Origin of the sequence: Pseudomonas weihenstephanensis, assembly GCF_001043055.1 — a bacterium.
GTDB classification, from domain to species: Bacteria; Pseudomonadota; Gammaproteobacteria; order Pseudomonadales; family Pseudomonadaceae; genus Aquipseudomonas; species Aquipseudomonas weihenstephanensis.
The window spans coordinates 1-57,671 of sequence record NZ_JYLF01000013.1 but is presented as its reverse complement, the minus strand read 5'-3'; the positions used below and the strand labels follow the sequence as shown (position 1 = coordinate 57,671).

At 58.4% G+C, this 57,671-nt stretch carries 50 protein-coding genes (1 of these 50 running past the window's edge); 29 read left to right on the top strand and 21 right to left on the bottom strand.

The window, feature by feature from the left end; genetic code table 11:
* From TU86_RS21630 to TU86_RS21615, 4 genes are all read right to left on the bottom strand, one after another.
* A protein-coding gene (locus tag TU86_RS21630; protein WP_048366369.1) for a DUF2892 domain-containing protein crosses the window boundary here: on the bottom strand, positions 1-266 show its 5' portion. The gene continues 70 nt to the left of window position 1, outside the view; only the first 266 of its 336 coding nucleotides appear in the window; the start codon lies at positions 264-266; its stop codon lies off the left edge, out of view.
* Between the two features lie 79 nt (positions 267-345).
* Complete coding sequence (locus TU86_RS21625) at positions 346-813, bottom strand: RNA methyltransferase (protein ID WP_048366368.1); 468 nt, start codon at positions 811-813, stop codon at positions 346-348.
* A gap of 144 nt (positions 814-957) precedes the next feature.
* Positions 958-1,332 (bottom strand): YajD family HNH nuclease, encoded by a 375-nt coding sequence (locus TU86_RS21620; RefSeq protein ID WP_048366367.1) that lies wholly within the window; start codon positions 1,330-1,332, stop codon positions 958-960.
* Between the two features lie 52 nt (positions 1,333-1,384).
* Positions 1,385-2,071: a spermidine synthase gene (locus tag TU86_RS21615; protein WP_010656469.1), complete on the bottom strand. Its 687-nt coding sequence runs from the start codon at positions 2,069-2,071 to the stop codon at positions 1,385-1,387.
* A gap of 82 nt (positions 2,072-2,153) precedes the next feature.
* Here TU86_RS21615 and TU86_RS21610 point away from each other — a divergent pair, with 82 nt between their 5' ends.
* The gene (locus TU86_RS21610) at positions 2,154-2,447 is read left to right on the top strand and encodes a hypothetical protein (RefSeq protein ID WP_048366366.1); all 294 of its coding nucleotides are present in this window, start codon (positions 2,154-2,156) and stop codon (positions 2,445-2,447) included.
* A gap of 29 nt (positions 2,448-2,476) precedes the next feature.
* Here the strand turns inward: TU86_RS21610 and TU86_RS21605 are convergent, their stop codons facing one another.
* Complete coding sequence (locus tag TU86_RS21605; protein WP_048366365.1) at positions 2,477-4,522, bottom strand: S9 family peptidase; 2,046 nt, start codon at positions 4,520-4,522, stop codon at positions 2,477-2,479.
* A 100-nt stretch (positions 4,523-4,622) separates the two neighbouring features.
* Here TU86_RS21605 and TU86_RS21600 point away from each other — a divergent pair, with 100 nt between their 5' ends.
* The 6 genes from TU86_RS21600 (at position 4,623) to TU86_RS21575 (ending at position 9,027) form a co-directional block, all read left to right on the top strand.
* The gene (locus tag TU86_RS21600) at positions 4,623-5,114 is read left to right on the top strand and encodes a hypothetical protein (protein WP_048366392.1); all 492 of its coding nucleotides are present in this window, start codon (positions 4,623-4,625) and stop codon (positions 5,112-5,114) included.
* A 35-nt stretch (positions 5,115-5,149) separates the two neighbouring features.
* Positions 5,150-5,926 carry a class II glutamine amidotransferase gene (locus tag TU86_RS21595; protein ID WP_048366364.1) on the top strand — a complete coding sequence of 259 codons (777 nt, stop codon included), beginning with the start codon at positions 5,150-5,152 and terminating at the stop codon, positions 5,924-5,926.
* A 12-nt stretch (positions 5,927-5,938) separates the two neighbouring features.
* A complete protein-coding gene (locus tag TU86_RS21590) occupies positions 5,939-6,472 on the top strand; it encodes a DUF2937 family protein (RefSeq protein WP_048366363.1) in 534 nt (177 codons plus the stop codon).
* Positions 6,473-6,650: 178 nt separating this feature from the next.
* Positions 6,651-7,400, top strand: coding sequence for a 5-oxoprolinase subunit PxpA (locus TU86_RS21585; RefSeq protein ID WP_048366362.1), 750 nt, complete (start codon positions 6,651-6,653; stop codon positions 7,398-7,400).
* A complete protein-coding gene (gene pxpB / locus TU86_RS21580) occupies positions 7,397-8,101 on the top strand; it encodes a 5-oxoprolinase subunit PxpB (RefSeq protein ID WP_048366361.1) in 705 nt (234 codons plus the stop codon). The genes TU86_RS21585 and pxpB overlap by 4 nt, the downstream gene beginning before the upstream one ends.
* Entirely contained in the window at positions 8,098-9,027 is a 930-nt protein-coding gene (locus tag TU86_RS21575) for a 5-oxoprolinase subunit C family protein (protein WP_048366360.1), read from the top strand. Before pxpB ends, TU86_RS21575 begins: the two co-directional genes overlap by 4 nt.
* Before the next feature lie 101 nt (positions 9,028-9,128).
* On the opposite strand, the gene TU86_RS21570 is transcribed toward TU86_RS21575, so the two are convergent.
* The gene (locus tag TU86_RS21570) at positions 9,129-10,307 is read right to left on the bottom strand and encodes a vWA domain-containing protein (RefSeq protein ID WP_048366359.1); all 1,179 of its coding nucleotides are present in this window, start codon (positions 10,305-10,307) and stop codon (positions 9,129-9,131) included.
* Positions 10,308-10,328: 21 nt separating this feature from the next.
* On the bottom strand, positions 10,329-11,174 hold the full coding sequence (locus tag TU86_RS21565; RefSeq protein WP_048366358.1) for an AAA family ATPase: 846 nt from the start codon (positions 11,172-11,174) through the stop codon (positions 10,329-10,331).
* Positions 11,175-11,380: 206 nt separating this feature from the next.
* Between TU86_RS21565 and cysK the strand changes: the two genes are divergently transcribed.
* From cysK to TU86_RS21550, 3 genes are all read left to right on the top strand, one after another.
* Positions 11,381-12,355, top strand: coding sequence for a cysteine synthase A (gene cysK / locus TU86_RS21560; RefSeq protein WP_048366357.1), 975 nt, complete (start codon positions 11,381-11,383; stop codon positions 12,353-12,355).
* Between the two features lie 278 nt (positions 12,356-12,633).
* On the top strand, positions 12,634-13,572 hold the full coding sequence (locus tag TU86_RS21555) for an aspartyl/asparaginyl beta-hydroxylase domain-containing protein (protein WP_048366356.1): 939 nt from the start codon (positions 12,634-12,636) through the stop codon (positions 13,570-13,572).
* Positions 13,573-13,896: 324 nt separating this feature from the next.
* Positions 13,897-14,763 (top strand): DMT family transporter, encoded by an 867-nt coding sequence (locus tag TU86_RS21550; protein WP_048366355.1) that lies wholly within the window; start codon positions 13,897-13,899, stop codon positions 14,761-14,763.
* A 32-nt stretch (positions 14,764-14,795) separates the two neighbouring features.
* Here the strand turns inward: TU86_RS21550 and TU86_RS21545 are convergent, their stop codons facing one another.
* On the bottom strand, positions 14,796-15,689 hold the full coding sequence (locus TU86_RS21545) for a DMT family transporter (RefSeq protein WP_048366354.1): 894 nt from the start codon (positions 15,687-15,689) through the stop codon (positions 14,796-14,798).
* A 138-nt stretch (positions 15,690-15,827) separates the two neighbouring features.
* Here TU86_RS21545 and aceK point away from each other — a divergent pair, with 138 nt between their 5' ends.
* From aceK to TU86_RS21520, 5 genes are all read left to right on the top strand, one after another.
* Positions 15,828-17,537: a bifunctional isocitrate dehydrogenase kinase/phosphatase gene (gene aceK / locus TU86_RS21540; RefSeq protein WP_048366353.1), complete on the top strand. Its 1,710-nt coding sequence runs from the start codon at positions 15,828-15,830 to the stop codon at positions 17,535-17,537.
* 273 nt (positions 17,538-17,810) lie between these two features.
* Positions 17,811-21,722 carry an ATP-dependent RNA helicase HrpA gene (gene hrpA, locus TU86_RS21535; RefSeq protein WP_048366391.1) on the top strand — a complete coding sequence of 1,304 codons (3,912 nt, stop codon included), beginning with the start codon at positions 17,811-17,813 and terminating at the stop codon, positions 21,720-21,722.
* A gap of 390 nt (positions 21,723-22,112) precedes the next feature.
* Positions 22,113-23,234: a beta-ketoacyl-ACP synthase III gene (locus TU86_RS21530; RefSeq protein WP_048366352.1), complete on the top strand. Its 1,122-nt coding sequence runs from the start codon at positions 22,113-22,115 to the stop codon at positions 23,232-23,234.
* A gap of 84 nt (positions 23,235-23,318) precedes the next feature.
* On the top strand, positions 23,319-23,921 hold the full coding sequence (locus tag TU86_RS21525) for an RNA polymerase sigma factor (RefSeq protein WP_048366351.1): 603 nt from the start codon (positions 23,319-23,321) through the stop codon (positions 23,919-23,921).
* Positions 23,915-24,154 (top strand): anti-sigma factor family protein, encoded by a 240-nt coding sequence (locus TU86_RS21520; RefSeq protein ID WP_048366350.1) that lies wholly within the window; start codon positions 23,915-23,917, stop codon positions 24,152-24,154. The genes TU86_RS21525 and TU86_RS21520 overlap by 7 nt, the downstream gene beginning before the upstream one ends.
* Before the next feature lie 62 nt (positions 24,155-24,216).
* Here TU86_RS21520 and TU86_RS21515 read toward each other — a convergent pair whose 3' ends face one another.
* Positions 24,217-25,509, bottom strand: coding sequence for a putative porin (locus TU86_RS21515; RefSeq protein WP_048366349.1), 1,293 nt, complete (start codon positions 25,507-25,509; stop codon positions 24,217-24,219).
* Between the two features lie 258 nt (positions 25,510-25,767).
* On the opposite strand from TU86_RS21515, the gene TU86_RS21510 reads away from it, so the two are divergent.
* On the top strand, positions 25,768-26,892 hold the full coding sequence (locus TU86_RS21510; RefSeq protein ID WP_048366348.1) for a GNAT family N-acetyltransferase: 1,125 nt from the start codon (positions 25,768-25,770) through the stop codon (positions 26,890-26,892).
* A gap of 469 nt (positions 26,893-27,361) precedes the next feature.
* Here the strand turns inward: TU86_RS21510 and TU86_RS21500 are convergent, their stop codons facing one another.
* The 3 genes from TU86_RS21500 to TU86_RS21490 form a co-directional block, all read right to left on the bottom strand.
* Positions 27,362-29,194, bottom strand: coding sequence for an ABC transporter ATP-binding protein (locus tag TU86_RS21500; RefSeq protein WP_048366346.1), 1,833 nt, complete (start codon positions 29,192-29,194; stop codon positions 27,362-27,364).
* Between the two features lie 102 nt (positions 29,195-29,296).
* Entirely contained in the window at positions 29,297-29,866 is a 570-nt protein-coding gene (locus TU86_RS21495) for a peptidylprolyl isomerase (RefSeq protein WP_048366345.1), read from the bottom strand.
* A gap of 113 nt (positions 29,867-29,979) precedes the next feature.
* Complete coding sequence (locus TU86_RS21490; RefSeq protein WP_048366344.1) at positions 29,980-30,903, bottom strand: PA3225 family LysR-type transcriptional regulator; 924 nt, start codon at positions 30,901-30,903, stop codon at positions 29,980-29,982.
* Positions 30,904-31,129: 226 nt separating this feature from the next.
* Between TU86_RS21490 and TU86_RS21485 the strand changes: the two genes are divergently transcribed.
* The 3 genes from TU86_RS21485 to TU86_RS21475 all read left to right on the top strand — a co-directional run bounded on the left by TU86_RS21485 (position 31,130) and on the right by TU86_RS21475 (position 33,408).
* Positions 31,130-31,729 carry an FMN-dependent NADH-azoreductase gene (locus TU86_RS21485; RefSeq protein ID WP_048366343.1) on the top strand — a complete coding sequence of 200 codons (600 nt, stop codon included), beginning with the start codon at positions 31,130-31,132 and terminating at the stop codon, positions 31,727-31,729.
* A gap of 216 nt (positions 31,730-31,945) precedes the next feature.
* Positions 31,946-32,806: a carboxylate/amino acid/amine transporter gene (locus tag TU86_RS21480; protein WP_048366342.1), complete on the top strand. Its 861-nt coding sequence runs from the start codon at positions 31,946-31,948 to the stop codon at positions 32,804-32,806.
* Positions 32,807-32,844: 38 nt separating this feature from the next.
* Positions 32,845-33,408: an RBBP9/YdeN family alpha/beta hydrolase gene (locus TU86_RS21475; protein WP_048366341.1), complete on the top strand. Its 564-nt coding sequence runs from the start codon at positions 32,845-32,847 to the stop codon at positions 33,406-33,408.
* Between the two features lie 58 nt (positions 33,409-33,466).
* On the opposite strand, the gene TU86_RS21470 is transcribed toward TU86_RS21475, so the two are convergent.
* On the bottom strand, positions 33,467-34,765 hold the full coding sequence (locus tag TU86_RS21470; RefSeq protein ID WP_048366340.1) for a mechanosensitive ion channel family protein: 1,299 nt from the start codon (positions 34,763-34,765) through the stop codon (positions 33,467-33,469).
* 192 nt (positions 34,766-34,957) lie between these two features.
* Here TU86_RS21470 and TU86_RS21465 point away from each other — a divergent pair, with 192 nt between their 5' ends.
* Both TU86_RS21465 and TU86_RS21460 read left to right on the top strand, forming a co-directional pair.
* A complete protein-coding gene (locus TU86_RS21465; protein WP_048366339.1) occupies positions 34,958-36,304 on the top strand; it encodes a DEAD/DEAH box helicase in 1,347 nt (448 codons plus the stop codon).
* A gap of 137 nt (positions 36,305-36,441) precedes the next feature.
* A complete protein-coding gene (locus TU86_RS21460; protein WP_048366338.1) occupies positions 36,442-36,834 on the top strand; it encodes a hypothetical protein in 393 nt (130 codons plus the stop codon).
* Between the two features lie 275 nt (positions 36,835-37,109).
* On the opposite strand, the gene TU86_RS21455 is transcribed toward TU86_RS21460, so the two are convergent.
* Positions 37,110-37,832 (bottom strand): TorF family putative porin, encoded by a 723-nt coding sequence (locus tag TU86_RS21455; protein ID WP_048366337.1) that lies wholly within the window; start codon positions 37,830-37,832, stop codon positions 37,110-37,112.
* A 182-nt stretch (positions 37,833-38,014) separates the two neighbouring features.
* Positions 38,015-38,194, bottom strand: a complete 180-nt coding sequence (locus tag TU86_RS21450) for a hypothetical protein (RefSeq protein WP_019410559.1) — start codon at positions 38,192-38,194, stop codon at positions 38,015-38,017.
* 357 nt (positions 38,195-38,551) lie between these two features.
* Here TU86_RS21450 and TU86_RS21445 point away from each other — a divergent pair, with 357 nt between their 5' ends.
* The 3 genes from TU86_RS21445 to TU86_RS21435 are packed head-to-tail and all read left to right on the top strand — an operon-like array spanning position 38,552 to position 40,766.
* Positions 38,552-39,388, top strand: a complete 837-nt coding sequence (locus TU86_RS21445) for a CvfB family protein (protein ID WP_048366336.1) — start codon at positions 38,552-38,554, stop codon at positions 39,386-39,388.
* 25 nt (positions 39,389-39,413) lie between these two features.
* Positions 39,414-39,818: a DUF2177 family protein gene (locus tag TU86_RS21440; protein WP_048366335.1), complete on the top strand. Its 405-nt coding sequence runs from the start codon at positions 39,414-39,416 to the stop codon at positions 39,816-39,818.
* Positions 39,819-39,836: 18 nt separating this feature from the next.
* The gene (locus tag TU86_RS21435) at positions 39,837-40,766 is read left to right on the top strand and encodes a DMT family transporter (protein ID WP_048366334.1); all 930 of its coding nucleotides are present in this window, start codon (positions 39,837-39,839) and stop codon (positions 40,764-40,766) included.
* Here the strand turns inward: TU86_RS21435 and TU86_RS21430 are convergent.
* Positions 40,714-41,895, bottom strand: a complete 1,182-nt coding sequence (locus tag TU86_RS21430) for an MFS transporter (RefSeq protein WP_048366333.1) — start codon at positions 41,893-41,895, stop codon at positions 40,714-40,716. The two genes, TU86_RS21435 and TU86_RS21430, sit on opposite strands and share 53 nt — an antisense overlap.
* Positions 41,896-41,998: 103 nt before the next feature.
* Here TU86_RS21430 and ptrR point away from each other — a divergent pair, with 103 nt between their 5' ends.
* Together ptrR and TU86_RS23540 are read left to right on the top strand one after the other, a co-directional pair.
* A complete protein-coding gene (ptrR, locus tag TU86_RS21425) occupies positions 41,999-42,871 on the top strand; it encodes a putrescine utilization regulator PtrR (protein ID WP_048366332.1) in 873 nt (290 codons plus the stop codon).
* 159 nt (positions 42,872-43,030) lie between these two features.
* Positions 43,031-43,156 carry a PA1414 family protein gene (locus TU86_RS23540; protein ID WP_003441703.1) on the top strand — a complete coding sequence of 42 codons (126 nt, stop codon included), beginning with the start codon at positions 43,031-43,033 and terminating at the stop codon, positions 43,154-43,156.
* A gap of 106 nt (positions 43,157-43,262) precedes the next feature.
* Here the strand turns inward: TU86_RS23540 and TU86_RS21420 are convergent, their stop codons facing one another.
* Positions 43,263-44,642, bottom strand: coding sequence for a sodium:solute symporter family protein (locus TU86_RS21420; RefSeq protein ID WP_048366331.1), 1,380 nt, complete (start codon positions 44,640-44,642; stop codon positions 43,263-43,265).
* Positions 44,643-44,751: 109 nt separating this feature from the next.
* Positions 44,752-45,702 carry an agmatinase gene (gene speB, locus TU86_RS21415; RefSeq protein WP_048366330.1) on the bottom strand — a complete coding sequence of 317 codons (951 nt, stop codon included), beginning with the start codon at positions 45,700-45,702 and terminating at the stop codon, positions 44,752-44,754.
* Positions 45,703-45,937: 235 nt separating this feature from the next.
* On the opposite strand from speB, the gene TU86_RS21410 reads away from it, so the two are divergent.
* Positions 45,938-46,831, top strand: a complete 894-nt coding sequence (locus TU86_RS21410; RefSeq protein WP_048366329.1) for a LysR family transcriptional regulator — start codon at positions 45,938-45,940, stop codon at positions 46,829-46,831.
* 16 nt (positions 46,832-46,847) lie between these two features.
* Positions 46,848-47,450: a tRNA-uridine aminocarboxypropyltransferase gene (locus tag TU86_RS21405; RefSeq protein WP_048366328.1), complete on the top strand. Its 603-nt coding sequence runs from the start codon at positions 46,848-46,850 to the stop codon at positions 47,448-47,450.
* Positions 47,451-47,545: 95 nt separating this feature from the next.
* On the opposite strand, the gene TU86_RS21400 is transcribed toward TU86_RS21405, so the two are convergent.
* Genes TU86_RS21400 through TU86_RS21390 form a run of 3 tightly spaced genes read right to left on the bottom strand, consistent with a single transcriptional unit; the run spans position 47,546 to position 52,444 of the window.
* Positions 47,546-48,901 (bottom strand): HlyD family type I secretion periplasmic adaptor subunit, encoded by a 1,356-nt coding sequence (locus TU86_RS21400; RefSeq protein WP_048366327.1) that lies wholly within the window; start codon positions 48,899-48,901, stop codon positions 47,546-47,548.
* A gap of 9 nt (positions 48,902-48,910) precedes the next feature.
* On the bottom strand, positions 48,911-51,070 hold the full coding sequence (locus tag TU86_RS21395) for a type I secretion system permease/ATPase (RefSeq protein ID WP_048366326.1): 2,160 nt from the start codon (positions 51,068-51,070) through the stop codon (positions 48,911-48,913).
* Positions 51,071-51,088: 18 nt separating this feature from the next.
* Complete coding sequence (locus tag TU86_RS21390) at positions 51,089-52,444, bottom strand: TolC family outer membrane protein (protein ID WP_048366325.1); 1,356 nt, start codon at positions 52,442-52,444, stop codon at positions 51,089-51,091.
* Positions 52,445-52,942: 498 nt separating this feature from the next.
* Here TU86_RS21390 and TU86_RS21385 point away from each other — a divergent pair.
* Positions 52,943-57,671, top strand: a 4,729-nt coding sequence (locus tag TU86_RS21385) for a retention module-containing protein (protein ID WP_048366390.1), incomplete at its 3' end; no start/stop codon positions are given.

The following is a 57,671-nucleotide window of genomic DNA, read 5'->3' as shown; positions in this document are numbered from 1 at the left end:
ATGTCCGAACGCACGCTGTGCAATTGCTGGCGGCTCTTTTCCAGCAGGCGTTTGGTCGAGCTGTGGCCCGTAATGCCGCGCTTGAGCGCCATCGCACCAATGCCCACCTGGATCAAGCCGATAAAGCCGCCACGGCGAATGCCTTTGCCCAGCATCACCACGCCGCCTGCCAGCGAGCCAACGCGCTCCCAGCCCTCTACGTTTTGATAAGGCACGTCTTCGTACGAAGTGGATTCAATGCGCTCTACAGGTTGTCTGTTGCTCATGCTCTGTCTCCAAGGGATAGGTGGATACAGAGCTGACTGCCGGGGAGGGCGGGTTGTTCCATTCAATGGCGGGCGAGGGTTAGAACTGGGGACCGGAACGGGTGTTGTTGCCCTTGGCCAAACGGTCGTAAAGCACCACGTTGACGGTGGCCGCAAGGTTCATGCAACCGTTGGTCGGGATGTAAATCACATCCTCGCACCAGTCCAGAATCTCTTTGTCCAGTGAGCCGTCTTCGGGGCCAAAAATGTACAGCGCACGATCCGGATGCGTGTACTCAGGCAGGGAGCGTGCGCCCTCGACCAGCTCAACCGCGACCGGAATGCAGCCCAGCGGCAGGATTTTTTTCAGGTCATCAATGCCGATCAACGGAATGTCCTGATGCACCTTTTTGGTGTCCGTGATGAAGTCGCGGGCACGTTCGTACCGTTTGCCGGTGTAAAACACCGAGGCCACGTTGTAGCAACCAGCCGCACGCATCACCGAGCCGACGTTTTCCGGTGATTTGGGGTTATACAAACCAATGCAGCTGTACCGTTTGTTCGCCACGTGCCCGAGCCCTTCAGAAAAAAGACGCGAGTATACCCCCTGTTACTGCATAGCCGTAGCCGCTGGCGCAGGGTGCGTTCGCCCACACACCCCGCGGCCCGGATTTGGACGTCGCCTGCACCCGTTGCTGCGGGGCAAGCCGTCTTACTCGTCTTTTTTCATCAAGCCGGCGAGTGCCGCGAACGGGTTATGAGTGGCCTTGGCGACTTTCGGGCTGCTGGTGGAGCTGTCCGAGAAGTATTGCTGGTCGGTGTAGCGCGAGTGTTCGTTGTCATGGCAGTACAGGCACAACAGCTCCCAGTTGGAACCGTCTTGCGGGTTGTTGTCATGGTTGTGGTCGCGGTGGTGAACAGTCAGTTCACTCAGGCGCTTGCCCGCAAACTCACGGGCGCAACGACCGCACACGTGCGGGTACATTTTCAGGGCTTTGTCGCGGTAGCCCATTTCACGGTCACGCTGGGCATCGGCCAGGATGCGATCCAGCTTCGCGGTATGGGAGGGAGGGTTGGCCGAACTCATGGGGTTACCTTTCAGGACGAATGACGGTCAGGTCGTTAAGTTTAGCTGCTGATCAGCCTTTGATTTTTTCAGCAATCCAGATTGTGTGCCGCGTGCCCTTGTTGCCGTGGGCAAATACCTGCACTTCTTCAGCCTTGAAACCGGCCTTGCGCAGCTTGTCGCTAAATTGTTTGTCGGCACTGGCCGACCACACCGCCAGCACGCCTTTAGGGCGCAAGGCTTTGGCGCAGGCGCTCAGGCCACCGGCTGAATACAACCAGCTGTTGGCTTTTTGGGTCAAGCCTTCGGGGCCGTTGTCGACATCCAGCATAATTGCGTCGAAGCCATTGGGCTCGGCCTGCAACACCTTGGCCACGTCTTCCATGCGGATGACGGTGCGCGGGTCTTGCAAAGGATTGCCGGACTTTTCTCCCAGCGGCCCGCGGTTCCATTCAACAACCCCCGGCACCAGTTCGGCCACCACCACTTCGGCAGTTTTGCCCAAGTGTTTGAGCGCCGAAGCCAAGGTGAAGCCCATACCCAGTCCGCCAATCAGCACCCGTGACTGCGGACGACCGGCGACCTTGCGGCACGGGATTTCTGCCAGCGCATCTTCAGAGCCGTGCATGCGGGTGTTCATCAATTGACCCCCGTCGCCGCCCTGGATCTTGATCACGAAGTCCTCGCCATACTCGAACAGGCACAAGGCGCCGCCGTTTTCGGGGATCGGAGTGGTGTCGAGCAAAACAAAACGTTTCATGGATATCTCATAGAAGGGGACAAAAACCGCAGGTTACGAGTAGCCTGAGGGCAGACAAGCCGGTCTGGCAACGGAGTGATTGATGAAACGCACTATTCTAACGGCCATTGTGTGGGCTGCGCTCCCGATAAGTGCGGCACAAGCAGCAGAGCTGACGCCTGTGCCGGTGGTGCCTGTGACTGCGGCGCCGGGTTCACCCGGCACGGCGACGCCCACCCCGTACCCGCAGATTACCCCCAAGGCCGTGCGCAAGCCGGTTGCCGGAGGTGGCAGTTTGATCCCGCTGCCACCCATCGACTTGCCCCAGCCGCCCAAAGACCAGCCACTGCCGGGGCTTGAGGTCAAAGACCCCAAGGCCAAACCCCCGGCAGAGTAAAGGGTTTGATTGCAGGTACAGGCGCGCGCCTACAGGCCCAGCACCTTGAAAACAAAGGCATACTCCAGCGCCACATCGCGCAGGGCTTGATAGCGCCCGCTCATGCCGCCATGACCGGCGTCCAGTTCGGTCTTGAGCAGTAACAGGTTGTTGTCAGTCTTGGTGACGCGCAGTTTGGCGACCCATTTGGCCGCTTCCCAATACTGCACGCGGCTGTCGTTGTAGCCCGCAATCACCAGCATCGCCGGGTAGGCCTGAGCGCGTACATTTTCATACGGCGCATAGGCTTTGATCCGGGCATACACCTGTGGCTCTTGCGGGTTGCCCCATTCGTCATACTCGGTGACGGTCAGCGGCAGCTCGGGGTCGAGCATGGTGTTCAGTACATCGACGAACGGCACTTCAGCAATCGCCGCCTTGAACAGTTCTGGGCGTTGATTGAGCACGGCGCCAATCAACAGGCCCCCCGCGCTGGCGCCGCTGATCACCAGTTGCCCGGCGTCGGTCAGCCCGTGGGCAATCAAATGTTCGGCACAGGCGATGAAGTCGCTGAACGTGTTGTGCTTGTGTTCCTGTTTACCGGCGCGATACCAGGCTTCACCCAACTCACCGCCGCCGCGCACATGGGCGATGGCGAAGGCCACACCGCGGTCGAGCAAGCTGAGGCGCGAGTGCGAAAACCACGGGTCCAGACTTTCGCCATAGGCCCCGTAGCCATACAAATACAAGGGAGTGGGTTGGCCCAGAGCACTGCGCTTGACCACCAGGCTGATTGGCACCTGCGTGCCATCGGGCGCCGTGGCCCATAGACGCTGGCTAACATAATCATCGGCATTGAACGGCCCGAGTACGGGTGTTTCTTTGAGCACCCGTTGTTCGCCGTTGGACAAGGTCAGCTGGCGCACTTGCGCCGGGCGATTCAGCGCTTCGTAGCGCAGACGAATGCAAGGGCTGTCGAACTCAAGACTGTCTTGTACATACAGGCTGTAGGCGGCGTCCGGCAGTTGAACGCGATACGGCGCCAAACCCGCAGGGCGAATCTCGATGATTGGCAGTCCGCCTTCGCGCAGGCTCAAGCACAAGGCGTTTGCATTCAGGGTCAGGCCCTCCAGCATCACCTTGTCGTCATGGGCGATCAGCAGCGTCCACTCATTACGGGTCGGCACATCACCTGCGGCGCAGTACAGGGCAAAGTTGATGCCGTCCTGATTGGTGCGAATGAACCAGGTCCAAGTGCCTTGGTAAAGCCCGTGATCGACGCTGTAATCGTGGTCTTCAACCCTGGGTGCCAGGCACGTGAACGGGCCTGTTGGCTGATGCGCATCCAGCACCCAGCTTTCACTGGTGGTTTTGCTGCTGAGCAGCAGGATGAGTTGGCGTTCGGAACTTGAGCGATAGCAATGCAGGAAGAATCGCCCGTCCGGCTCATGAAACACTTCATGAACCCCCGACTCGCCCAGCGTATGGCGCATCAGTTTGTGCGGGCGGTGAGTGTCATCCAGTTCGGCAAAAAACAGCGTCTGGCTGTCATTGGCCCACGTCATGCTGCCATCACAGTCGTCAAACGGCAGTTCGGTGACCACACCGGTGCTCAGCTCTTTGACGAATAATCGGAAAACTTCTTCGCCGTTGATGTCCAGGCTATACGCGAGGCGCTGATGGTCCGGGCTGATGCTGAACGCACCCAGTGAAATGAAACCGCCGTCGGCCAAGGCGTTCGGGTCGAGCAGCAATTGCTCGGCACGCTCGTCAACCTGCTGGCTGTCATCGGCCGGGCGCGGGCAGCGCAAGTGTCGCGGGTACTCATCACCTGCGACGGTGCGGGTGTAATACAGGAAAGGTCCCCAAGGCGAGGGCAGCGACAAATCAGTTTCGCGAATACGGCCTTTGATCTCTTGAAACAGGGCTTCACGCCGTTCAGCCTGATCGGCCAACTGCGCCTCCTGATAACTGTTTTCCGCTTTCAGATAGTCCAAAACCTCTTTGTTGTCGCGATTTTGTAACCATACATACGGGTCAGGACCCTCTACGGTAGGTGCGATAGGAGCGCTGTTTGCGTGGGCTGATTCGGTCATTAAGTGTTCTCACAAACCTGCATGAAAAGAAGTCGTGCTGACGGCGGTGCAGCCGCCCTTGTCAAAAGCCGTTATCATAGCGCCTCATTGCCTGCCGACCATGGATACCATGACCGAGAACGACTATCTGCTCGCTTGGGGCCTTTACGCCTTTGCCGCTTTGGGCTGCCTGCTCGTGTGGTGCCGCCTGACCCGCTTCATGTGGCGCTGGCTGCGTGAACCCCTGCGTATATTAATGGCCGTGCTGTTGTTCAGCGCGACCATCATTGACCCGGTCAAGGAAAAATTTGCCCCCGCGATCGCCATCACAGCCCTCGACCTCGCGTTCAAGGTGGGCAATAACGCCTGGCGCGCGGTGTCCGACTTGTTGATGTACGCCATCATCGCGTTTTGCCTGTACGCAGTGTTTGTGTTGATTCGCTGGCCGATCGAGCGCGCCAGCAAAGCGCGGCGTGCTCGGCTGGCTGCAAATGAAGAGGCCCGCAAAAGCGAGCCCGAAGACGATCAACCTTTCGGCGCCGCCGATGATCGCTATGGCCATACGGCTGTACCGCGGCCTGCTGGCTCCTCACGGGTTGAGCCACGGCTGTAAACCTTTTCGTCAAGCCTGAATGCGAGCGTACGAGCGTGTGTGAATTACTGGGCATGAGCGCCAACGTGCCGACCGACATTGTGTTCAGTTTCACCGGCCTGATGCAGCGCGGCGGGCGTACCGGCCCGCACCGCGATGGCTGGGGCATCGCCTTCTATGAAGGGCGTGGCCTGCGGCTGTTCCAGGACCCCGGTGCCAGCTGCGATTCTGAAGTCGCCTTGCTGGTGCAGCGTTATCCGATCAAAAGCGAAGTGGTGATTGGGCATATCCGCCAGGCCAACGTCGGTCAGGTGTGCTTGTCCAATACCCATCCGTTTGTGCGTGAGTTGTGGGGCCGTAACTGGTGCTTTGCGCACAACGGGCAGTTGGCGGACTTCAGCCCGAGCGTCAGTTTTTACCGGCCCATTGGCGACACCGACAGCGAAGCGGCCTTTTGTGATCTGCTCAATCGGGTGCGCGAGGCGTTTCCAGAACCCGTGGACGTCGAAACATTGCTTCCCGTGCTGGTGGCGGCCTGCGCCCAATACCGCACTAAAGGCGTGTTCAATGGCTTGCTGAGCAATGGCGACTGGCTGTTTTGCTACTGCTCGACCAAACTGGCCCACATCACCCGGCGGGCGCCGTTTGGTCCGGCGCGCTTGAAAGATGTCGACGTGATCGTGGACTTTCAGGCCGAAACCACGCCTGCTGACGTGGTGACCGTGATTGCCACCGAACCGTTGACTGAAAACGAAACCTGGACCCGCTACGAACCGGGGCAATGGAGCTTGTGGCGAGGCGGCGAATGCGTCAGCCGCGGCACAACCGAATAAGGAAGGGCGTGTATGTTCCTGAGCTACCTGCGGTTGGTGCTATTTACGTTGGGCCTGTTGCTCGGCGTGCAAGTGCCGGGGTTTATCAATGATTACGCCAATCGTGTAGAGGCTCACCTGATCGAAGCCCAAACCGGGTTGGCAGGCTTTCAAAACACGGCCAATCAGTTTTTCAAGGGTGACCTGCAAGCACTGGTGGCTCATTACCAGGCCAGTGATGACCCGGTATTTCGCAGCGACGCCACCAGCCTGAACACGCTGCTGACCCGTCAGCGCCTGCTGGATAACCAGTTTCAGGCCATGCAAGGCCCGTGGTACATGCGCGCCCTGCAAGTGGCGTATGCCGCAGACCCGGCCATCCGCCAGGAAACCTTCGACGCCTACACCTACCAAGTCTTGCTCTCGCCGACGGCCATTGGCTGGGCTATGGCGGGCGCGTTGTTGTTTTCCTTCATCATCGAAGGCTTCTTGCGCCTGATCGATTGGGTCGTGCTGGGCGGTAAACGCCAGCGCGAACGCATCGCCCGTCGCGAGCGCAGCTACTGAACCTCTAGGCTGCGATGGCCTGCCCGGCGGCCCCTTCTAAAGGGGCCCATGATGCTCATCGCCGCCAGCGATCAACTTTTCTTATCCCCGCGCCCGGCTTTTATTAGTTGGACGAACGCGTACGCCTGCCGAAAAATGTCCTACCTCTGAACTATAAAAAAACCACAGGAGCATCCGCATGAGCCGCCTGTTATTGAACTGCGATATGGGTGAAAGCTTTGGCAGCTGGACCATGGGCCTGGACGCCGAAGTGATGCCCTTCATTGATTGCGCCAACATTGCCTGCGGTTTTCATGCGGGCGATCCGGGCATCATGCGCAAAACCGTGGCGCTGGCGCTCAAGCATGACGTGCAAATCGGTGCCCACCCGGCGTACCAGGACCTGGCAGGATTTGGTCGGCGTTCTATGGCCTATACCGCGGCAGAGCTGCAAGACCTGTTGCACTACCAGTTGGGCGCGCTCGACGGCATTTGCCGTGCCCAAGGTACGCGTATCCGTTACGTCAAACCGCACGGAGCGATGTACAACGACATGATGGCCAGCCCCGAGCAATTGCGCGCCGTGGTGCACGCTGTGGCGACCTACGATGCCCGCTTGCCGTTGATGCTGATGGCCACCCGCGACAACCGCGAGGCCCAAGCCATCGGCGATGAGTATGGCGTGACGTTATGGTTTGAAGCCTTTGCTGATCGGGCGTACGACAACGCAGGGCGTTTGGTCTCACGGCAATTGCCGGGGGCCGTGCACCACGATGCAGACACCATCGTGCGCCAGGCCCTGACCCTTGCGGCAGGCCAGTCGCTGATTGCCAGTGATGGCAGCGCGCTGTATCTGCACGCCAACACCCTGTGTGTGCATGGCGACAACGCCAGCTCGGTGGCCGCCGTGCAGCGCATACGCAATGCCCTCAACGAGTTACAGGCATGAAGCTGCGTATCGAAGTGGTGGCCATCGACTGCCTGATGCTGCGCCTGTTCGATGACATTGCCGAAGCCAACATGCCGTGGATGCTGGCCGCCACTGAGCGCGTACGCAGCGTGTTTGCCGGGCAGTTGATTGATGTGGTGCCGTCCTACACCACCTTGATGGTGCACTACGATGGGCTGGCGCTCAGCCCGGTTCAGGCGCGGGAGCTGATTGCCCACGCACTGAGCGACCTGCAACCGGACACCCGGCGTCAAGGCCAGTGCCATGTGGTGCCGGTGTGGTACGACCTGAGTGTCGGGCCTGAGCTGGCATTGCTTGCCCAACGTACCGGCTGGTCGCACAACCAAGTCATCCGTTGCCACAGCGAGCACGAGTACCAGGTATTCGCCCTGGGGTTCGCGCCGGGCTTTGCGTTTATGGGGTTGGTGGACGAGGCGTTAGCCGCACCGCGTCTGTCGACCCCGCGCAAACGGGTGGCGGCGGGCAGCGTGGGCATTGCCGAGCGCCAGACAGCCGCCTATCCGGCGCAATCTCCCGGTGGCTGGAACCTTATCGGGCGTACTCCCAGCGCCTTGTTTGACCGCGAGCGCGAAGGCTACAGCCTGATGCAACCCGGTGATCGCGTGCAGTTTGCGCCCATCAGCCATGCCGAGTTCATCAACTTGGGTGGCGATGACACCCCGCAGGAGGCACTGGCATGAGCCGTTTATTGATACAAGCCAGCACTGCGTTGTGCCAGTTGCAGGACGCAGGACGTTTTGGTGTCAGGCATTTGGGTGTGACCCAGGGCGGTGCGGCTGATTGGCGGTCGATGGCAGTGGCCAACGGGTTGCTGGGCAATGACCTCGATGCCCCGGTGATTGAGATCACCCTGGGCGGGCTCACCCTGATTGCGCAGGCTGATTGCACCTTGGCACTGGCGGGCGCTGACCTTGGCGCGACCGTGGAGGGTCAGGCACTTCAACCCTGGCGCAGTTTCACTCTGCATCAGGGGCAGACGTTGAAATTTGCTCAGCCCCTCAAGGGCGCACGGGCGTATCTGGCTGCACCAGGGGGCTTCACTGCGCCGCAGGTGCTGGGCAGTTGCGCCACCGTGGTGCGTGAAGCGCTGGGCGGGCCTGACGGTTTTGGCCATGCCTTGGTCAAAGGAGGCGAGTTGAGTTACAGCGGCGCCGGGCCTGCGTTGCGCGAGCTGAGCCGCGCGCTGATCCCCGAATTCGCCGCCCGGCCAGTACTGGATGTGGTCCTGGGCGCACAAATCGGTGCGTTCAGCGGGCAAAGCACCTTCGATGCGTTCAACCGTCCGTGGACGGTAGACAGCCGTGCTGATCGCATGGGCATTCGCCTGTTAGGCCCGACGTTGGAGTATCAGGGGGCGCCGATGATTTCGGAAGGCATCCCGTTGGGGGCGGTTCAAGTGCCGCCCGATGGTCAGCCGATAGTGCTGCTCAATGACCGGCAGACCATTGGCGGGTATCCGCGGTTGGGGGCGTTGACACCCTTGGCGCTGGCGCGGCTGGCGCAGTGTTTGCCGGGGGAGGCAGTGCAATTTCGGCCCACCACACAGCAGGCCGCGCAGCGTCAGCAGGTGGAATTTATGCAGCGCCTTAAAAGCCCCTCACCCTAACCCTCTCCCAAAGGTAGAGGGGACTGACTGCATGCGGTCTCAAGAGCACTGCACCCTCCCGCAGGGAGAGGGTTGGGGTGAGGGCCTGCGAATCAACGCGATTACTTGGCCAAAAACCGCATGCCTTGTTCCAGCCCGTCCAGGGTCAACGGATACATGCGGTCTTCAATCAAGTCGCGCACGATGCGGGTTGACGCGGTGTAGTTCCACGTATCTTTGGGATACGGATTGATCCAGATGAGTTTTTTGTATTTCTCCATAAAACGCTGCATCCACAGGTAGCCCGGTTCTTCGTTCCAGTGCTCGACACTGCCACCTGCGTGGGTGATTTCGTACGGACCCATGGCCGCGTCGCCGATAAAAATCACTTTGTAATCGGCACCGTATTTGTGCAGTACATCCTGTGTGGCAACACGCTCAACCTGACGGCGCTGGTTGTTTTTCCACACCGATTCATAAATGAAGTTATGGAAGTAGTAATACTCCAGGTGTTTGAACTCGGTCTTGCAGGCCGAGAACAACTCCTCGCAAATCTTGACGTGTGAATCCATCGAGCCGCCAATGTCGAACAACAGCAGCAACTTGATGGTGTTACGCCGCTCAGGGCGCATCTGGATATTGAGCAGGCCAGCATCACGTGCGGTGTGGTCGATGGTGCCGTCGATGTCCAGCTCTTCGGCCGCGCCCTGACGTGCGAACTTACGCAAGCGCCGCAGCGCAACCTTGATATTGCGTGTACCCAATTCGACCTGGTCGTCGAGGTTTTTGTACTCGCGCTGCTCCCAGACCTTGGCCGCTTTGCCCTGACGCGCTCCGGCATCGCCCACACGGATGCCTTCGGGGTGGTAGCCGCCCGAACCAAACGGGCTGGTGCCGCCGGTGCCGATCCATTTATTGCCACCGGCATGGCGTTCCTTTTGCTCTTCCAGACGCTGTTTGAACGCCTCGATCAGTTTGTCCAGGCCACCCAGTGACTGGATCTGCGCGCGCTCTTCGTCACTGAGCGAGCGTTCGAACTCTTTGCGCAGCCACTCGTCCGGGATCAGTGCCTCAAGGTGTTCGTTGAGGTTTTGCAGCCCGTTGAAATAAGCCCCGAACGCACGGTCGAACTTGTCGTAATGACGCTCGTCCTTGACCAGGATCGTGCGCGCCAAAAAGTAAAACTCGTCCATGTCGGCGAAGGTCACACGGTGTTTGAGCGCGTTGATCAAGTCCAGCAGCTCGCGCACCGACACCGGCACTTTGGCCGCGCGCATTTCATTGAACAGATTCAGCAACATGCTTGGCGCCTTCTGCAAAAATCAGCGATTGCCACGACGGCTCATGAACGCCAGGCGCTCAAGCAATTGCACGTCTTGCTCATTTTTAACCAGCGCACCGGCCAATGGCGGGATGGCCTTGGTGGGGTCGCGCTCGCGCAGCACGGCTTCGCCAATGTTGTCGGCCATCAGCAGTTTGAGCCAGTCAACCAGCTCGGAGGTCGACGGCTTCTTCTTCAGTCCCGGCACCTTGCGCACATCGAAGAACACGTCCAGCGCTTCGCTGACCAACTCTTTCTTGATTTCAGGAAAGTGCACGTCGACAATTTTTTGCAAGGTGTTACGGTCCGGGAAGCTGATGTAATGGAAGAAGCAACGACGCAGGAAGGCGTCCGGCAGCTCCTTTTCGTTGTTTGACGTAATGATGATGATCGGGCGCACTTTTGCCTTGATCGTTTCGTCCGTCTCGTAAACGTAGAACTCCATCTTGTCGAGTTCTTGCAGCAAGTCGTTGGGGAACTCGATGTCGGCTTTGTCGATTTCGTCGATCAGCAAAATGACCCGTTCTTCGGCTTCGAAAGCCTCCCACAACTTGCCTTTCTTCAGGTAATTGCGCACATCGTGCACCTTGTCGACACCCAGCTGCGAGTCGCGCAGGCGGCTGACCGCGTCGTACTCGTACAAACCCTGATGGGCCTTGGTGGTGGACTTGATGTGCCAGGTGATCAGCTTGCAGCCAAAAGATTCGGCCAGTTGCTCGGCCAACATGGTTTTGCCAGTGCCGGGTTCGCCCTTGACCAGCAGCGGGCGCTCCAGGGTGATTGCCGCGTTGACCGCCAGTTTCAGGTCGTCAGTGGCCACGTAGGCGCGGGTACCTTCAAACTTCATGTGTCATTCCTCAAACCAGAACCCCGACCTGAGCAGGGCAGGGCGGGCGACTAAAAAAGTAGGGCCGACTATAGCGCGACACCCGCGCTGCGTGAACGCAGACGCCCCATTCAGTCTCTGAATGGGGCGTCACGCCATGACTGGACGCATACGAACACGGAGCCTACCCTTGGAGCCTTTCCCAAAACGTGCATAAAGGACCCGTCATGAGCCGCATTTTTGCAGATAACGCGCAGTCCATCGGTAACACGCCTCTGGTGCAGATCAACAGCATTGCACCGCGCGGCGTGACCATTCTGGCCAAGATCGAGGGGCGTAACCCAGGGTATTCGGTCAAATGCCGGATCGGCGCCAACATGATCTGGGACGCCGAAAGCCGTGGTGTGCTCAAGCCGGGCATGACCATCATCGAGCCAACGTCGGGCAATACCGGCATTGGCCTGGCCTTTGTCGCGGCTGCACGCGGCTATAAGCTGACGCTGACCATGCCCTCGTCCATGAGCCTGGAACGGCGCAAAGTGCTCAAGGCACTCGGCGCGGAGCTGGTGCTCACCGAACCTGCCAAGGGCATGAAAGGCGCCATCGACAAAGCGGCCGACATTCAGGCCAGCGATCCTGAGCGCTACTTTATGCCGCAACAGTTTGAAAATCCGGCCAACCCCGCCATCCACGAGAAAACCACCGGTCCGGAAATCTGGAATGACACCGATGGCCGCGTCGATGTGCTGGTCTCAGGTGTGGGCACGGGCGGCACCATTACTGGCATTTCGCGCTATATCAAGCACACCTTGGGCCAGCCACTGCTGTCGGTGGCGGTCGAACCCATGACCTCGCCGGTGATCACGCAAGCCTTGGCGGGTGAAGAGATCAAGCCCGCACCGCACAAAATCCAGGGCATTGGCGCCGGTTTTGTGCCCAAAAACCTCGACTTGTCTATCGTCGATAAAGTCGAGCTGGTCAGCGATGACGAATCCAAAGCAATGGCCCTGCGCTTGATGCACGAAGAAGGCATTCTGTGTGGGATCTCGTGCGGCGCAGCGATGGCGGCGGCGGTGCGTCTGGCCGAAACTCCGGAGATGCAAGGCAAAACCATCGTCGTGATATTGCCGGACTCGGGCGAGCGCTACCTGTCGAGCTTTCTGTTCAGCGACGTGTTCAGCGAGCAGGAACTGGAGCAGTAAACCTGGCGTTATCTCGTCATCGCTGTCGAAGGCTGCGAAGGGACCTGTGAAGCCATCCCATGCACGGCTTGCTTGGCAGCCCTTCGCAGCGACCAGGGAGGTTGCCTGACCCATATCAAGCGTTTACACCCCGGCTTATGCTAATTAATACGTTGTTACGTAATCCTTAATGCTGAATGTTGGATCACGCGGGTTTTGTCCGGCGCCGGTAGTGTTTATCATGCGCGGCTGCCACATCGGGCCATCGGTGCCGCACGGTTTTTTCGAGGAGTTGTTGCATGACCTTATCCTTCGCCATCAAGGCAGGGCTGATACTGCTGTTTGTCGCCAGCATCCTTTACGTGCATTTGCGCGGCAAAGCGCGCTTGCCGGTGCTGCGTCAGTTCGTCAACCACTCCGCATTCTTTGCGCCGTACAACGCGCTGATGTACCTGTTTTCGGGCGTGCCGTCCAAGCCTTACCTGGACCGCAGCAAGTTCCCTGAGCTGGATGTGCTCAAAGACAACTGGCAAGCCATCCGTGAAGAAGCCATGCACTTGTTCGACGAGGGTTATATTCGCGCCGCCGAGAAGAACAACGATGCCGGTTTCGGTTCCTTCTTCAAAAAAGGCTGGAAGCGTTTTTACCTCAAGTGGTACGACAAACCGCTGCCATCGGCCGAATTGCTTTGCCCTAAAACGGTAGAACTGGTCAACAGCATCCCCAACGTCAAAGGCGCGATGTTCGCCCTGTTGCCGGGTGGCAGCCACCTCAACCCGCACCGTGACCCGTTTGCCGGTTCCTTGCGTTACCACTTGGGCCTGTCGACACCGAACTCCGATGCCTGCCGCATTTTTGTCGACGGTGAAGAGTACGCCTGGCGCGATGGTGAAGACGTGATGTTTGACGAAACCTATGTGCATTGGGTGAAGAACGAAACCGACGTCACCCGCGTGATCCTGTTCTGTGACGTTGAGCGCCCGCTGACCAGCCGCCTCATGACCTCGATCAACCGCTGGGTCAGCGCGCAATTGGGTAAAGCCACTGCGCCGCAAAACCTGGACGACGAACGCGTGGGCGGTATCAACAAAGCCTATGCGTGGAGCAAAACCTTCAGCGACCGCTTCAGTGGCGTGGTCAAGCAGTGGAAGCGCCGCAATCCCAAGCTGTACCGCATCATGCGCCCGGTACTGGCGGTGATTGTGCTGGTGTTGTTGTGGCGTTGGTTGTTCGGCTAAGTCGTTGCAATTTGTATCGGGCGCTGGTTATAGTCGGCGCTCGATATCCTTCTTGAAAAAGATCAGCCCATGCCGGTTTTCCTTTCCCACCGCGTTGTCGACTCAGCAGTGTCTGCTGGGGCAGTGCCGTGCGCGAGCAAACAGCCTGAGCAGATCAGTCACTACCCTCCTCCTGTCAGCCGCACTGTGGTGTACGTCGTCGTATCGCCACCGGGTGTGGTGGCGGGCTGAACCGAGCGTTCAGCTGGCCGTACCCGTCTGAAAAACCCATGAACTTCAGCTTTGGCTGAGTTGGCTTTTTTTGCCTGATGACAGGTGTGACTCATGTTTTCGATCTCTAAAGAATCTGCCTTTGCAGCGGCCTCCACGAGCCTGTTTGTGTTGCTGTGGAGCAGCGGCGCGATCTTCTCTAAATGGGGCTTGGCCCACGCGTCGCCGTTTGCCTTTCTGCTGATTCGTTTTGCCATCGCGCTGCTGGCATTGGGGCTGCTGATCCCCTTACTGAAAATCAAACAGCCTCGTAGTGCGCAGGCCGTGCGGTATGCCTTGGCCACAGGCGCGGTGCTGCTCGGCGCCTATCAGATTTTTTACCTGTTGGCGCTGGACCTTAATGTCACCCCGGGGGTGATGGCCACGGTGATGGGCGTGCAACCGATACTGACTGCCGTGATCATGGAGCGGCGTCACTCCTGGAGCCGTCTGCTGGGGCTGTTTATGGGCTTGGCGGGGTTGGTGCTGGTGGTGTATCAGGGGCTGGGGCTGGCGGGTATGTCGTGGCAAGGCATGCTCTTTGCCGTGCTGGCATTGCTGAGCATGACCGTGGGCACGCTGATGCAAAAACGCATCACTGACAACCCGCTGGGCACTTTGCCCTTGCAATATGCCGCCGGGTTGCTGGTGTGCGCCGTGTTTGTGCCGTTTCAACCGTTTCATTTTGAACACAGCGCAGGCTTTGTCGTACCGGTGTTATGGATGGGGTTGGTGGTCTCCGTGCTGGCGACCTTGCTGCTGTACCGGATGATTGCCCGGGGCAATCTGGTCAATGTCACCAGCCTGTTTTACCTGGTGCCTGCGGTGACAGCAGTCATGGATTACATGATTTTCGGCAATAAGCTGGCAGCGTTGAGCCTGCTGGGCATGGCCATGATCATCATCGGTTTGATGTTCGTGTTCCGTAAATCCCGCCCATAAGTGACAAGGCGCGAGCGTGCTCGCGCCTTGCATCAGGCTTTGGCGATGGCCCCTGGCTTGAGCACCAGCCATAACGCCAGGGCAATCAGTACGCCGCCATAAATGTGCGCCATCGACAACGGCTCATCCAGAAACAATGCGCCCCATAACACGCCAAACGGCGGGATCATAAAGGTCACGGTCATGGATTTGACCGGGCCAATGCTGGTCAGTAAACGGAAGTACAGAATGTAGGCAAAAGCTGTGCACAACAGGCCAAGCCCCAGCAGCGAGAGCCACACACTGATACCGCCCCAACTGGCGGGTGGTTGGTTGATCAGGCTGATGCCAAACAGCGGTAGCAGGAACAGCGTAGCGCCGAGCATGCTGCCCAGCGCAGAAAGACGCGGATCAAGCCCGCCTTGCTGATCCAGCCAGCGACGCGCCAAAAAGCCTGCGAAGCCGTAGCACGTGGTGGCCAGCAAGCAGGCGAGGGCACCCATCAGCAAATCCATATCAAACGCCACCGGCCCCGCACGGGTCAGCACCCCGACCCCGAGCAAGCCCAGAAACACCCCGGCCATTTTGGTCAGGGTGAGTTTTTCGCTAAAAAACAGCCCGCCAATCAACACACCCATCAGCGGTGTGGTGGCATTGAAAATGGCCGAATAACCCGCCGGCAATACTTGAGCGGCCACCGAGTAGAGCGTGGCCGGTATCCCGGAGTTAATCACCCCCAGGATCAATACCACCTTGAACTTGCCGCCGAAGTTCCAGCGGACCCGCATCAACGCCAGTATCACCAGCAGCCCCGTCGCTGCGATGGAGACACGAAAGAACGCCGTAGGGATGGAGCCGAGGACCGGCGCGATGATCCGCATAAACAAAAAGCTGGCGCCCCAAATGCCTGCCAGCGACAGCATGCGCGCGATATCGACAAGTCTCACGGTTGTTTCCTTACAAGGTTTGAGCGGGGCAGTGTAGGGGATGCAGCGCGCAAGGCAATGGTTGCGTCTGGTTACAATTGGCCACTAAGCTCAGGCGCATAACAACATAATCAACGCTGTGCGTACCGAGGTTCACCCATGCCCCAGTCCTGGCCTGCTGCTGCCATTGCAAAGATGATTCTGGAAGGTTTTGACGACTATCGGGAACACTTCCTTCGGATCACCGACGGTGCGCGCACCCGTTTTGAAGGCGCGTTGTGGCAAGACGCGCAGGCGGCCTCAGCGGCGCGCATCAACCTCTACGAACAAAAGGTCAGTGAAGTCAGCCAGCGGTTGCAGTCGACGTATGCCGGGCAAGGCCTGTTTGAGGCCCGCCATTGGCCGCTCGTTAAAGGCGCTTACATCCGCCTGATTGACCTGCGTTTTGACGATGAGTTGGCCGAGACCTGGTACAACTCGACCTTTTGCAGCCTGTTCAGTCATGACCTGATCAGCGATGACTGCATGTTCATTCACACCACGCGCCCGGCCTTGCGCCAGGCGCGGGCCGCGCAAACCCGTATCTATCGCCCGGCCGGGCAATTAAGCGACACCCTCGCGCAGATCTTTACCGACTACGCCTTCAGGGAGGCCTACGCCGACTTGCCGGGTGACCTGCGACGACTGGAAGCCGAACTGCGCGACAGCCTGCCCGACTGGGTGTGCAAAGACCCGGAACTGGCCATCGAGTTGTTTGGTTCGGTGTTGTATCGCAACAAGGGCGCGTACCTGGTGGGGCGGCTGTACACCCACGATGAGCAGTGGCCGCTGGTGATCCCGTTTTTGCACCGCGAAGGCCAGGGCATTCAGATTGATGCCTTGATCACCGACGAGGCACAGGTGTCGATCATTTTCTCGTTTACCCGCTCCTACTTCATGGTCGATGTGCCGGTGCCTGCGGAGTTTATCGGCTTTCTCAAACGCATCCTGCCCGGTAAGCACATTGCCGAACTTTACACCTCGATCGGTTTTTACAAACACGGTAAATCCGAGTTCTACCGTGCCCTGATCAATCACCTGGCCACCACCGATGACCGCTTTGTCATGGCCCCCGGTGTGCGCGGCATGGTCATGACCGTATTCACCCTGCCGGGCTTCAATACGGTATTCAAACTGATCAAAGACCGCTTTTCGCCGTCGAAAAATGTCAGCCGGGCCACGGTGATTGAGAAATACCGGCTGGTGAAAAGTGTCGACCGGGTCGGGCGTATGGCCGATACCCAGGAGTTCGCCGATTTTCGCTTTCCGCTGAGCAAGTTCGAACCTGAGTGCCTAGCCGAACTGCTGGCGGTTGCGCCTTCAACCGTGGTGCTCGACGGCGACAGCGTACTGATTCGTCACTGCTGGACCGAGCGGCGCATGACCCCGCTCAACCTCTACCTGGAAAACGCCAGTGCGGCGCAAACGCGTGAAGCCCTTGATGACTATGGGCTGGCGATCAAGCAACTGGCCGCGGCCAATATTTTTCCCGGTGACATGCTGTTGAAAAACTTCGGCGTCACCCGCCACGGCCGCGTGGTGTTCTACGACTACGACGAAATCTGCTTTTTGACCGAAGCCAACTTTCGCCACATCCCGCAGCCGCGCACCCCGGAAGACGAGATGGCCAGCGAACCGTGGTACTCGATTGGCCCGCTGGACGTGTTCCCGGAAGAATTCCCGCCCTTCCTGTTTGCCGACGCCAGCCAGCGCCGCCTGTTCGACGAGCTGCACGGTGAAATCTACGACGCCGATTACTGGAAAAGCCTGCAAGCGGCTATTGCCGAGGGCAAGGTGATTGATGTGTTTCCTTATCGGCGCCGAGGTTAGTCAGTGTTGAATATTTAGGTCTTGAGCTTTTCGAGCTTCACACCTGTTATATCGTTGTGCTCTCAATGAGTGAGGTGTGAGTGAATGTCGATTAAAAATGAAACCCCGTCTGCCGCTCAAATGCCGTATTAGAGCCGATGAGTGATCGTGATCTTGCACCCGGTCATCTATCGATTGCGCCTCATCAACGGCCGAGTGGCCACAGATTCGTGCAACAGCCCCCAAATCTGCGACAATCCGCCCCCTGCCTTTACCAAGACTTTTGCGCACCTGATGACTGACGAATCGCCTGCTATCGACACGCTGCTGAAACACCTCGATCACGCCATGATTGCCGACCGCCATAAGCTGCGTCGGCAGTTGCATGAGCTGCGCAAAAAACCGGACGACGCCAAGCTGGCGGCCTGGGTGGCGCGGGTTGAGGCGTCGTGCGCGCAGGTGACGGCGCGGGCCGCCAGTGTGCCGCTGATTCGCTATGACGAAAACTTGCCCATTGCCGCCAAGCGCGATGAGATCAAGGCCGCGCTGCTCAAGCATCAGGTGCTGATTCTGGCGGGTGAGACCGGTTCGGGTAAAACCACTCAGTTGCCGAAAATCTGCCTCGAAATCGGTCGTGGTCAGCATGGCCTGATTGGTCACACACAGCCGCGGCGCATTGCAGCGCGCAGCGTGGCCAGCCGCGTAGCAGAAGAGTTGGGTACACCGCTGGGCGCACTGGTCGGCTATCAAGTGCGGTTCGAGGATCAAAGCGATTCCAATACCTTGGTCAAGCTGATGACCGACGGTATTTTGCTGGCCGAAACCCAGCACGACCGTTACCTGGAACGCTACGACACGATCATCGTCGACGAAGCACACGAACGCAGTCTGAACATCGACTTTTTGCTGGGTTATCTGAAAATCCTGCTGCCGCGTCGCCCCGACCTGAAAGTCATCATCACCTCGGCCACCATCGACCTTGAGCGCTTCTCCAAGCATTTCAACGATGCGCCGATTGTCGAGGTCTCGGGCCGTACGTACCCGGTAGACACCTGGTACCGCCCGCTGACCAGCGAGCAGGACGAGGAGGGTAACAGTGTCGAAGAAGACTTGAGCGTCGATCAGGCGATCATTGCCACGCTGGATGAGATTGCCGCGCACGAACACCATGAGCGCAAAAGCCCTGGCGATGTACTGGTGTTTTTGCCCGGTGAGCGTGAGATCCGCGATGCCGCCGACATGCTGCGCAAGGCACAACTCAAGCACACCGAAATCCTGCCTTTATATGCGCGACTGTCCCCGGCCGAGCAGCAGCGAATTTTTCAGTCGCACCCTGGGCGGCGCGTGGTGCTGGCAACCAACGTTGCGGAAACCTCGCTCACGGTGCCGGGTATCCGCTATGTGATCGACAGCGGCACGGCGCGTATCAGTCGTTACAGCTATCGCGCCAAAGTGCAGCGCCTGCCGATCGAAGCCATTTCACAGGCCAGCGCCAATCAGCGTAAAGGTCGTTGCGGCCGGGTTGAGCCGGGTATTTGCGTGCGCTTGTACGCCGAAGAAGACTTCAACGCACGGCCCGAATTTACCGACCCCGAGATTCTGCGCACCAACCTGGCGGCCGTGATCCTGCAAATGCTGCATTTGCGGCTGGGCGAGATCACCGCGTTCCCGTTCATCGAGCCACCGGACGGCAAGGCCATCACCGATGGTTTCAATCTGTTGCAAGAGCTGTCGGCGGTTAACCGCGAGAACCAGCTGACCCCGTTGGGCCGACAACTGGCGCGCTTGCCGGTTGACCCGCGCATGGGCCGCATGTTGCTCGAAGCGGCCAAACTGGGCAGCTTGCAGGAAGTGTTGATCGTGGCCAGTGCGATGTCGGTGCAAGACCCGCGTGAACGTCCACCCGAGCGCCAGCAAGCGGCCGATCAGGCCCATGCGCAATGGAAAGACGTGGACTCGGACTTCGCTGCGCTGATCAACGTATGGCGCGGCTTTGAAGAGCAGCGTCAGGCACTGACCGCCAGCCCGCTGCGCAACTGGTGCCGCAAGAACTTCTTGAACTACCTGCGCCTGCGCGAATGGCGTGATTCCCATCGTCAGCTGAGCCTGATCTGCCGCGACCTGCAACTGACGGTCAATAAAGAGCCGGCAGATTATCCGAAGCTGCACAAAGCGGTGTTGTCCGGCTTGCTCAGTCAGATCGGACAAAAGACCGAAGACGGTGATTATCTGGGCGCGCGCCAGCGCAGGTTCTGGATTCACCCCTCATCCGGGCTGGGCAAAAAGCGCCCGCAATGGCTGATGACCGCCGAGCTGGTAGAAACCACCAAACTCTATGCGCGCATGGTGGCCAAGATCGAGCCGGACTGGATCGAGCCGCTGGCGGGGCATCTGGTGAAAAAGAACTTCTTCGAGCCGCATTGGGAGAAAAAGCGCGGGCAAGTGGTGGCTTACGAGCAAATCACCTTGTTCGGGCTGATTGTGGTCGGGCGCCGTGCCGTGCATTACGGGCCGATCGACCCGGTGATGTCACGCGAGTTGTTCATCCGCGAAGGGTTGGTGCGCGGCGAGATTCTGTCGCGAGCCAAGTGCCTGACCGCCAACGCTCAACTGCTGGAGCAACTCGACGAACTGGAGGCCAAGGCCCGTCGTCGGGACATCCTGGCAGACGAAGAAACCCTGTATGCGTTTTACGATGCGCGCTTACCGGCCGAGATTCATCAGACCGCAACGTTTGACAGCTGGTACCGGGTCAACAGCCAGAAAGACCCGCAACTGCTGATCATGCGCGAAGAAGACGTGCTGGCCCGCGAAGCCACCGAAATCACTGCCCGGCATTACCCTGACACCTTGCATCTGGGGGATTTGACCCTGGCGTTGAGCTATCACTTTGAACCCAATCACCCGCGCGATGGCGTGACCGTCAAAGTGCCCGCGCCGTTGCTTCCGGTGTTACCGCCGGAGCGTCTGGAATGGCTGGTGCCCGGCATGATCGAGGCCAAGTGCATCGCCTTGGTGCGCAGTTTGCCCAAAGCGTTGCGCAAAAACTTTGTCCCGGTGCCGGACTTCGTCAAAGCCGCTCTGGAGCGGATGGCGTTTGCGCAGGGTTCGTTGCCGCAAACCTTGGGCCGCGAATTGTTGCGCATGACCGGTGCGCGGGTCAGTGACGAGGCGTGGACAGAGGCCGCGCAGCAAGTCGAAAACCACCTGAAGATGAACATCGAAGTGGTGGACGCTGATGGCAAATTCCTCGGAGAAGGCCGTGATCTGGCTGAACTGACGGCACGCTTTGCGCAGGCCAGTCAGGCGGCGCTGGCAGTGCCGCAAACGGCCAAAAACCAGCAGCCGGTTGAAGCCAAAGTATTTGCCCCGGTGGCCGAGAAAACCCAACAAAAGATCGCCGGGCTGTCGATGACGGTGTACCCGGCGTTGGTGGAAGAGGGCAACACGGTCAAGGAAGGGCGCTTTTCGACGCCGGCTGAGGCCGAATATCAGCACCGCCGCGCTTTACAACGTTTGCTGATGCAGCAACTGGCCGAGCCGGCCAAGTTCCTGCGCGGCAAGTTGCCGGGGCTGACCGAGTTGGGGTTGCTGTACCGCGAGCTGGGCCGGGTCGAAAGCCTGGTAGAAGACATTCTGCTGGCCAGTCTCGACAGCTGCATCCTTGAAGGCGAGGCGGTGTTGCCGCGCGATGGCGCCGGGCTGGCTTCGTTGGCCGAGCGCAAACGCGCAGGCTGGACTGAGCACGCCGAGAAACTGGCCAAACTGACGCTGGACATTCTCAAGCTGTGGCACGGCCTGCAAAAGCGCTTCAAGGGCAAGATTGATCTGGCGCAAGCAGTGGCCTTGAATGACATCAAGCAGCAACTGAGCCACTTGGTGTACCCAGGCTTTGTGCGCGAGACGCCGGCGGTGTGGCTCAAGGAGTTGCCGCGGTATTTGAAGGCGATTGAGTTACGACTGGAAAAACTGCCGGGTCAGGTGCAGAAAGACCGGGTGTGGAGCGTTGAATTGAGTGGGTTATGGGCGCAGTACCAGGCGCGCGCCTCCAAGCATGCCCAGGAAGGCAAGCGCGACCCGCAACTGGAGCTGTATCGCTGGTGGCTGGAGGAGTACCGCGTGTCGTTGTTCGGTCAGCAGTTGGGCACCAAAGTGCCGATTTCTGACAAGCGCTTGAGCAAGCAATGGAGTGGAGTGGAGGCCTGACCCTCACCCCAACCCTCTCCCGGAGGGAGAGGGGGCTAAATTGCGGTGTTTTGAAGGTTTGTGCAAACGCCCCACTTTTGTAGATGGGGACTAAATTGTGGGGGGTTAAGGTTTGTGCAAACGGTCCGCTTTTGTAGAAGAGGGGCTGATTGGCAGTGTTATTGAAAGCGCGCGCAATCAGTCCCCTCTCCCTTCGGGAGAGGGCCAGGGTGAGGGGCTTTGTTGCTCGCATAACGCCAAATGTTGCCTTTTATGGCAAACTTCGCGGCTATAAAGTCCAGACACAAATTTGATCCAAGGCATTTACCCCTCATGTGCTGGGGTAAGTCTTTTTATGACTTGGCACTAAGGTGCCAGTATTTTCTGCTTGATCAGAACAGAGGAACGACCGTGCATAACGTCGTCATCAGCGGCACCGGCCTGTACACCCCGGCCAACAGCATCTCCAACGAAGAGCTGGTGCAGTCTTTCAATACCTATGTGCAACAGTTCAATGCCGAGAACGCTGGCGCCATCGAGGCCGGCGAGATCGAGCCTCTGGCCGAGTCCAGCGCCGCTTTTATCGAAAAAGCTTCCGGTATCAAAAGCCGCTTTGTGATGAACAAGGACGGCATTCTTGATCCGCAACGCATGCGCCCGCATTTGCCAGAGCGCTCCAATGACGAGATGTCTGTGTTGTGCGAAATGGCTGTCGGCGCCGCCCGACAGGCGCTGGAACGTGCGGGTAAAACCGCTGCCGATATCGACGGCGTCATCGTCGCCTGCTCCAACTTGCAGCGCCCATACCCGGCCATTGCTATTGAAGTGCAACAGGCGCTGGGCATCCAGGGTTTCGGCTTTGACATGAACGTGGCCTGTTCATCGGCCACTTTTGGCCTTCAGACCGCCAGCAACAGCGTGCAACTGGGTCAGGCCCGGGCCGTGCTGCTGGTAAGCCCGGAAGTGTGCACCGGCCACTTGAATTTCCGTGACCGTGACAGCCACTTTATCTTTGGTGATGCGGCGACCGCCGTGATCGTCGAGCGTGCCGACCTGGCGACCTCCGCGCATCAGTTCGATATTGTCAGCACCAAGCTGCTGACCACGTTCTCCAACAGCATCCGTAACAACTTTGGCTTTCTTAACCGTGCCTCAGACGAGCCGGCGGACAGCCCGGACCGACTGTTCGTACAGGAGGGGCGCAAAGTATTCCGTGAGGTGTGCCCGATGGTGGCCGAGTTGATCGGTCAGCACCTTGAAGAAAACCAACTGAACGTAGCGGATGTGAAGCGCTTCTGGCTGCACCAGGCCAACCTGAGCATGAACCACCTGATCGTCAAGCGCCTGTTGGGTCGCGAAGCGTCGGTTGAAGAAGCCCCGGTGATTCTCGACACCTACGCCAACACCAGCTCGGCGGGTTCAGTCATCGCGTTCCACACTTATCAGGACGACTTGCCAAGCGGTGCACTGGCGATCCTCAGTTCATTCGGCGCAGGCTACTCCATTGGTAGCGTGATTTTGCGCAAGCGTTGATCCCTTGATGGTGTCGTCACGGGCGCAGGCTGCGAGCTTCAGGTTCGTCGCCTGCGCCCGCCACTTCAACCGCTGTGAGACCCAATGGCAGACACTCAATTATTAACCCGCTTGCTGGCCGGTGATGAGCGGGCCTTTCGCGAGCTGGTCAGTACCTATCAAAGCCCGATGCGTGCCGTGGCGTACGCGATTGTCGGCAATCGGCACGCCGATGAAGCCGTGCAAGATGCGTGGTTGTCGGTGGTGCGCAACCTGGCCGGGTTTGAGGGCCGCTCAAGCCTGAAAACCTGGCTGCTGACCATCACGGCCAACTGTGCGAAAAACCGCTATAAACAAAATCGCCGCGAAGTGCTGCTCGACGACCTGCCATCGCCCCACGGCACGATCGATGATGAGCGCTTCTCCAGTGATGGCCATTGGTTGCTGGCGCCTTTCGCCTGGCATCAGGACACACCTGAAGCCCTGCTCACCGAAGACGAATTGCGTGACTGCCTGGAGCACACATTGTTGAGCTTGCCGCAGCTGCAAAGCAGCGTGCTGGTGTTGCGTGAGCGTCAAGGGCTGGAGCTGGAGCAGATTTGTAATCTTCTGGAGATATCGCTCTCTAATGTTCGGGTGCTCGTGCACAGAGCCCGACTTAAAGTCTTCGCGACCGTGGAGCATTTCGAGGAAACCGGTGAATGTTGACCTGCAAACAGCAAGTAGCCCGCTCAAGCGATTATCTGGATGGTCAGTTGACGTTTCGTGAACGGTTGTTGGTGCGTCATCACTTGTTGTTTTGTCCCAACTGCCGTCGGTTCATCAAACACATGCGCTTGCTGGGGGCGACGTTGAAAAAGCTGCCCGAGACGCCACCGGCCGACCTGGACAGTACGGTTGAGCGCATGATGCGTGAGCGCTCGCGCTCGAGTGAAAGCTAAAAGAAAAAACGTCGTCGACGGATGTGGGGATCGACGACGCATTCTCTTAAGCCCAGGTGCCGTTAGAACTTGGCTTCAACGTCCAGTTGCAAGGTATTGGTGTTGGCATCTTTCTGGGTGGTGGTGGCGTAGTCGGCTTTGGTCAGGAAGTACGTCACGCCAACCCCGAAGTTCTTGTCGATCTCGTAGCCCAGTTTGACCTTGTGGCCGCGAGAACCGGTAGTGCCGTTCGCGAAGTCAGAGTCAGTGAAGGCACCGACCACGGCGTTACGCTGAATATCGCGGTAGTTGTAGTCCAGGCTGAAGGCGTTGTACTTGCTTTTGAAGCCCACCAGCCACGCATCGTCCTGATCGCTGTCGGTCTCGGCGTTATGCACGTATTGGCCATACAGCGACAGTGGCAACGGCAGGTTGGCAATATCGACCTGGCCAAAGCCTTCGTACAGACGGAACTCGTCGGTGCTGTTGCCGTTGACCGCCAGTGCACACGGGGTGGTTTTGGTGCCGGTGGTGGGGCACTTGCTGTCTTCGTCGTTTTTGTAGCCGTAAACACTGCCGCCCAGCGTCACTTTCAAGCTGTCGGTCGGCGCGAAACGTGCACCCAACTGGCCGGCGTACATGCTCAGGTCATTGCGAAATTGCACGCCTTCGCCGTCGACGTTGTCCTTGAGGGTGTAATAACCCGCGCTACCGAACATCTCGACGCCGCTGTTGCCCAGGTTGTGTTTGTAGGTGGCGGCCAGACCTTCGGGGTTGATGTCGCTGTCCCAGATCACATCGCCGGTGCTGACCCACGGTTGTGGCATCTTGCCGCCAATCAGGTGCAGGTTATTAATCGCCGTGGGGTGGTAGTCGATGTAGGCCTGATCCAGCCACAGCTGCTTCTTGTCGAAGTAGTTGTCCAGGTCCTGGTTGGTGGAGCGCGCATCGTCGCCGCCGCCCGTGGCAATACGAATACCGGTGTTCACTTGCGGGTTGATCTCGGTGTAGGCACCCAAACGAGCACGAATGCGCTGACGGTCCTTGTTTTTGCCGTCAGATTCGCCATCGATTTTGACTGTTTCCTGACGCACGCGTACGTCGCCCTTGAATTCAGTTTTGGCCGCCCAGGCCACTTTTTGTTCGAAGGCGCTCAGATCAGACTTCTTCACCTGATTGGCGGCAGCTTCTTGCTGGGCCTGTTTTTCACTGGTGAGTTCGGTTTGCAATTCAGCGTATTGAGCTGGCGAAATGGAGCCGTTGGCCTTGAGCATTTCCAGCAGTTTGGCATCGACCCCGGCGCTGGCCGGAATGCTCATGGCTATAGCCAAGCCGCCACACAGTCCCGCCGCAACCCGTGTAGATACAAGACGCATATGAATCTCCCAGTGGTGAGATGGCCCTAGCCACCCCAGGAAAAACGGCCCTTTATGGGCTCTGAATTGAAGCGGTGCGGGTGGACTTTCGGCGTGTGGGCCGATGACCACTCATAACCCCGCGATCTAAGAAGCGGCGTCAGTATCGCGGCTGGATATGACAGAAAAGTGGCAAAGTGATAGCAAGTCTGTGACAGCGTCATCGTCGCTGGCGGGGTGGTACCATCGCGGCCTTACGCCGCGTGCTGAGGTTTTTCAATGCCGTTACATCGTCTGGACAGCCTGTCGGCTATTAGCGCTCAGGAATGGGATGCGCTGGTGCCTGCCTCGCAACCGTTTCTGCGTCATGCCTTTCTCAGTGCCCTGGAAGACAGCGCCAGCCTTGGGCCGCATTCAGGTTGGCAGCCCGAGCATTTGCTGCATTACGAAAATGGGCAGCTGCAAGCGGCGTTGCCCAGTTATCGCAAATGGCACTCTTATGGCGAATACGTGTTTGATCACGAGTGGGCGGATGCTTGCGAGCGTGCGGGCATTGACTACTACCCCAAGCTTTTGACGGCCGTACCGTTTAGCCCGGTCAGTGGCCCGCGCTTGCTGGCGGCTCGCGCCGAAGACGGGTTCGCGCTGCTGGCGGCATTGCCCGGTTATCTGGAGGTCGAGGGGTTGTCCAGTGCGCACATCAACTTCACCGACCCGTTGGCCGATAACGCGTTGGCACAGCAACCGGGCTGGTTACAGCGGCTGGGCTGCCAGTTTCATTGGCAAAATCGTGAGTACCGCGACTTTCAGGACTTTCTCGATACGCTCAGCTCGCGTAAACGCAAGCAGATGCGCAAAGAGCGTGAGCAAGTGGCGGGGCAGGGGTTTGAGTTTGAATGGCTCGAAGGCCATCAGGTCAGCGAAGCACAGTGGGGCTTCGTCTACGCCTGCTATGCCAATACCTACGCCATACGCCGACGCACCCCGTATTTGACCCGCGCGTTTTTCAGTCTGCTGGCCGAGCGCATGCCAGCGGCCATTCGTGTGGTGATGGCCAAGCAAGCCAACCAGCCGGTGGCGATGGCCTTCAGCCTGGTGGGGGGCGACAGTTTGTACGGGCGTTACTGGGGCTGCCTGGCTGAGTTCGACCGGTTGCACTTTGAAACGTGTTTCTACCAGGGCATGGATTACGCCATCGCACAGGGTATTCAGCGCTTTGATGCGGGAGCACAGGGCGAGCACAAGTTGATTCGCGGCTTTGAACCGGTGATTACCCATTCATGGCATTACCTGCGCCACGCGGGATTGAAAGCGGCAGTCAGTGATTTTTTACGGCGTGAGCGGGAAGGTGTGTTGGCATATGCCCAGGAAGCCCGCTCAGCCTTGCCCTATCGGCAAGGCTGAGCCGTGCACACCCTCAAATCAGGCAGGTGCGTCATTTCGTTTTTCACATTGCGACAGATCCCTTCGGTTGGCCATTAATTCGGCAGCCGTTGAGTAGGTCGAGCGAAAAGGCAGCGCGGGGAGGGGCCCGTCCGGGGTCATGGCTACGCAATTTATGTACACGTAAGGGCCATTGCCCGGCAGCCGGTTTTTTTTGACTTTGGTGGGTTGCAGCTGCGTTGCATCGCCTTGGTGAGCCTCTGCCGCGTGGGCAAATGTAGCGAATGGCAAACCAAGCGTGAGCGTGATTAAAAAAATGCAGAGTCGGTTCATGAGTTCAGTCCATTGGATACGTCAGTGAAGACGCGAGCAGTTCGCGTCTGTACTTCACTGTAGTGTTCGCTCGACTCAACGCGGGGAGGGGGGGCTGATAATCGGCCGACTCACGTTGTAGGAATAGCCTGCCAGTTCGGCAGGCTATTGTTCTGGCTTAATCGATCCCGACAAATCCACCCGTTTGGTGTTGCCAGAGGCGTGCATACAAACCGCCCTGGGCGAGCAGTTCGGCATGCGTGCCGCTTTCGGCGATCTGACCTTTTTCCAGCACCACCAAGCGGTCCATGCGCGCGATGGTCGACAGGCGGTGAGCGATGGCGATCACGGTTTTGCCCTGCATCAGGGTTTCAAGGCTCTCTTGAATCGCTGCTTCCACTTCAGAGTCCAATGCCGAAGTGGCTTCGTCCATGATCAGAATCGGCGCGTTCTTGAGCAGCACGCGGGCGATGGCAATGCGCTGGCGCTGGCCACCCGACAATTTGACCCCGCGCTCACCCACATGGGCATCAAAGCCGGTTCGGCCTTGAGCGTCGGACAGCAGCGGGATGAATTCGTCGGCGCGGGCTTTATGCACGGCAGCCCATAATTGTTCGTCGGTGGCATCCGGTTTGCCGTACAGCAAGTTGTCGCGAATCGAACGGTGCAGCAGCGAGGTGTCCTGGGTAATCATGCCGATTTGCTCGCGCAGGCTTTCTTGCGTCACTTCGGCAATATTCTGACCGTCAATCAGGATGCGCCCGCCTTGGAGGTCGTACAGGCGTAGCAGCAGGTTGACCAGTGTCGATTTGCCGGCGCCTGAGGGGCCGATCAAACCGATTTTTTCGCCCGGTTTGATCACCAGGTTCAGGTCGCTGATGATGCCGCTGCGCTTGCCGTAGTGGAAGTCCACGTGTTCGAAGCGCACCTGGCCCCGGGTCACGTTCAGGCGCGGGGCATTTTCGCGGTCAGTCACCGCCACAGGCTGGGCAATGGTTTGCAGCCCGTCTTGGACCATGCCGATGTTTTCGAAGATGCCGTTGACCACCCACATGATCCAGCCGGACATGTTGACGATGCGGATCACCAGGCCCGTGGCCAGCGCAATGGCTCCCACGCTGATCAACGATTGGCTCCACAGCCACAGGGCCAGGCCGCTGGTGCTGACAATCAACAGGCCGTTCATGCTGGTGATGGTGACGTCCATGCTGGTGACGACACGGCTGGCCAGTCGGGTTTTTTCGGTTTGTTCGATGATGGCTTCGCGGGCGTACTGTTGCTCAAAGTGAGTGTGGGCAAACAACTTGAGGGTGGTGATGTTGGTGTAGCCGTCGACGATGCGGCCCATCAGTTTAGAGCGCGCTTCGGAGGACACCACCGAGCGTTCCTTGACCTTGGGGACGAAGTAATACAGTGCACCGATATAAAGCACGATCCAGGTCAGCAGCGGGAGCATGAGGCGCCAGTCGGCTTCGGCGAACAGCACCAGCGAGCTGATGGCATAGATCAACACGTGCCATAGCGCGTCCACCGCTTGCACCGCTGAGTCGCGTAACGAGTTGCCGGTTTGCATGATGCGTTGCGCAATGCGCCCGGCAAAATCGTTCTGGAAGAAGTTCAGGCTTTGCTTGAGCACATAGTTGTGATTCTGCCAGCGGATCAGGCTGGTCATGCTCGGGCTGAGGGTCTGATGCACCAATAAATCATGCAGGCCAAAGAACACCGGGCGAATGATCAAGGCCACGACGGCCATCCAGATCAGTTCACCCTTGTGGAGGCTGAAAAAGTCAGTGCTGGGCGTGCCCTGGGCCAGGTCGATCAAGGTGCTCAGGTAGCTGAACAGCGCGACTTCGACCAGGGCTGCGACCAGCCCCACCACGAGCAGCGCGGCAAAAATCGGCCATACCTGACGCAGGTAATAGAGGTAAAACGCCCACACGGTGGAGGGCGGTGCATCGGTGGGAGGCTTGCGGAAAATATCGATCAGTTGTTCGAAACGACGGTAGAGCATGGTCACTGACGCCCGCTGTGCGGGCTCTCCTTTAGTGGTGTGGCCGGTAGCACCCGATGGCGTAGTTTTTACCGGTCAGCGCTCCCTGCAAGACTCAATCCATCAGTCCACGCGTTTGGCGGACTTGATCAGAACCGGGTCAATCGGCACATTTTGCATGCCTTGCTTGGTGGTGGTCTGCGAGTTAACGATTTGATCGACAACGTCCATGCCTTTCACCACTTTGGCGAACACGGCGTAACCGGCATCACGGCCCGGATCAAGGAAGGCGTTGTCAGCCACGTTGATGAAAAATTGGCTAGTGGCAGAGTTCGGGTTGCTGGTACGGGCCATCGACAAGGAGCCACGCACGTTATGCAGGCCGTTGCTGGCTTCGTTTTTGATCGGGTCTTTGGTGTCTTTTTGTGTCATTTGAGCCGTGAAACCGCCACCTTGCACCATGAAGCCCGGGATTACCCGGTGGAAAATGGTGTTGGTGTAGAAACCGCTGTCGACGTATTCCAGAAAGTTCTTGCTGCTGATCGGTGCTTTTACCGGGTCCAGTTCGATTTCAATTTCCCCGAAGCTGGTGTTCAGCAGTACATGCGGCGCCTTGGTCGGTGCAGGCGTGGCAGCCATCAGGTTGGCAGCAAACAGCAGGGCACCAGCGGCGAGGGCAATCTTTTTAAGCATGGTTCAGTAATCCTGAAAAGTGGGGTGACGGGTCTATGTCACGCAGGCAATGGGGCGAGGTGTAGCGATCGTTGGACAGGATATGCGCGAATCCGGTTCCTGCCCACCGCTGTTCACGCTTGCAGTGGCGCAGCAAACGCTGCGTCCAGCGGCGCTGTATCAAAGGTGCGTAACAACTCGACAAGTATTTGGGTGGCAGGCCCCAGCGGTTTGTCCTTGTTGCTGTACAGGAAAAACACCGGGTGGCGGTTACCGCCCTGATGGAGCGGCAAAGGCTTGAGCACGCCTTCGTGTATTTCGCGTTCAATCATGTGTCGGGGCAGCCAGGCAAAACCCAGGCCGCTACCGACAAAGGCGGCAGCGGTGGCCAAGCTGCCAACGGTCCAGCGTTGTTCGGCGCCCAGCCAGCCCATGTCCCGTGGTTGCTGGCGCCCCGAATCGCGGATCACCACTTGCAGCTGGCTTTCAAGGTCCTGAAATTGCAGTTCACGTTGCAGACGGTGCAGCGGATGGTCCGGGTGAGCCACGGCGACAAACTCTACCGCACTCAACTCAGTGCCCAGATAGCCTGGAATATTGAAGCTGCTGATGGCCAGGTCAGCGACCCCTTCGAGCAGGACCTCCTCGACGCCGGACAGCACTTCTTCACGCAGGCGCACCCGACAGCCACGGCTTTGCGGCATAAATGCGGTCAGCGCGCGTACCAGCCGTGCGTTGGGGTAGGCAGCGTCCACTACCAGGCGAACTTCCGCTTCCCAGCCTTGCTCCATGTGGTGGGCCAGGTCTTCGAGCTGGCTGGCTTGTTTGACCAGCTGCCGCGAGCGGCGCAGCAATACGCCGCCCGCTTCGGTGAGCACCGCTTTGCGGCCGTCGATGCGCAGCAGTGGCACCCCGAGCTGATCCTGCATGCGGGCCACGGTATAACTGACGGACGATTGCGAGCGGTGCAGCACCTCGGCGGCCTGGGCAAAGCCGCCGTGGTCGACCACCGCTTGCAGGGTGCGCCATTGATCAAGGGTCACGCGGGGCGCTTTCACGATGAATGCCTCAAAGATGATTGGGTTAATGCGCAGTCGCTACCGAAGGCTGCGTCAGGTGTTAGGCGCGGCGACGAGAAACGGGCCAAATAGTCGCATCAGCAGGTGTTTTAATAAACAACTTAATAGATAGGTTGTAGCAGGTATTTGCGCTTTTTCATCGAACCAATGCTGTTTAGTCTTCACTCCATCGCCTTACAGCATTTAAAGATGGAGCCTACCTCTCATGTCCCGTGTCCTGATCATTGAAAGCAGCGCCCGCCAACACGATTCGTTTTCCCGTCAATTGACCCGCCAGTTCATCAGCCAATGGCAAGCCGCTCATCCTGAGGACCAGATGACGGTGCGCGATGTGGCGCTCAATCCGGTGCCGCATCTGGATGCTCATTTGCTGGGCGGCTGGATGAAACCTGAAGATCAACGCAGCGAGGCAGAGCAAACGTCCTTGCAGCGTTCAAACGAATTGACCGATGAATTGCTGGCGGCGGATGTGCTGGTGATGGCCGCGCCGATGTACAACTTCGCCATTCCCAGCACGCTCAAAGCCTGGCTGGACCACGTGCTGCGCGCCGGGGTGACCTTCAAATACACCGAAACCGGGCCGCAAGGTTTGCTCATCGGCAAGAAAGCTTACGTGCTGACCGCCCGTGGCGGTATCTATGCGGGTAGCACCGCGGACCATCAAGAACCGTATTTGCGTCAGGTGATGGCGTTTATCGGTATTCACGATGTGACGTTTATCCACGCCGAGGGTATGAACCTGGGCGGTGACTTTCAGGAAAAAGGATTGAACCAAGCCAAGTCCCGGCTTTCACAAGTGGCATGAGTTGTTAATCGACAGATAATCGGCGACAGGCTTAATCGTTTCATTGCTCCTTCAAGCATGCGGTTCGCGCATCGAACCTCCCTTTGCACTTTGCTCCTGAGTGCTCCAACCCGATCAGCCTCTGTGCCAGATCGGGTTTTTTTTGCCCGGCATTTCGTTGCACAACGAAAACCGCTAAGGTCGCGCACATTCCGTTGGGCAGCAGGCGAAACATTTATGGGTTATTTGTTGATTGTCACGCTGATACAGGCGTTTTCCTTCAGCCTGATTGGCGAGTATCTGGCAGGCCACGTCGACAGTTACTTTGCGGTGCTGGTACGGGTGGTGCTGGCGGGTCTGGTGTTTATCCCGTTGACGCGCTGGCGCAAGGTCGAACCCGGTTTTATGCGCGGCATGTTGCTGATCGGTGCTTTGCAGTTCGGCATCACTTACGTGTGCCTTTATCTGAGCTTTCGCGTGCTCACGGTGCCAGAAGTATTGCTGTTCACCATTTTGACGCCGCTGCACGTGACGTTGATTGAGGATGCGCTCAATCGGCGCTTCAATCCGTGGGCGTTGGTGGCGGCACTGGTGGCTGTCAGCGGGGCAGCGGTGATTCGTTTTGACAGCATCAGCCCGGACTTCTTTAAAGGCTTCCTGTTGCTGCAATTGGCCAACTTTACCTACGCTGCCGGCCAGGTGATGTACAAGCATCTGGTGGCGCGTTACCCCAGCGATCTGCCGCATTACCGGCGTTTTGGTTATTTCTATCTGGGCGCGCTGGCCGTGGTGTTGCCTGCATTTTTGCTGTTTGGCAAAGCGCACTTTTTACCGGACGCACCGTTGCAGTGGGGGGTGCTGGTATTTTTGGGGCTGGTCTCAACGGCACTCGGCATGTACTGGTGGAACAAAGGCGCGTGCCTGGTCAGTGGCGGCACGCTGGCGGTGATGAACAACCTGCACGTGCCGGTCGGCTTGCTGCTGAACCTGCTGATCTGGAACCAGCATGAACCGTTGGGCCGTTTGTTTTTGGGCGGGCTGGTGATTCTGCTCGCTGTTTGGATCAGTCGCCTCGACCGCAAGCCCGTGACGAGCTAAGGTCTTGGGACCTATCCAGCATCCACAGGAGAGCAGGGATGACCGTCAGAGTGTTGATATTGCCGGGGCTTTTTGATTCAGATCCCGATCATTGGCAATCGCAGTGGGAGCAGCGTTTTAGCGGGTTCAAACGCGTTAAACAGACCGATTGGCAGACGCCGACCTGTGCAGACTGGGTGCAACGCTTGCATGAAAAGGTCACTGCCAGCGAGCGACCTGTCGCGTTGGTGGCCCACAGCCTGGCGTGTACCTTGATCGCCCGCTGGGCGCATGAGTATCCAGACATTGCACAAAAGATGGTGCGAGGGGCTTTGTTGGTCGCGCCCAGTGATACCGAAGCCGACAGTTATCCCGGCGGCACTCACGGTTTTACACCGATGCCACTGAATTTACTGCCGTTTGAATCGATCACCGTGGCAAGCACTGACGACCCTTATGTCAGCGTCGAGCGCGCCAAAATGTTCAGTGATGCCTGGGGCAGCACCTTGGTGCATCTACCCAATGCAGGGCATATCAATGGTGAGCGTGGCTATGGCAAGTGGCCGCAGGGCATTGACCTGTTATTTAAATTGACGGGCGATCAGCAGTTCAAACAGGCGTAATGCCGGTGGATGTCAGGGTCTTGCACGCATGCGCTCCAAGACCCTGGCATTCAGCTTCTCAATCGTCAGCGTTTGCCGCTGGCGCAATCACTAGCGGAGTTTGAAGCTTATTCAACAAGCCGTTGCGCAAATCATTGCCGCTTGGCTGTTGATACACGCTCAGGCCGAACTCAGGCATCACTGACAGCAAATAGTCAAAAATATCGCCCTGGATCTGCTCGTACTCATCCCACACCGTGGTGCGGGTGAAGCAGTACACTTCCAGCGGCACGCCTTGGGCGGTGGTTTGCATCTGACGCACCATGCAGGTCATGTTCGGCTGAATCTCAGCATGGCTTTTCAGGTAGGCCAGCGCATAGGCGCGGAAAGTACCGATGTTGGTCATGCGTCGACGGTTGGCGGACATGGCGGCGACGTTGCCCTGGGCCTCGTTCCAGCTTTTCAGCTCGGCCTTTTTGCGCGTCAGATAATCCCTGAGCAAGCGCACTTGCTCCAGGCGCTGTTCTTGCTCATCCGTTAAAAAGCCGATTTCAGCGGCATCGATAAACAGGCTGCGCTTGATTCGGCGTCCACCGGACTGCTGCATGCCGCGCCAGTTTTTGAACGACTCGGACATCAGGCGCCAGGTCGGAATCGAGACGATGGTCTTGTCGAAGTTCTGTACCTTGACCGTGTGCAGGGTGATGTCGATGACATCGCCATCGGCGCCCACCTGCGGCATTTCGATCCAGTCCCCTACACGCAGCAGGTCGTTACTGGTCAATTGCACGCTGGCCACGAACGACAGCAAGGTGTCTTTGTAGACCAACAAAATAACCGCCGACATCGCGCCCAGACCCGAGAGCAGCAGCATGGGTGAGCGGTCGATCAAGGTGGCGACGATGATGATGGCCGAAAACACATACAGCAGCATTTTGGTTAGCTGTACGTAGCCTTTGATCGGCCGGGTTTTGGCGTAATTGGTGCGCGAGTAGATGTCGAGCATGGCGTCCAGCAACGCGCTGATCACCCGCGTCAGGACGAAAATCGTAATCGCCAGCGCCAGGTTGCCGAGGAAGTGGCGACCGTTGTCGCTCATGTCCGGCACCAGGTTGCGCCCAAATTGCACCATCAACGAAGGCGTCAATTGCGCCAGACGATGGAACACCTTGTGTTCGCGTAAATCGTTGATCCAGTGCAGCGCCGGTTGGCGGCCCAACATCTTGGTCACGCGCAAAACGATGATGCGTGCAACGTGGCCCGCGATCAGCGCGATGCCCACCAATACGATCAGGCCCAGTAGCGCAGATAGCCAAGGGTGCTCGTCGAGGTGGGCCCAAAGCGTCTGGAATTGAACCCAGAGTTGTTGAATATCCATAAGCGAAAACGTTACCCCAGAAGTAAATGGCTCGGGGATTAGAGCATTTACAGGTGTTCAATGGGCTGATGCGGGACTAAAGAGCGTAAAAATTCATTTCTTTCACGCCGTTCATGCAAAGTCACTCGGCCTGAGCGCTCGAAACGTTTACTCTATGCCGCTGATTTTTTGCATTTCTTCGAGGTAGCACCCGTGTTTTCCGATTTCGCCCTGCACGAACGCCTGCTTAAAGCTGTGGCCGAGCTTAAATTTGTCGAGCCTACGCCTGTGCAAGCAGCGGCCATTCCGCTCGCGCTCCAAGGGCGTGACCTGCGGGTGACAGCTCAGACCGGGAGTGGCAAAACCGCTGCTTTCGTCTTGCCCATTCTGAACCGCCTGATTGGCCCGGCCAAAATCCGCGTCAGCATCAAAGCGCTGATCCTGCTGCCTACCCGCGAGCTGGCACAGCAAACGCTCAAGGAAGTGGAGCGTTTTTCGCAGTTTACGTTCATCAAGTCCGGTTTGATCACCGGCGGTGAAGACTTCAAGGTCCAGGCTGCCATGCTGCGCAAGGTGCCGGATATCCTGATCGGTACGCCGGGCCGTCTGCTGGAGCAACTGAACGCCGGCAACCTGGACTTGAAAGAAGTTGAAGTGCTGGTACTCGACGAAGCTGACCGGATGCTCGACATGGGCTTCGCCGAGGACGTGCAGCGTCTGGTCGACGAGTGCCAGAACCGTCAGCAGACCATGCTGTTTTCGGCCACCACCGGTGGTTCGGGGCTGCGTGAAATGGTCGGCAAAGTGCTGGACAACGCCGAACACTTGCAGCTCAATCAGGTCAGCCAGCTGAACGCCACCACGCGTCAGCAAATCATCACCGCCGACCATAATCAGCACAAAGAGCAGATTGTTAACTGGTTGCTGGCCAACGAGACGTATCAAAAAGCCATTGTTTTCACCAACACCCGCGCCATGGCTGACCGTATCTACGGCCGTCTGGTGGCTCAGGACTACAAAGCGTTTGTCTTGCACGGTGAGAAAGACCAGAAGGACCGCAAACTGGCCATCGACCGCCTCAAGCAAGGCGGGGTCAAGATTCTGGTGGCCACTGACGTGGCAGCCCGTGGCCTGGACGTTGAAGGCCTGGACTTGGTGATCAACTTCGACATGCCACGCAGCGGCGACGAATACGTACACCGTATCGGCCGTACCGGCCGTGCCGGCAACGAAGGTTTGGCGATCTCGTTGATCTGCCACGGCGACTGGAACCTGATGTCCAGCGTTGAGCGTTACTTGAAGCAAAGCTTCGAGCGTCGCACCATCAAGGAAGTCAAAGGCACCTACGGCGGACCGAAAAACGTCAAGGCTTCGGGCAAAGCGGTTGGCGTGAAGAAGAAAAAGACTGACGCCAAAGGCGTGAAGAAGAAGTCAGGCGCCAAGGCACCGACCAAGCGCAAAATCGCTAACCGTCCTAAGACCGATGCTCTGTCATTGGTCAGCAAAGACGGCATGGCGCCGCTCAAGCGCCGTAAGCCAGAAGCACCCGCCGCTGAATAAAGCGCAGGTATAAAGGTGCAAAAACCCGGCCTCGGCCGGGTTTTTTATTGTCTGGGCAAAAGCGCCTGAACGTCTGCCGGGATTATCAGTCACTACTCAAGAAGGACATTTCATCTAACCGTAGGGGAGTGAAGCTGATGACCACTTATAATTGGGCGCTGATCGAGCGTCTTCTGCACGAGGTGCAAAATGGCGCAGGTAAGCCGTTTGCACCACGGGTGTATGCCGAACAGTACGCTGTAGACCTCCAGAATCAGGATCAGCCGGTGGGCGATGTTGATGAGCTGAAAGTACTGGCCTGCAATTACGAAGCGCTGTTGCTCAAACAAGGTTTTATCGCGCCGCGTCCTGAAGACGAGGGGGGTACAGGTGAGAATTTTGTCCTGACTGAGCGCGGGTCGCAGTTGCTGAGCCTGATCGACAGCGCTATTCCAGGCAATGATCACCCGTTGCAGGTGCTGGATGAACAGGCGGACCCGCTTGATCCTGCGACGTTTGATGCGCTGGCGGCCAAGGCGCAACTCGCTTGAGTGCACTCTCTGGCCGTTTTGTCGCAGAACGGCCAGGGTTTTGTGCGTCAACGACTGCGCCGTCGAGGCCTTTACCTGTGGGGTGAATCACACCGAGATAGCGTTAATCATTTGAGCGTCAAACGAGGCGGCGGGCGCCATGTCAGGCCATATGGCGGCGTGAATCGTAGTCCGTCTGAGCACGAAAGATGTGGGAGGCGCAGCAAGCTGGCGAGCTGGAACAGAAAAGCGGCTGTGGATCGAGCAAGCCAGGGCGGCGGTTCAAGGTCTTTGAGTCAGTAAAACGCGCGCTCAGCCTTGAGCGTGACCAAACCATCACATTGGCTGTTCTGCCCTGAATAGGCTGAGCACTCCGCGCCCTCCAGGCTAGAGTCGCTGTAGATCAGGTTGAGGTCGATGCCCATGAAGGGGCGGGAGAACTTGATTGACCAGTCATTGAAGGCGCGCACACTGCCGCCCTCGGCAATCGACACCGGGGTGCCCAGCTGGTGGGTGGTGTATTTCATGCTCACCCCAATGCCAAACGGCTGGTTGACCCCAAGGTCGGCAAACACGGTGCTGTCATGGCGATCCGGGTCGTTACTGAACGCCGCGCCGAAGCGGGTTCCGAGTACCGTTAATCCTGCGTAGAACTGCTGGCTGTCGAGCGGGCTGAGTTTGGGGTAGCTGTAATGGATCATCCCCAGCTCGTAACTCAGGGTTTGGTCGAAAGGGTGTTTGTAACCCAGGTAGGAGTCGACTTCGAGGTTAGTGCCGGGCTTGATACCCATCGTCGGCGCCCACTGGCCGACGTACCAGCCACTGTCGTGGGTCAAGTCCAGGCCGCCATGAAAGGTCGAGCCGGGGCTGGTGGGTTTGACCAGGCCTTGGGCCATGCTGCGGCTGGGCTGAGTGGCGAGTTTGAGGTCGAAATCCCCCAGTTCGCGGGAGAAGACCTGTGCATCAACTAACGTGCTGGCCAGCAGAGTGCCGGTCAGCATTAACGCCCGTGTGAGCATGCATTCCTCCTGTTGTGCGCGCAGAGGCTTGATCTAGAGGGCTTAGAGGATACGGGTGAATGCCGGCCACAGTGTGCCGTTCGTCGATTTATCGAGCCAGACGAACATTTAGATGGGAGGTAGCCGATAGTCCTAGCGCTTTGTGCAGGCAAAGCGCATGAGGACCTAGTGACGCGAGGGTGTTACTTTTTGCCCAGCGTGATTTGCTTGGACGGGCCGAAAGTCTGGCCGCTGACGCCTTTGTCAATTTGCTGGATCTCGCCACCGGATTTCAAGAATGCGGCGATTTGCGCATTGATCGAATCACTGGTTTCAACTGCGGGAGCTGGCTTTGCTTTGCTGGCGGATGCTTTTACGCGCATGACGGCTATTGACCTGTAGAAAATAACTTGGCCAGCGATAGTACCTGAAATGCTTGACAATGGCTTGTTAAATATCTCCGTAAAATAATATAAGGCGCCGGGCCTTGAATATATTCACTCTCGTAATCACCGGCTAACTGGCTGTTTTAATTAAAAACATTCACCGGTTTATTGCAGGCTAAAGACTGTGCCCGGGCGCTGGTTTTCGCCGGTCGGGCTGACGAGCGGCGCGTAACAGCTTTGGCCGATGCCTGTAAACCGGGCGCTTGGCAGATTTTTTCGGGGCGACGTCCTACAGCTTCGATGTACCCCCCTAAACTCGGGTAGAATGCCGCCCACGTAATGAGGGTATTGGACATGGCTTTAATCGGTCGCTACAACAGTTTGCAAGTGGTGAAACACACCCACTTTGGTTTGTATCTGGACGGCGGGGCAGACGGCGAAATTCTATTGCCCAACCGTTATATTCCCAAAGACATTCCCAGTGAAGATGAAGACTGGCTAAACGTTTTTGTTTATTTGGACAGTGATGACAAGTTAATTGCCACTACTGAAAAACCAAAAGTGCAGGTGGGTGAGTTCGCCAGTCTGAAAGTGGTTGAAGTTAATAGCATCGGTGTATTCCTCGATTGGGGTTTGCCCAAAGATTTGCTGTTGCCGTATTCCGAAGAAAAACGCCAGATGACGGCGGGCGAATACGTGGTGGTGCACGTCTATCTCGACAAGCACACCCGTCGTATCACGGCCACTGCACGCCTGGATCGCTACCTGGATAAAACCCCGGCCACGTATCAAGTCGGCCAGGAAGTTGACCTGCTGGTGGCCGAAGCCACCGACATGGGCTTCAAGGCGGTGATCAATAACAAGCATTGGGGCCTGATCCACAAGAACGAAATCTTCAAGTTCATGCGGGCGGGCAAGCAAGAAAAAGGCTTTGTCAAAGAAATCCGCGCTGACGGCAAAATCAGTTTGAGCTTGCAGCCAGTCGGTCAGGAAGCGGCCAGCAGCCTGAACGCCAAGATCCTGAGCAAACTGCGCGATAACGATGGCGTGTTGGCGGTGAGCGACAAAAGTGATCCCGAGCTGATCAGCAGCCTGTTTGGTGTCAGTAAAGGCAACTTCAAAAAAGCCATCGGCTCGTTGTACAAGGAAGGCAAGATTGCGATCCACCCGGACCGCATTCAATTGATCTGATCCAACTGCCAAGAGGGCTGTCGACATGCGGAAAAGTGTTTGGGCGTATATCGGTGCGTTACTGGCTTTTCTGATACTCGACGGCCTTTGGTTGGGCCTGCTCATGAGCTCTACCTATAAAGAGCTGTTCGGCCCCTTGATGCTGGAGCCTCCCAAGTGGGGCCCGGCCATCGTCTTCTATTTGATGTACGTCCTCGGTGTGGTGTTTTTTGTGGTGCGCCCCGCGCTGACCCGTGGCAGTGCCCGCAGGGCAGCGCTGAGCGGTGCATTCTTCGGCCTGATCGCCTATGGCACTTACGACATGACCAACTGGGCGACGCTCAATGGCTGGTCTGCACAGCTGGCGCTGATGGACATGGCGTGGGGCACGCTGTTGACCTGCCTGGCGTCGCTTTCAGGTTATTGGACCGCCCGCAAACTGGCGGCTTGATGTTTTCAAGGTGTTGATATGAGTGTTTCGCGGCGAGCAACGGATGCCTTCGCACTGCAAGTCATGTTGGGCCTGTGCCTGATTTGGGGCGTACAACAAGTGGTGATCAAAACCGCTGCCCTGGACATTGCTCCGGTGATGCAAGCGGCTGCCCGGTCGGGCATTTCCGCGTTGCTGGTGGGCGTGTTGATTTGCTGCAAAGGCGGCTGGAACCAGGTGCCGGTCACTTGGCGTGGCGGCCTGTTGGCGGGTAGCCTGTTTGCTCTTGAGTTCTTCTTTATTTCTGAAGGATTGCAACTGACCAGCGCTGCGCACATGTCGGTATTTCTCTACACCGCGCCTATCTTCACCGCCTTGGGCGTCAACTGGCTGTTGCCCGGCGAGCGTTTGCGGCCGTTGCAGTGGCTGGGGATTTTTCTCGCATTCGTCGGCATCGTGTTCGCCTTTGCCGGTGGCGTATCGCTGGCTGACATGGACCGCCGCATGCTGCTGGGTGACGCCTATGGGATTTTGGCGGGCATGGCGTGGGGCGCCACCACGGTGGTGGTCCGGGGTTCGCGTTTATCTGAGGCGCCGGTCACGCTGACGCTGTTTTACCAGCTGATCATCGGCTTTGTCGGTTTGCTGTTGATTGCCGCCCTCAGTGGTCAAATCAGCCATGTCAGCCTGACCACCGTTGCGGTGGCCAGTGTGCTGTTTCAGGGGTTGGTGGTTTCATTCTTTAGCTATCTGGTGTGGTTCTGGATGCTCCAGCGCTATCTGGCATCCAACCTGGCGGTGTTTTCTTTTATGACCCCGCTGTTTGGCGTGACGTTCGGCGTGCTGGTGCTTGATGAGCCGCTGAGTGTCAACTTCGTGGTGGGCGCGATTTTCGTGCTGTTTGGCATCACGTTTGTCAGCGCAGAGCAGTGGATGCGTCGCAGGGTGCGCACGCTGCTGGGGCATTGACCGAGTGCAAAGCCAGTACGCCTGCGACCAGCAAGCCACAGGCAGCCACCGCTAACGCAGGTTGCAAGCCGCCACTGAAATGGCTGCTGAGTGCCGCCAGTAAAGGGCCGCTCAACTGTCCCACCGCGAAGCAGGCCGTCAATAACGCGGCGTTACGTTGCGTGGCGTGGGGCGCAAGGTCCCGCGAGCGTTGCATTACCAAAGGCATGCAGGCCAAAAAGGGTGTCCCGCACAGGATCACACCCAGTGCCAGGCCCGCACTGCTGGGTAACAAGCAGGCCAGCACGCCCAGTGCTTGAATCCATAACCCCCCCATCAACCCATAGCGCGTGGTGTTTGGGTTGATGCGTCTAAAGCTGATCAACAGCACACCCAGTGCGGCGCACAGGCCGAAGGCCGGCCAGAACAGATCAGCCTGCCATTGGCCATGAAAGCGAGCATTGGCCATCTGCGACAAAAACGTTGCCGGGATGATGTAGCCCAAACCATACAGCCCATAAATGGCGCCCAAACGTGAGATGCCGGGCGTACGGGCACTGGGCGCTACGGTGACAGAGGGTGACGGCTGCGCAGCGGGCGTGGGCAGCATCGGCAAAATAGCCAACAGCATGATCAGTGCAGCGACCGCATAGATCAGCCATAACGTCGCGGAGTTTTGGCCTGTGACATTGGCGCCCAGCGCCAGCAACCCGGTGAGCAGTACACCGACCCCCGGCCCGGCAAAGACCAGTGCCCCGAGGCGTGGGCGATGGTTCGACGCGGCCAAGTGTTGGCTGAGGGAGGTGATCATCACCATCACCCAGGCGCTGGCGACACCGGCGCCAAATCGCAGCACCAGATGTGGCCAAAAGCCTTGTGCCCAGAACGAAACGAAGGTCAGGCCCACGCATAGCCATAAACCGCTTAGCAGGCGGTTATGCACTTGGGCAGGACGTCGGGCACGGATGGCGTCCAGCGCACCGATCAAATAGCCCAGGTAATTGGCGGCTGCGATCAGCCCGGCGCCGGTCAGGTCGATCTGACCTTCGCTGATTAAATGCGGCAGTTGTGGCGTAAGCGAAAACCGGCCAATCCCCATCGCCATGACAAGGGCGATAAAGCTGGCGAACAGGCGCAACAGAGCAGACATGGCAGCAATTCCTGCAAGAAGACAATGACCGTCAGGCTAGAGAGGATTGACTTTCATTAAAATTGAATAATAGTGAGTGACTTATTCTGTTTTGGAGAACGGCGTGGAGTTCAGCCAATTACGCATTTTTCAGGCCGTGGCCGAGGAAGGCTCCATCACCCGCGCGGCTGAACGCCTGCACCGCGTACCGTCGAACCTGTCGACAAGGCTCAAGCAGCTTGAGGAGCAGATGGGCGTCGAGTTGTTTGTGCGCGAACGTCAGCGTTTGCAGCTGTCAGCGGCGGGCAAGGTGCTGCTCGATTACACCGCGAGACTGTTTGCCCTGCGTGAAGAAGCATTGGGCGCAGTGCAGGGTGGGGTGCCAGCGGGCAAATTCACCTTGGGCACGATGTACAGCACGGCGGCCATACACTTGCCCGCCTTGTTGGCGCGTTATCACCGCAGCTACCCGGCGGTGAATTTGCACGTTCAATCCGCGCCCAGTGGCGAGCTGCTTGAAGGTTTGCTGACCGGTCGGCTGGACGCCGCGCTGGTGGACGGTCCGCTGGAGTTGGCCGGGCTGGATGGCGTGGCGTTTTGCCAAGAACGCCTGGTGCTGATCAGTGATCTGGACCACGTGCCAATCACCCGCGCGCAAGACGTGCAAGGTCGTGAAGTCTTCACCTTCCGCCAGGGGTGTTCCTATCGCTCACGGCTTGAAGCGTGGTACGCCAGCGACCGTGCCGCCATGGGACGGGTCATGGAGATCGAGTCTTACCAAGGCATGCTGGCATGTGTGGTGGCAGGGTCGGGCGTGGCGCTGATGCCAGAATCGATGCTGGCCAGTTTGCCGGGGCGTGAAAGCGTACGTGCGCACCCTTTGCAACCGCCGTTTGACAGCGCAACCACCTGGTTGATGTGGCGCAAAGGCATGATGGGCGCCAACCTCAATGCCTGGATTGAATTGCAACACACACAGCCCTGCAACATGGCGTAATGCCTGCAATGTAACTTCAGGTATCGGCATCAGTCGCATTTGTGCGAAATTAGCCAAAAGTTCATTGACTTCCGGCAAGCATTGCGTAGGACTTAGGACTATTATCTGTACGAAGCGCCCAAAGATTAGGGGTCGCCGGTGTAACCCCAAGGGGGATTTATGAAAGACAAACTGCAAACCTGGCTGCATGACGTGGGTGTGGCGCTTGGCCTGATTGAGCCGCCGCTGCAACCTGTACCGATTCCTGTCGAAGATCCGCGTCGTCGCCCGCAACGTCGCCGTTAAAAGCTGGCGAGTGCAGTGAACGCAGGGTGTTTGCTGTCCAGAAAAAACGGGTACGACCGTCGACGTCGCACCCGCTGAAGTCAGCATTGCCCCACAGAAAACGTATTTAGACGGCGCTCACCACCGTGGCTGGGCGACGTGCCATCAGGCTGACCACAATAAAGCTGATCAGTGCGACGCCGAGGCTGTAATAAATCGGTGTATTGGCGTCCAAGCCGTCCTTGAACATAAACACCAGCGCGGTAATAAAGCCCAGGCTCATGCTGCAAATCGCGCCGGCGGTGGTCGCACGTTTCCAGTAAATGGCGCCGATCAAGGGCACCAGCATCCCGCCGACCAACAGGTTATACGCCAGTGTGAGCGCACTGATCACGTCGTTGACCACCAGCGCGATGGCCAATACCGCCATCCCGGTGAGCAGTGTGAACAGGCGATTGATCGACAGGCTCGATTGCTTGCCGCCGCGCAGTTTGGGCAACAGGTCTTCGGTGAGCACCGTGGACGCTGCGAGCAAACCCGCACTGGCGGTGGACATCATGGCGGCCAGGGCGGCTGCAATCACCAACCCGCGAATACCGTCCGGCAGCGAGACTTTAACGATGGCCGCAAAGGCGTTGTTGACGTTGTCCAGATCCGGGATCAAGACGTGCGCGGCCATGCCGATCAAGGCGCAGGTCAGCCCGTAAAGGATGCAGTAGAAGCCTGCAAAGGTGCCGGCGTACTTGGCAACTTTGGGCGTTTTGGCGGTAAATACCCGTTGCCATATGTCTTGGCCGATCAGAATGCCGAAGAAATAAATCATGAAGTAGGTGACGATCGTATCCCAGCCAATGCTGGTGAAATTGAAGTTGGACGCGGGCAACTTGCTCACCAGTTCATCCCAGCCGCCCACGCGATACAGGCAGATCGGCAGCAGGACAAACATCAGGCCCACGGTCTTGATCACGAACTGCACGATGTCGGTCAGGGTCAGCGACCACATGCCGCCGATGGTCGAATACACCACCACCACGCCACCGCCGATCAAGATCGAGACCCAAAATGGCAGGCCGAACAGCACTTCCAGCACCGTACCAATGGCCAGAATCGAGGTCACGCCAATCATCAGCGCATAGGCCAGCATGATCACCGCACTGGCTTGACGCGCCATCGGGTTGTAGCGTTTTTCCAGCACTTGGGTGACGGTAAAAACTTTCAGTTTGAGCAGCGGTTTCGCCAAAAACAGGTTCAGTGCGATGATCCCGCAGCCCAGCGCCGCGCACAGCCAAAAACCCGAAATGCCGTGTACATACCCCAGGCGTACCGTGCCCACCGTCGACGCGCCGCCCAACACGGTGGCGGCCATGGTGCCCATGTACAACGTGGGGCCCAGGTTGCGCCCGGCCACCAAATAGTCTTCGTGGGTTTTGGCCTTGCGCATGCCGTAGTAGCCGAGCACCAGCATTGCCGCTGCGTAGATAAGGACGACCAGTAGATCTATAGCCATGATGGCGAATCTCCAATTATTTTTTTTATGGATGCAAACGCACAGCAGTGTGCAACGGTGCCGTCAGTTCAAGACTGCAAAGCGCCGTTGGCACGGGTTGACGATGTCCTTATCGGTGCGCTACGCCGGGTAGCACGCAAAGCATTTCGTAGAGCAAATTAGCGCCTAGCAACGAGGTGTTACCGGTGGTGTCGTAAGGCGGCGAGACTTCTACCAGATCGCAACCCACCAGGTCGAGGCCCTGACAGCCGCGAATCACCTCAATCGCCTGGATTGTGGTCAGCCCGCCGATTTCAGGGGTGCCGGTGCCAGGCGCCCAGGCCGGGTCGATGCCATCAATGTCAAAGCTCAGGTAAACCGGGCCGCCGCCGACTTTCTCACGGACTTCGGCCATCAGCGGCGCGAGGGATTTGTGCCAGCACTCTTCGGCCTGCACCACGCGAAACCCCTGTTTGCGGCTCCAGTTGAAATCTTCAGCGGTATAGCCTTGTGCGCGCAGGCCGATTTGCACCACGCGATCACAGTCCAGTAAGCCTTCTTCGACGGCCCGGCGGAAGGTCGTGCCGTGGGCGATCTTCTCGCCAAACATATGATCGTTGACGTCGGCGTGGGCATCGATGTGCACCAGCCCGACCTTGCCATGCTTTTTATGGATCGCGCGCAGGATCGGCAGGGTGATGGTGTGATCGCCCCCCAGAGTCAGCGGGATGACAGCGTGTTCGAGGATTTCGTCGTAGGCTTGTTCGATAATTCGCACCGCATCCAGCAGGTTGAAGGTGTTGATTGCTACGTCGCCGATGTCAGCCACCGACAGCGAGTCGAATGGGGCTGCGCCGGTGGCCATGTTGTAGGGGCGAATCATCACGGATTCCGCGCGGATCTCCCGGGGCCCGAAGCGGGTGCCGGCACGCAGTGAGGTGCCGATGTCCAGCGGTACACCGATAAAAGCCGCGTCCAGCCCGGCGGCTGATTGCAGGTGAGGCAAGCGCATCATGGTGGCGATGCCGGCGAAGCGCGGCATTTCGTTACCGCCCAGTGGTTGGTGCAGAATTTTGTCCACGGGTAGACCTCGTCGTTTGTTGTGGTTATGGCGACTGATTCTGCGAAAGGCCGGCGACTGGAAGAATCCCTACAGGCAAATACTTAGTTCAGATTTTTCTAAACTAATGTCGACCAAGCGGTTAGGCTAACGCTCAATATCATCTGCATAACGTGCAGCTCTCGATTTTGGCATCGCCATTTTCCTGCGCCCGTGCGTTGTGAGGTTCATGCCACTCGGTATAAGTGAGTCTCTGATGGCCAACGCTTTACCCGATCTGAAACTATTACGTATTTTTGCCAGCGTGGTCCGCCACCAGGGCTTTGCCAATGCACAGCAGGCATTGAACCTCTCGACCTCGGCGATCAGCACCTACATGAGCCAGCTTGAAGCAAGCCTGGGCCTGGTGCTGTGCCACCGTGGGCGCGGTGGTTTCAGCCTGACCAGCAAGGGCGAGTTGTTCCATCAGGAAACCTTGCGCCTGCTGGGCGAACTCGAAGGGTTCGAGCAGTACGCCGCCGCGCTCAAAGGCGAGTTACGCGGCACGTTGAACCTGGGCGTGATCGACTCCACGGTCAGTGACAAGGCGCTGCCGTTTGCCGAGGCGGTTGGTGCCTACAGCCAGGAACACCCGGCCGTGCACTTGCATTTATCCGTGATGAGCCCGTATGAACTCCAGCTCGGTGTGCAAGACAACCGGCTGGACTTGGCGATTGGCGCGTTTTCGTCGCGCATGAGCGGCCTGGTTTATCAGCCGCTGTACCGCGAGCAGCATTGGCTGTATTGCAGCGCGCGGCATCCGTTGTTCAGCGAACGACGCATTCCCGAGCCGGTGATTACACAACAACGCATGGTCGGGCGGGGTTACTGGAGCCAGGCCGAGTTGGCGCGCCACGGTTTCAAACACAGCGCGGCCACGGTCGACAGCATGGAGGCGCAACTGATTTTGGTGCTTTCAGGGGCCTACATTGGCTACTTGCCCCAGCACTATGCCGAGCCGTGGGTGGATAAAGGCGACTTGCGCGTATTGCTGCCTGCGACGTTCGGTTATCAGGCGCCGTTTTCGATGATTGTGCGCCGTGGCCGCAGCCGCGAACCGTTGATTCAAACTTTCCGTGATCTGCTCAAAGCGCAGCTCAACCAATCCTGACGACGAGCGTTCCTCCATGTCCCGAGCCCAATGCCCTCGCTGCCTGCGCCCTCAGTCGCACTGCTTGTGCGAACTGATCCCTCACCTGCACAGCCGCACCCGCGTGTTACTCCTACAGCATCCGAGCGAGGTCGGCCATGCGCTCAATACCGCACGCCTGGCCGCGCTGGGCCTGAGCAATGCAGAGTTACGGGTGGGTGAAGTGTTTGACGATCTGGAGACATTGCTCAACCCGCCGGGTTATCAGGCGCGGCTGTTGTTTCCGGGGCAAGGGGCGCAACTGATTGCGGCGCATAAGGCTGAAGACAGCCTGCCGTGGTTGCTGGTGGTGCCGGATGGTACATGGCGTAAGGCGCGCAAGTTATTGCACCTCAACCCCCTGTTGGCGAATGTGCCGCGGGTGACCCTGCCCGAGGGCGCGCAGTCGCGCTATCGATTACGCAAGGCGCCGGGGCCCGGCGCGTTATCCACGCTGGAAGCGATCGTGCAGACCCTGGAAATACTTGAAGCGCCGAGTGTGTTCGAGCCTTTGTTGCGCCCGTTTGAAGCCTTGATTGAAGGGCAGATTGAAGCGATGGGCGCCCAAACCTACCAGCGCAATCACCTCGATAAAGCCTGAGCAAAGGCGCGCGTCTGAGACACCCGGGTTGAAGGGTTATACGACGGCTGTGCGGTCGGTCACAGCCTCGCCTGACTCGTCAGTTCCCAGGTGTCCTACCGTTCGCGCAATGACTCTGTTCGGGCTTTCAACACCGGTTTGAGCAAGTAATCCAGCACGCTTTTTTGCCCGGTTACGATGTCCACTGCCGCGGTCATGCCGGGAATGATCAGCAGGGGTTTTTGATCACCGCCCAAGTGATTTTTGTCGGTGCGCACCTGGATCAGGTAAAAGCTGTTGCCCTTGTCGTCGGTGATGGTGTCGGCACCAATCAATTCCAGTTTGGCGCTCATGCCTCCGTAAATCGTGTAGTCATAAGCGCTGAACTTGACCATGGCTTTCTGTCCAGGATGCAGAAACGCGACATCCTGAGGTCGTACTTTGGCCTCAATCAACAGGTTGTCTTCCAGCGGTACGATTTCCACCATGTCACTGCCCGGCTGGACTACGCCGCCAATGGTGTTGACCTTCAGCTGTTTGACGATGCCGTGGACCGGCGATACCACCGTGGTGCGGCTTACCCGGTCGTCAATGGCGATGCTGGTGGCGGTGATTTTCGACAGGTCGGTGCGTTTTTGATTCAGTTCCTTGGCCGCGTCCGAGCGAAAGGTTTGTACCGATTCGTCGATTTTGCTGCGGATTTCATTCATCGCCGCTTCTGCCCGTGGTATGGCCAGGGTCGTGGAGTCCAGCGAACCGCGAATTTCGACCGCGCTACGTTTGAGACGCAAGATTTCGACCGGCGATACCGCCCCCGTACCCACCAGTGGCGCCGACATGTTCATCTCCTGATTCAACAACGCCAGGCTGTTACGAAACTGCTCTTGTTTGGAACGAAACTCGGCCAACTCCTGGGTTTTTTGGCGCAATTGCTCGGTCAGCGTGCGCTGCTCGCTGTTGAGCCGCCGCTGACGTTGCAGGAACAGCGATTTTTCGTCTTCAGCCACTTGCGGCGCTTTGGCGATCACTTCGGGTGACAGCTCAAACGGCCGTCCCTCGGCTTCGGCTGACAGGCGTTCAACCTGGGCGGTGAGGGCGTAACGGTCGGCTTCACTTTCGCCACGGTTGGACAAAAAACGCGTGTCATCCAGGCGCAGCAGCGTATCGCCCTTATTGACCATTTGCCCTTCGCGCACCAACAGCTCAGTGACGATCCCGCCTTCAAGGTTCTGGATGACTTGTACCTTGCTCGAAGGAATGGCCTTGCCATCGCCCACGGTCACTTCGTCCAGTACCGCGAACTTGGCCCACAGCAGCGCCACAATAATCAACGCCGCCGCGATCCACACGGTGATGCGCGACAGGCGCGGTGAGTCTTGCAGTGAAGCCCCGGTGGCCTCGGGCATGTAGTCGCTTTCGCCACTTTTCTTGAAACTGTCCAGATAACTGCGCAAGCCGGAGCGTGCAGACATACATCTCTCCTAAACGGCGGCAGAGCCGACACGGCCCTTGCGCAACGCGTCAATAACCGCTTCTTTGGGGCCATCTGCAACGATCCGGCCGTTATCCAGCACGATCAAGCGGTCGACCAAACTGAGCATGGCGGTGCGGTGGGTGACCAGCAGCAGGGTTTTGCCTTGCATCCAGGTGTGCAAGCGCTGGCGCAGGGCGTCTTCGCTGGCGTTGTCCATCGCGCTGGTGGGTTCGTCGAGCAGCATGATCGGTGGGCTTAACAACAACGCCCGCGCCAGTAATACGGCTTGGCGTTGACCCCCCGAGAGCAGTTGCCCGCGCTCACCCACCGGGCGGTCGAAGCCTTGCGGGTGCTGGCGGGCCAGTTCGCTGACGCCCGTCAGTTCGGCCACTTCGAGCATGCGCGCGTCACTGATGTAGCGCGCGCCCAGGGTCAGGTTGTCGCGCAGGCTGCCCGCCAACAACGGCAGGTCGTGGGCCACATAGCCGATTTGTTGGCGCAGGTCGGCCACGTCCAGCTGTCGCAGGTCGAGGCCATCGAGCAGGATTTGCCCTTCATCGGGGGCAAAGAAGCCCATCACCAAACGCCCCAGCGTACTTTTGCCCGAGCCGCTGCGCCCGATGATGCCGACCCTTTCTCCGGCCTTGATACTGAAACTGATCTCGGCAAGTGCCGGGCTGCTTTGCCCGGCGTAGCGAAAGGTCACGCGGCTGGCTTCGATTGCACCTGTGAGTTGGGTGCGCTCCAGAGGGCGCTGTTTCGGATCGCGTTCTTGGGGCAGTGACATCAGTGCATCGGTACTGCGCATGGTCAACTGGGCTTGTTGATAACGGGTAATCAGCCCGGCGATTTGGCCCAGTGGAGCGAGGACCCGACTGCCCAGCATGTAGGTTGCTACCAGCGCGCCGACACTCAGGTTGCCGGCAATGATGCTGTACACCCCGGCGACGATAGTCGCCATGCCGCACAGTTGCTGAATGAACAGCGTGCCATTGGTGGCCAGCGCCGAGAGGTTGCGGGCATGGGCATCAAGCCGGGTGAGGGCGGCGTGGGTGCTTTCCCAGTGGTGCTGGCGCTCGCTTTCTGCACTACAGGCTTTGAGGGTTTCCAGGCCGCTGAGGGTTTCGATCAGCAATGCCTGGCGCTCAGCGCCCAATGCCAGGCTTTTTTGCACGGTGTCGCGCAAGCGCACCTGAATCAACCAGGCAAAGCCTATGGTGATGGGGAAGGCGATCAATGGGATCAGCACCAGCCACCCGCCCAGCAAACCGATCACCACCAGCATCAGCACGGCAAATGGCAGGTCGATCAGGCTGGTGAGGGTCACTGCCGTGAGAAATTCGCGTAACCCCTGAAAGTCGTGAATGCTTTGCGCGAAACCGCCAATGGTCGCGGGCCTGGCTTTCATCGACATGCCGGTGATGCGTTCAAACAACGTCGCCGACAGGATCAGGTCGGTGCGCTTGCCTGCTTGGTCCAGCAGGTGCGCACGCACCAGTCGCAGCACCATTTCAAACCCGGTGCCGATCAGCAGGCCAATGGCCAATACCCACAAGGTGGAGGTGGCCTGGTTGGGCACCACGCGGTCGTAGGTTTGCATCACGAACAGCGGCACCATCAAGCCGAGGACGTTGATCAGCAAGCTGGCAAGAATGGCGTCACTGTAGAGCCAGCGGGACAATTTGAGGGTGTCGCGAAACCACGCACTGACCCGCGGCACCAGCGGCGCACGCAGGTCCTCAAGTTCGTGCCGCGGCCGTGCGAATAAAGCCTGTCCGCTGTAGTCCTGCTCCAACTCTTCACGGCTGACCCATTGCTCGCCACCTTCGGCTTCGCTGGGCAGGATCAGTGCCTTGCCGTCTTCGCCCCAGCGCCGCAATACGGCGCAACGGCTGTCTTTGAGAATCAGTAATACGGGCAAGTTAAGCGCCGAAATGGCACTCAACTCGCGGCGCAATACCCGCGCCTGTAAACCTGCGCGTGCGGCGGCGCGGGTCAGCAAGTCCAGGCTCAGGCGCTGCTCGGGCAGCGGCAGGCCAGCGGTCAGGCTGGCACGGCTGACAGTGGCCCCGTGCACCTGACACAGTATCAACAGACCATCCAACAACGGGTCATCAAAGCTCAGGCGTGGATCTACGCCTTGCCCTATTTCTTGCAAGGTGGTCAAAGGGTTTACTCCAGGCGCTTACTTCATTTCCGGCAAACGGGCATCGCTTTTTACTTCGGTCTGAGCGATAGATTCTGCGGGCATGACAACGTTTTCCTTACGCAGTAATTCCCCCATGTTCGCCAGTACGCGGTACATCGAAAACTCTTCGGTGTAGCGCACTTCGGTGTAGCGGCGGTTGGCGTTGTATACCTCGTTTTCACTGTCGAGCAGGTCAAGCAGGGTGCGCTGGCCCAGGCCGAACTGATCTTGGTACGCCACGCGCACCTTGGCCGATGTTTCAGCGTATTGACGTGCGGTCGGAGTTTGCAGGCGCGCATTGTTCATGGCGTGCCACGCCAGGTTGAGGTTTTCGTTGAGCATGCGCAGCGCGTTATTGCGGATGTCCATCGCCTGATTGATTTTGTGCGAGTCCGATTTCAAGCGCGCCTTGTCACTGCCGCCCTTGAACAGGTTGTAGTTCATCACCACCCCGGCACGCCATTCGTTGTCATGGCCTACCTGACCTTGCACGTTATCGTTGGCGCCCACGGCCAGTTCGCCGTCAAAACGCGGGTAAAACGGTGACTTGGCCACTTCGTACTGTTTCTCGGCGGCCTGCACGTCGGCCTGTGCCGACTTCAGGTACGGGTTATTGATCAGCATGCTTTGTTGGGCTGCGGTGAAATTGCCCGGCAGTTCACCCTTGATCGAGGGCGGCGTTTCCAGTTGATCAGGCAGGCGCCCGACCACACTGTAGAAATTGGATTCGGCGTCGGCCAAGTCCACTTCGGCTGTCTGAAAGTTGTTTTCGGCGAGTGCGCGACGGGCGATGGATTGGTCTTGGTCAGCGATGCTGCCGATGCCGCGCTCGCTGCGCATGCCGATTTGATCGTTTACCCGTAAGTGGGCCTGCAAGTTATTTTTGGCCAGGGTCAGCATTTCGCGACGCTTGAGCACTTCGAGGTACACCTCGATGGTGCGCAGTGCCAGGCTCTCGGCGGTGCCCTGCACGTAGTAGGCGCGCGAATTGACCACCGCTTGAGTGCGACCCACTTCGTTGGAGGTGTTGAACCCGTCAAACAGCATTTGCCTCAGGCGCAGTTCAGAGGTCGTGTAGTTCAGCGTTTCCGTGTTGTGGCTATTCAAACCCCGGGTGTTGGGGTTATCGCTGTAGCCTCGACCGTAGCTGGCGGTCAAATCAACAGATGGATAAAACCCTCCTTTGGCGACGTTGACATCCTCGTTGGCAGACAGGCGATTGTTCTCGCTGGCTTGCAGCTCCGGGTGCGTATTGATGGTGCTCTGGATCGCCTCGGTAATGGACATGGCCTGCGCCTGGCTGCACGCCATGGCCAGTAAAATAGCGCTGCAAAGAGGGTTCAAAACGCGCATGAGGTACTTCTCCCTGAATCAATGATGCTTAGCTGTCGCCAAAAAAATGACGTAATTTTTAGGTCAAACCGTTTCAGGCTTGTAACAACCAAGCTAAGAACATCTTTGGCGCGAGCTAAGAAGTATTTCTCATAAGGCTTAGTCCGAAAAAAACTTATGACTTCTTCAGGATTCGAGACACAGTTCTCACTGAAAAGCCCGTTTTTCGCTTTTTTCAGGGCGCTTTTTAGGGGCTTAAAAGTTCAAAACTATTTTTCGGATGTGCAGCAAATGGGCTTGGGAGAGTGGCTGGGTCAGCGGTAAAAAATGTCAACTTATTGACTGATGGCAATTTGACCGCTGTTTTTGTTGGGTTTTTAAGCGGGTTGTGCAGGCCAAATGATTTATTCTGGCCACGTTTTTGCCATCGCGCGCTATTGATCCAGCCTCCCTGCCTGAGCTTTTGCATGTCCTCGTGATCACACAGGCCGAATGCGCTCGGCAGCAGAGGGAATGGACATGGCTAGTTTGATCGGTGTCGTTAGCAACGTGGTTGGCCAGGTAGTTGCGATTGCCAGTGATGGTTCCCGCCGAGTGCTGATTGAAGGTGATCGTGTGTTTGCCGGTGAGCAGTTGGAGACGGGCACTGCGGGTGCGGTGGCGATCCATTTGCAAGGTGGTGGTGAGCTGACCATGGGCCGCGAAAGCACCATGAACCTGTCCTCTGCATTGCTGAGCCAAAACCCGACATCCCACGTTGATTCCCCTGAAACGTTGACCCCCAGCGAAGCCCAACTGACAGACGTTGAAAAACTCCAGGCGGCCATCGCGGCAGGCGAAGACCCGACCCAGGTGGCTGAAGCAACTGCCGCCGGTCCGGCGGCCACTGGTGCGCCAGGTGGTCAATTGGGGGGCGGGCACACCTTTGTGCTGCTTGAAGAGGTGGCAGGTCGCGTTGACCCGATCATTGGTTTTCCGACCGCCGGGTTTAATGGTATTCCCGAATTCGTTGAGGAGCGGGTGATTGGCCTGCGCGATGACGACGAGGGCGCGCTTGTGCCGCCACCGGTCGTCGTGCCTCCCGATAACCCTGTCACCCTGACCGGCCTGTCGGTAGAAGGCGGCGAGTTGACGCTGAGTGAAGCCAGTCTGGCGCTGGGTTCGGCCAGTAACCCGGCGGCCCTGACGCAAAGCGGCACCTTCAGCGTGTCTGCGCCTGATGGGCTTTTGACGTTGAATGTCGGCGGCATAACGGTGGTCAATGGCTCAGTTGCGAGCGGTGTAGGTCAATCCATCACCACGGGCTTGGGCAATACATTGACCATTACGGGCTACAACCCGACGACTGGCGTGGTCAGTTACAGCTACACCCTCAACGGCAATGACGCACATCCTGCGGGTCAGGGCGCCAACAGCCTGAGCGAACATTTCTCAGTCATCGCCACCGACAGTAATGGCAGCACCGCCACCAACAGTCTGGACATCAACGTGGTCGATGACGTGCCCACGGCGGTTAACGACAGCCACGCGGGGGTGGCGTCCGAAACCCAACTGACGCTCAGTGGCAGCGTACTGACCAACGATAGTCAGGGCGCTGACCGTGTAGCGACGGGGCCTGTGACGGCGGGTACTTTTACGGGCACATACGGCACCTTGACCCTGGCCGCAGACGGTACTTATACCTACACGCTGAACCCTCAGGATGCTGATTTTCTGGCCCTCAAAGGCGGGGGTAATGGCACCGAAACCTTCAGCTACACCCTGACTGACTCAGACGGTGACAGCAGCACGGCCAACCTGGTGCTCAACATCCACAACAACGACGATACGGTGAGTATCGTCCCCGGCATCAATGGCAACCTGACACCGCTCAATGAGGCTCACTTGCCCACGGGCTCCGCCCCCGATGCCGCCGCGCTGACTCAGCAAGGCTCTTTCACAATCAACGCGCCCGACGGTTTACAGAGCTTGTCTGTGGGCGGCATTAACGTGATCAGCGGCGGGGTGGTCAGCGGTGTCGGCCAGTCCATCACCACTGGCCTGAACAACACGCTGACAGTCACCGGTTACGATGCCACCACGGGTATCGTCACTTACACCTACACACTTAACGGCAATGACTCGCACGCAGCGGGCAATGGCGCAAACGTGTTGGGTGAACAATTCAGCGTCATAGCCACCGATACCAATGGCACCACCGGCACCAGCACGCTGATCGCTAACGTGATCGACGATGTGCCCACGGCGGTCAATGACAACAACGACGGCATTGCCTCGGAAAGCAATCTGCAACTCACAGGCAACGTACTGAGCAACGATGTTCAGGGCGCCGACCGTGTTGGCGCTGGGCCGATCACGGCCGGTACGTTTACCGGGACCTATGGCACCTTGGTGCTGGCTACCGACGGTACTTATACCTACACCGTGCATTCGACCGACCCTGCCTTTTTGGCCTTGAAGGGCGGCGGTAATGGTACCGACACCTTCACCTACACCCTGACCGACTCGGACGGTGACGCCAGCACCGCGCAACTGGTGCTGAACGTTCACAACAACAATGATCCGGTGGTCTTGACCGGGCTGGACGTGGGAGGTGGCGAGCTGACCCTGTATGAAAGCAATCTGCCTGCGGGCAGTACACCCGTGGATGCCAAAGGGCCATTGACCCAGTCGGGCACGTTCACCGTCACCTCGCTCGATGGCCTGCAAAACTTGAGCGTCGGCGGTATCGACATCATCAAGGACGGCGTCATCAATACGGGTGTGCAAACCCTCAACACCGGGCTGAACAACACCTTTACCGTCAACGGGTACAACCCGGTGACGGGCGTTGTTTCCTACAGCTACACACTCACTGGCGCGGATCAGCATCCGGCAGGCGACGGCACCAACAGCGTGAGTGAACAGTTTGCTGTCGTTGCCACCGATGTCGATGGCAGCACTGCCACGGGAACGGTAGACGTCAATATCGTCGATGACGTGCCGAGCGCGGCAAATGACACCGGCGGCCTGATCGAAGGCGGCACTTCGACCCTCAACGTACTGACCAACGATGTGTTGGGTGCAGACGGCGCGACAGTGGTCGCCATCAAAGCAGGCAGCAACGCGGCAGTCACCGTCACCAGTGGCGGCAGCACGGTGATCAACGGCACCTACGGCACGCTGACCATCTCGGCAGATGGCACGGCGGTGTACAAAGGCACACCAAACCTGGTGACGACGCCGACCGCCACTGACACCTTTACCTACACCATTCGCGACGGCGACGGCGATCAAAGCACCGCCACCGTAACCTTCACCCTGACCGACAGCGGCCTGAAAGTGGTCAGCGATGCGCAGGCGACGGTGTTCGAAAACGCCCTCGACCAAACTCAGGACGGTCTCGATCTTGCTCCGGGCAGCGTGACCGGCAGCGCGCCGGATTCAACCGCTGAGACTGTCACTGGCAACCTGAGCGCCAACACCTCGGGCGGTTCGGGCGCGCTGACCTTCGTACTTTTGAGCAATACAGCGGGTGCCTATGGCCAAATCCAACTGAATGCCAACGGCCAATACACCTACACCCTGACCTCGGCGCCAAAAACCACACCGGGTGCCGATAACGGCGCCAATGTGATTGATGGCCAAGAAAGTTTCACCTACCAAGCCACCGACGCGCTTGGCAACACCACCACCGGCACCATCAAAATCAGCATCGTCGACGATGTGCCGCAGGCCACCAACGACACTGGCACCCTGATCGAAGGCGGCACCTCGACCCTCAACGTACTGACCAACGACATTCTTGGTGCAGACGGCGGAGCAGTTGGCGGCGCAGTGGTCGCCATCAAAGCAGGCAGCAACGCGGCAGTCACCGTCACCAGTGGCGGCAGCACCGTCATCAACGGTACTTACGGCACCCTGACCATCTCGGCAGATGGCACGGCGGTGTACAAAGGCACACCGAATCTGGTGACGACGCCGACCGCCACTGACACCTTTACCTACACCATCCGCGACGGCGACGGCGATCAAAGCACCGCCACGGTGACCTTCACCCTGACCGACAGCGGTCTGAAAGTGGTCAGCGATGCGCAGGCGACGGTGTTCGAAAACGCCCTCGACCAAACTCAGAACGGTCTCGATCTGGCTCCGGGCAGCGTGACCGGCAGCGCGCCGGATTCAACCGCTGAGACTGTCACTGGCAACCTGACCGCCAACACTTCGGGCGGTTCGGGCGCACTGACCTTCGTACTTTTGAGTAATACAGCGGGCGCCTATGGCCAAATCCAACTGAATGCCAATGGCCAATACACCTACACCCTGACCTCGGCGCCAAAAACCACACCCGGCGCGGACAACGGCGCCAACACCGTGGCCGGTCTGGAGAACTTCACCTACCAGGCCACCGACGCACTGGGCAACACCACCACCGGCACGATCAAAATCAGCATCGTCGATGATGTGCCGCAGGCCACCAACGACACCGGCACCCTGATCGAAGGCGGCACCTCGACCCTCAACGTACTGGCCAACGACATCCTCGGCGCAGACGGCGGGGCGGCAGGCGGTGCAGTAGTGGCGATTAAAGCCGGTAGCAACGCGGCGGTGACCGTGACCAGTGGTGGCAGCACCGTGATCAACGGCACCTACGGCACGCTGACCATCTCGGCGGATGGCACGGCGGTGTACAAAGGCACACCAAACCTGGTGACCACACCGACCGCCACTGACACCTTTACCTACACCATCCGCGACGGCGACGGCGATCAAAGCACCGCCACGGTGACCTTTACCCTGACCGACAGCGGCCTGAAAGTGGTCAGCGATACGCAGGCGACGGTGTTCGAAAACGCGCTGGATTTGGTCAAAGATGGCGCCGACCTGGCGCAAGGCACGGTGACGGGCAGTACGCCAGCGTCAACCGCCGAAACCGTGACCGGTAACCTGACCGCCAACACTTCGGGCGGTTCGGGTGCTGTGACGTTTGCCTTGCTCGGCAGCACCACGGGTGCCTATGGCCAAATCCAACTGAATGCCAACGGCCAATACACCTACACCCTGACCTCGGCGCCAAAAACCACACCGGGTGCCGATAACGGCGCCAACACCGTGGCCGGTCTGGAGAACTTCACCTACCAGGCCACCGACGCACTGGGCAACACCACCACCGGCACGATCAAAATCAGCATCGTCGATGATGTGCCGCAGGCCACCAACGACACCGGCACCCTGATCGAAGGCGGCACCTCGACCCTCAACGTACTGA

What these genes read in the sequence shown, in the direction of transcription:
- TU86_RS21620 (WP_048366367.1), bottom strand. Translation starts at nt 1,332, where the DNA reads ATGAGTTCGGCCAACCCTCCCTCCCATACCGCGAAGCTGGATCGCATC.
- TU86_RS21615 (WP_010656469.1), bottom strand. Translation starts at nt 2,071, where the DNA reads ATGAAACGTTTTGTTTTGCTCGACACCACTCCGATCCCCGAAAACGGC.
- TU86_RS21610 (WP_048366366.1), top strand. Translation starts at nt 2,154, where the DNA reads ATGAAACGCACTATTCTAACGGCCATTGTGTGGGCTGCGCTCCCGATA.
- TU86_RS21605 (WP_048366365.1), bottom strand. Translation starts at nt 4,522, where the DNA reads ATGACCGAATCAGCCCACGCAAACAGCGCTCCTATCGCACCTACCGTA.
- TU86_RS21600 (WP_048366392.1), top strand. Translation starts at nt 4,623, where the DNA reads ATGGATACCATGACCGAGAACGACTATCTGCTCGCTTGGGGCCTTTAC.
- TU86_RS21590 (WP_048366363.1), top strand. Translation starts at nt 5,939, where the DNA reads ATGTTCCTGAGCTACCTGCGGTTGGTGCTATTTACGTTGGGCCTGTTG.
- TU86_RS21585 (WP_048366362.1), top strand. Translation starts at nt 6,651, where the DNA reads ATGAGCCGCCTGTTATTGAACTGCGATATGGGTGAAAGCTTTGGCAGC.
- pxpB (WP_048366361.1), top strand. Translation starts at nt 7,397, where the DNA reads ATGAAGCTGCGTATCGAAGTGGTGGCCATCGACTGCCTGATGCTGCGC.
- TU86_RS21575 (WP_048366360.1), top strand. Translation starts at nt 8,098, where the DNA reads ATGAGCCGTTTATTGATACAAGCCAGCACTGCGTTGTGCCAGTTGCAG.
- TU86_RS21570 (WP_048366359.1), bottom strand. Translation starts at nt 10,307, where the DNA reads ATGTTGCTGAATCTGTTCAATGAAATGCGCGCGGCCAAAGTGCCGGTG.
- TU86_RS21565 (WP_048366358.1), bottom strand. Translation starts at nt 11,174, where the DNA reads ATGAAGTTTGAAGGTACCCGCGCCTACGTGGCCACTGACGACCTGAAA.
- cysK (WP_048366357.1), top strand. Translation starts at nt 11,381, where the DNA reads ATGAGCCGCATTTTTGCAGATAACGCGCAGTCCATCGGTAACACGCCT.
- TU86_RS21555 (WP_048366356.1), top strand. Translation starts at nt 12,634, where the DNA reads ATGACCTTATCCTTCGCCATCAAGGCAGGGCTGATACTGCTGTTTGTC.
- TU86_RS21550 (WP_048366355.1), top strand. Translation starts at nt 13,897, where the DNA reads ATGTTTTCGATCTCTAAAGAATCTGCCTTTGCAGCGGCCTCCACGAGC.
- aceK (WP_048366353.1), top strand. Translation starts at nt 15,828, where the DNA reads ATGCCCCAGTCCTGGCCTGCTGCTGCCATTGCAAAGATGATTCTGGAA.
- hrpA (WP_048366391.1), top strand. Translation starts at nt 17,811, where the DNA reads ATGACTGACGAATCGCCTGCTATCGACACGCTGCTGAAACACCTCGAT.
- TU86_RS21525 (WP_048366351.1), top strand. Translation starts at nt 23,319, where the DNA reads ATGGCAGACACTCAATTATTAACCCGCTTGCTGGCCGGTGATGAGCGG.
- TU86_RS21520 (WP_048366350.1), top strand. Translation starts at nt 23,915, where the DNA reads ATGTTGACCTGCAAACAGCAAGTAGCCCGCTCAAGCGATTATCTGGAT.
- TU86_RS21515 (WP_048366349.1), bottom strand. Translation starts at nt 25,509, where the DNA reads ATGCGTCTTGTATCTACACGGGTTGCGGCGGGACTGTGTGGCGGCTTG.
- TU86_RS21510 (WP_048366348.1), top strand. Translation starts at nt 25,768, where the DNA reads ATGCCGTTACATCGTCTGGACAGCCTGTCGGCTATTAGCGCTCAGGAA.
- TU86_RS21500 (WP_048366346.1), bottom strand. Translation starts at nt 29,194, where the DNA reads ATGCTCTACCGTCGTTTCGAACAACTGATCGATATTTTCCGCAAGCCT.
- TU86_RS21495 (WP_048366345.1), bottom strand. Translation starts at nt 29,866, where the DNA reads ATGCTTAAAAAGATTGCCCTCGCCGCTGGTGCCCTGCTGTTTGCTGCC.
- TU86_RS21485 (WP_048366343.1), top strand. Translation starts at nt 31,130, where the DNA reads ATGTCCCGTGTCCTGATCATTGAAAGCAGCGCCCGCCAACACGATTCG.
- TU86_RS21480 (WP_048366342.1), top strand. Translation starts at nt 31,946, where the DNA reads ATGGGTTATTTGTTGATTGTCACGCTGATACAGGCGTTTTCCTTCAGC.
- TU86_RS21475 (WP_048366341.1), top strand. Translation starts at nt 32,845, where the DNA reads ATGACCGTCAGAGTGTTGATATTGCCGGGGCTTTTTGATTCAGATCCC.
- TU86_RS21470 (WP_048366340.1), bottom strand. Translation starts at nt 34,765, where the DNA reads ATGGATATTCAACAACTCTGGGTTCAATTCCAGACGCTTTGGGCCCAC.
- TU86_RS21460 (WP_048366338.1), top strand. Translation starts at nt 36,442, where the DNA reads ATGACCACTTATAATTGGGCGCTGATCGAGCGTCTTCTGCACGAGGTG.
- TU86_RS21455 (WP_048366337.1), bottom strand. Translation starts at nt 37,832, where the DNA reads ATGCTCACACGGGCGTTAATGCTGACCGGCACTCTGCTGGCCAGCACG.
- TU86_RS21450 (WP_019410559.1), bottom strand. Translation starts at nt 38,194, where the DNA reads ATGCGCGTAAAAGCATCCGCCAGCAAAGCAAAGCCAGCTCCCGCAGTT.
- TU86_RS21445 (WP_048366336.1), top strand. Translation starts at nt 38,552, where the DNA reads ATGGCTTTAATCGGTCGCTACAACAGTTTGCAAGTGGTGAAACACACC.
- TU86_RS21440 (WP_048366335.1), top strand. Translation starts at nt 39,414, where the DNA reads ATGCGGAAAAGTGTTTGGGCGTATATCGGTGCGTTACTGGCTTTTCTG.
- TU86_RS21435 (WP_048366334.1), top strand. Translation starts at nt 39,837, where the DNA reads ATGAGTGTTTCGCGGCGAGCAACGGATGCCTTCGCACTGCAAGTCATG.
- TU86_RS21430 (WP_048366333.1), bottom strand. Translation starts at nt 41,895, where the DNA reads ATGTCTGCTCTGTTGCGCCTGTTCGCCAGCTTTATCGCCCTTGTCATG.
- TU86_RS23540 (WP_003441703.1), top strand. Translation starts at nt 43,031, where the DNA reads ATGAAAGACAAACTGCAAACCTGGCTGCATGACGTGGGTGTGGCGCTT.
- TU86_RS21420 (WP_048366331.1), bottom strand. Translation starts at nt 44,642, where the DNA reads ATGGCTATAGATCTACTGGTCGTCCTTATCTACGCAGCGGCAATGCTG.
- TU86_RS21410 (WP_048366329.1), top strand. Translation starts at nt 45,938, where the DNA reads ATGGCCAACGCTTTACCCGATCTGAAACTATTACGTATTTTTGCCAGC.
- TU86_RS21405 (WP_048366328.1), top strand. Translation starts at nt 46,848, where the DNA reads ATGTCCCGAGCCCAATGCCCTCGCTGCCTGCGCCCTCAGTCGCACTGC.
- TU86_RS21400 (WP_048366327.1), bottom strand. Translation starts at nt 48,901, where the DNA reads ATGTCTGCACGCTCCGGCTTGCGCAGTTATCTGGACAGTTTCAAGAAA.
- TU86_RS21390 (WP_048366325.1), bottom strand. Translation starts at nt 52,444, where the DNA reads ATGCGCGTTTTGAACCCTCTTTGCAGCGCTATTTTACTGGCCATGGCG.